Annotated in this window: 57 protein-coding genes and 1 pseudogene (1 of these 58 running past the window's edge); 31 read left to right on the plus strand and 27 right to left on the minus strand. The window is 63.7% G+C overall.

Features of this window, described 5'->3' with window-relative positions:
* Positions 1-17 precede the first annotated feature (17 nt).
* Together QUV21_RS05085 and QUV21_RS05090 are read right to left on the minus strand one after the other, a co-directional pair.
* Entirely contained in the window at positions 18-1406 is a 1389-nt protein-coding gene (locus tag QUV21_RS05085) for an ammonium transporter (protein ID WP_300853549.1), read from the minus strand.
* 284 nt (positions 1407-1690) lie between these two features.
* Positions 1691-3034: an NAD(P)/FAD-dependent oxidoreductase gene (locus QUV21_RS05090; RefSeq protein WP_300853550.1), complete on the minus strand. Its 1344-nt coding sequence runs from the start codon at positions 3032-3034 to the stop codon at positions 1691-1693.
* A 338-nt stretch (positions 3035-3372) separates the two neighbouring features.
* On the opposite strand from QUV21_RS05090, the gene QUV21_RS05095 reads away from it, so the two are divergent.
* Positions 3373-3735 carry a cupin domain-containing protein gene (locus QUV21_RS05095; protein WP_300853551.1) on the plus strand — a complete coding sequence of 121 codons (363 nt, stop codon included), beginning with the start codon at positions 3373-3375 and terminating at the stop codon, positions 3733-3735.
* A 48-nt stretch (positions 3736-3783) separates the two neighbouring features.
* Here QUV21_RS05095 and glnT read toward each other — a convergent pair whose 3' ends face one another.
* Genes glnT through QUV21_RS05115 form a run of 4 tightly spaced genes read right to left on the minus strand, consistent with a single transcriptional unit; the run spans position 3784 to position 8047 of the window.
* On the minus strand, positions 3784-5091 hold the full coding sequence (gene glnT / locus QUV21_RS05100; protein ID WP_300853552.1) for a type III glutamate--ammonia ligase: 1308 nt from the start codon (positions 5089-5091) through the stop codon (positions 3784-3786).
* 31 nt (positions 5092-5122) lie between these two features.
* Positions 5123-6448, minus strand: a complete 1326-nt coding sequence (locus QUV21_RS05105; protein ID WP_300853553.1) for an FMN-binding glutamate synthase family protein — start codon at positions 6446-6448, stop codon at positions 5123-5125.
* A gap of 8 nt (positions 6449-6456) precedes the next feature.
* Positions 6457-7146: a GXGXG domain-containing protein gene (locus tag QUV21_RS05110; protein ID WP_300853554.1), complete on the minus strand. Its 690-nt coding sequence runs from the start codon at positions 7144-7146 to the stop codon at positions 6457-6459.
* 4 nt (positions 7147-7150) lie between these two features.
* Positions 7151-8047 (minus strand): glutamine amidotransferase family protein, encoded by an 897-nt coding sequence (locus tag QUV21_RS05115; RefSeq protein WP_300853555.1) that lies wholly within the window; start codon positions 8045-8047, stop codon positions 7151-7153.
* Positions 8048-8365: 318 nt separating this feature from the next.
* Between QUV21_RS05115 and QUV21_RS05120 the strand changes: the two genes are divergently transcribed.
* Entirely contained in the window at positions 8366-9718 is a 1353-nt protein-coding gene (locus QUV21_RS05120; RefSeq protein ID WP_300853556.1) for an ammonium transporter, read from the plus strand.
* A 27-nt stretch (positions 9719-9745) separates the two neighbouring features.
* Positions 9746-9964: a hypothetical protein gene (locus tag QUV21_RS05125; RefSeq protein ID WP_300853557.1), complete on the plus strand. Its 219-nt coding sequence runs from the start codon at positions 9746-9748 to the stop codon at positions 9962-9964.
* A gap of 70 nt (positions 9965-10034) precedes the next feature.
* Here the strand turns inward: QUV21_RS05125 and QUV21_RS05130 are convergent, their stop codons facing one another.
* The 6 genes from QUV21_RS05130 to smc form a co-directional block, all read right to left on the minus strand.
* A complete protein-coding gene (locus QUV21_RS05130; RefSeq protein ID WP_300853558.1) occupies positions 10035-10694 on the minus strand; it encodes a helix-turn-helix domain-containing protein in 660 nt (219 codons plus the stop codon).
* Positions 10695-10767: 73 nt separating this feature from the next.
* Positions 10768-11331 carry a sarcosine oxidase subunit gamma gene (locus tag QUV21_RS05135; protein WP_300853559.1) on the minus strand — a complete coding sequence of 188 codons (564 nt, stop codon included), beginning with the start codon at positions 11329-11331 and terminating at the stop codon, positions 10768-10770.
* Positions 11324-14230, minus strand: coding sequence for a sarcosine oxidase subunit alpha family protein (locus QUV21_RS05140; protein WP_300853560.1), 2907 nt, complete (start codon positions 14228-14230; stop codon positions 11324-11326). Before QUV21_RS05140 ends, QUV21_RS05135 begins: the two co-directional genes overlap by 8 nt.
* Positions 14227-14511: a sarcosine oxidase subunit delta gene (locus QUV21_RS05145; protein WP_300853561.1), complete on the minus strand. Its 285-nt coding sequence runs from the start codon at positions 14509-14511 to the stop codon at positions 14227-14229. The genes QUV21_RS05140 and QUV21_RS05145 overlap by 4 nt, the downstream gene beginning before the upstream one ends.
* Before the next feature lie 13 nt (positions 14512-14524).
* Positions 14525-15775: a sarcosine oxidase subunit beta family protein gene (locus QUV21_RS05150; protein WP_300853562.1), complete on the minus strand. Its 1251-nt coding sequence runs from the start codon at positions 15773-15775 to the stop codon at positions 14525-14527.
* 292 nt (positions 15776-16067) lie between these two features.
* Positions 16068-19523, minus strand: coding sequence for a chromosome segregation protein SMC (smc, locus tag QUV21_RS05155; RefSeq protein WP_300853563.1), 3456 nt, complete (start codon positions 19521-19523; stop codon positions 16068-16070).
* A gap of 184 nt (positions 19524-19707) precedes the next feature.
* Here smc and QUV21_RS05160 point away from each other — a divergent pair, with 184 nt between their 5' ends.
* From QUV21_RS05160 to QUV21_RS05170, 3 genes are all read left to right on the plus strand, one after another.
* A complete protein-coding gene (locus QUV21_RS05160) occupies positions 19708-20061 on the plus strand; it encodes a CidA/LrgA family protein (protein ID WP_300853564.1) in 354 nt (117 codons plus the stop codon).
* The gene (locus QUV21_RS05165) at positions 20054-20773 is read left to right on the plus strand and encodes an LrgB family protein (RefSeq protein WP_300853565.1); all 720 of its coding nucleotides are present in this window, start codon (positions 20054-20056) and stop codon (positions 20771-20773) included. The genes QUV21_RS05160 and QUV21_RS05165 overlap by 8 nt, the downstream gene beginning before the upstream one ends.
* 78 nt (positions 20774-20851) lie before the next feature.
* On the plus strand, positions 20852-21391 hold the full coding sequence (locus QUV21_RS05170; RefSeq protein ID WP_300853566.1) for an NAD(P)H-dependent oxidoreductase: 540 nt from the start codon (positions 20852-20854) through the stop codon (positions 21389-21391).
* A gap of 10 nt (positions 21392-21401) precedes the next feature.
* Here QUV21_RS05170 and QUV21_RS05175 read toward each other — a convergent pair whose 3' ends face one another.
* Entirely contained in the window at positions 21402-22439 is a 1038-nt protein-coding gene (locus QUV21_RS05175; protein WP_300853567.1) for an FAD-dependent oxidoreductase, read from the minus strand.
* A gap of 44 nt (positions 22440-22483) precedes the next feature.
* Here QUV21_RS05175 and mnmD point away from each other — a divergent pair, with 44 nt between their 5' ends.
* From mnmD to QUV21_RS05215, 8 genes are all read left to right on the plus strand, one after another.
* Entirely contained in the window at positions 22484-23203 is a 720-nt protein-coding gene (gene mnmD / locus QUV21_RS05180; protein WP_300853568.1) for a tRNA (5-methylaminomethyl-2-thiouridine)(34)-methyltransferase MnmD, read from the plus strand.
* A gap of 88 nt (positions 23204-23291) precedes the next feature.
* Complete coding sequence (locus QUV21_RS05185; protein ID WP_300853847.1) at positions 23292-24164, plus strand: DMT family transporter; 873 nt, start codon at positions 23292-23294, stop codon at positions 24162-24164.
* 11 nt (positions 24165-24175) lie between these two features.
* On the plus strand, positions 24176-25078 hold the full coding sequence (locus tag QUV21_RS05190; protein WP_300853848.1) for a DMT family transporter: 903 nt from the start codon (positions 24176-24178) through the stop codon (positions 25076-25078).
* A gap of 31 nt (positions 25079-25109) precedes the next feature.
* A complete protein-coding gene (gpmI, locus tag QUV21_RS05195) occupies positions 25110-26639 on the plus strand; it encodes a 2,3-bisphosphoglycerate-independent phosphoglycerate mutase (RefSeq protein ID WP_300853569.1) in 1530 nt (509 codons plus the stop codon).
* Positions 26636-27757, plus strand: coding sequence for a peptidoglycan DD-metalloendopeptidase family protein (locus QUV21_RS05200; protein ID WP_300853570.1), 1122 nt, complete (start codon positions 26636-26638; stop codon positions 27755-27757). The genes gpmI and QUV21_RS05200 overlap by 4 nt, the downstream gene beginning before the upstream one ends.
* Before the next feature lie 6 nt (positions 27758-27763).
* A complete protein-coding gene (locus tag QUV21_RS05205; protein WP_300853571.1) occupies positions 27764-29110 on the plus strand; it encodes a S41 family peptidase in 1347 nt (448 codons plus the stop codon).
* 38 nt (positions 29111-29148) lie between these two features.
* A complete protein-coding gene (locus QUV21_RS05210; RefSeq protein WP_300853572.1) occupies positions 29149-29628 on the plus strand; it encodes an RNA pyrophosphohydrolase in 480 nt (159 codons plus the stop codon).
* A gap of 189 nt (positions 29629-29817) precedes the next feature.
* Complete coding sequence (locus tag QUV21_RS05215; RefSeq protein ID WP_300853573.1) at positions 29818-31524, plus strand: bifunctional sulfate adenylyltransferase/adenylylsulfate kinase; 1707 nt, start codon at positions 29818-29820, stop codon at positions 31522-31524.
* A 76-nt stretch (positions 31525-31600) separates the two neighbouring features.
* On the opposite strand, the gene QUV21_RS05220 is transcribed toward QUV21_RS05215, so the two are convergent.
* The 3 genes from QUV21_RS05220 to QUV21_RS05230 form a co-directional block, all read right to left on the minus strand.
* Positions 31601-32074: a cytochrome b/b6 domain-containing protein gene (locus QUV21_RS05220; RefSeq protein ID WP_300853574.1), complete on the minus strand. Its 474-nt coding sequence runs from the start codon at positions 32072-32074 to the stop codon at positions 31601-31603.
* A 64-nt stretch (positions 32075-32138) separates the two neighbouring features.
* Positions 32139-32366, minus strand: a complete 228-nt coding sequence (locus tag QUV21_RS05225; RefSeq protein WP_300853575.1) for a DUF1150 family protein — start codon at positions 32364-32366, stop codon at positions 32139-32141.
* On the minus strand, positions 32363-32791 hold the full coding sequence (locus QUV21_RS05230) for an Hsp20 family protein (protein ID WP_300853576.1): 429 nt from the start codon (positions 32789-32791) through the stop codon (positions 32363-32365). The genes QUV21_RS05225 and QUV21_RS05230 overlap by 4 nt, the downstream gene beginning before the upstream one ends.
* Before the next feature lie 193 nt (positions 32792-32984).
* Here QUV21_RS05230 and QUV21_RS05235 point away from each other — a divergent pair, with 193 nt between their 5' ends.
* The 3 genes from QUV21_RS05235 to QUV21_RS05245 all read left to right on the plus strand — a co-directional run bounded on the left by QUV21_RS05235 (position 32985) and on the right by QUV21_RS05245 (position 34835).
* A complete protein-coding gene (locus QUV21_RS05235) occupies positions 32985-33203 on the plus strand; it encodes a DUF465 domain-containing protein (RefSeq protein WP_300853577.1) in 219 nt (72 codons plus the stop codon).
* Positions 33204-33295: 92 nt separating this feature from the next.
* A complete protein-coding gene (purE, locus tag QUV21_RS05240; RefSeq protein ID WP_300853578.1) occupies positions 33296-33775 on the plus strand; it encodes a 5-(carboxyamino)imidazole ribonucleotide mutase in 480 nt (159 codons plus the stop codon).
* Positions 33768-34835, plus strand: a complete 1068-nt coding sequence (locus QUV21_RS05245; RefSeq protein ID WP_300853579.1) for a 5-(carboxyamino)imidazole ribonucleotide synthase — start codon at positions 33768-33770, stop codon at positions 34833-34835. Before purE ends, QUV21_RS05245 begins: the two co-directional genes overlap by 8 nt.
* A gap of 12 nt (positions 34836-34847) precedes the next feature.
* Here the strand turns inward: QUV21_RS05245 and QUV21_RS05250 are convergent, their stop codons facing one another.
* From QUV21_RS05250 to QUV21_RS05260, 3 genes are all read right to left on the minus strand, one after another.
* Positions 34848-35636 carry an ATP-binding cassette domain-containing protein gene (locus tag QUV21_RS05250; RefSeq protein WP_300853580.1) on the minus strand — a complete coding sequence of 263 codons (789 nt, stop codon included), beginning with the start codon at positions 35634-35636 and terminating at the stop codon, positions 34848-34850.
* Position 35637: 1 nt separating this feature from the next.
* Positions 35638-36762 carry an ABC transporter permease gene (locus tag QUV21_RS05255; RefSeq protein ID WP_300853581.1) on the minus strand — a complete coding sequence of 375 codons (1125 nt, stop codon included), beginning with the start codon at positions 36760-36762 and terminating at the stop codon, positions 35638-35640.
* Between the two features lie 68 nt (positions 36763-36830).
* Positions 36831-37778 carry a sugar ABC transporter substrate-binding protein gene (locus QUV21_RS05260; protein ID WP_300853582.1) on the minus strand — a complete coding sequence of 316 codons (948 nt, stop codon included), beginning with the start codon at positions 37776-37778 and terminating at the stop codon, positions 36831-36833.
* A gap of 200 nt (positions 37779-37978) precedes the next feature.
* On the opposite strand from QUV21_RS05260, the gene QUV21_RS05265 reads away from it, so the two are divergent.
* Positions 37979-38968, plus strand: coding sequence for a LacI family DNA-binding transcriptional regulator (locus tag QUV21_RS05265; RefSeq protein ID WP_300853849.1), 990 nt, complete (start codon positions 37979-37981; stop codon positions 38966-38968).
* Here QUV21_RS05265 and QUV21_RS05270 read toward each other — a convergent pair.
* The 3 genes from QUV21_RS05270 to QUV21_RS05280 are packed head-to-tail and all read right to left on the minus strand — an operon-like array spanning position 38965 to position 42128.
* Positions 38965-40098, minus strand: a complete 1134-nt coding sequence (locus QUV21_RS05270) for a Gfo/Idh/MocA family oxidoreductase (protein WP_300853583.1) — start codon at positions 40096-40098, stop codon at positions 38965-38967. The two genes, QUV21_RS05265 and QUV21_RS05270, sit on opposite strands and share 4 nt — an antisense overlap.
* Before the next feature lie 13 nt (positions 40099-40111).
* Positions 40112-41005 carry a TIM barrel protein gene (locus tag QUV21_RS05275; RefSeq protein WP_300853584.1) on the minus strand — a complete coding sequence of 298 codons (894 nt, stop codon included), beginning with the start codon at positions 41003-41005 and terminating at the stop codon, positions 40112-40114.
* Between the two features lie 7 nt (positions 41006-41012).
* Positions 41013-42128, minus strand: a complete 1116-nt coding sequence (locus QUV21_RS05280) for a Gfo/Idh/MocA family oxidoreductase (RefSeq protein WP_300853585.1) — start codon at positions 42126-42128, stop codon at positions 41013-41015.
* Between the two features lie 113 nt (positions 42129-42241).
* Here QUV21_RS05280 and iolD point away from each other — a divergent pair, with 113 nt between their 5' ends.
* Genes iolD through QUV21_RS05300 form a run of 4 tightly spaced genes read left to right on the plus strand, consistent with a single transcriptional unit; the run spans position 42242 to position 46792 of the window.
* Entirely contained in the window at positions 42242-44113 is a 1872-nt protein-coding gene (gene iolD / locus QUV21_RS05285; protein WP_300853586.1) for a 3D-(3,5/4)-trihydroxycyclohexane-1,2-dione acylhydrolase (decyclizing), read from the plus strand.
* Positions 44113-45090: a 5-dehydro-2-deoxygluconokinase gene (gene iolC / locus QUV21_RS05290; protein WP_300853587.1), complete on the plus strand. Its 978-nt coding sequence runs from the start codon at positions 44113-44115 to the stop codon at positions 45088-45090. Before iolD ends, iolC begins: the two co-directional genes overlap by 1 nt.
* 11 nt (positions 45091-45101) lie before the next feature.
* Positions 45102-45941 (plus strand): 5-deoxy-glucuronate isomerase, encoded by an 840-nt coding sequence (locus QUV21_RS05295; RefSeq protein ID WP_300853588.1) that lies wholly within the window; start codon positions 45102-45104, stop codon positions 45939-45941.
* Entirely contained in the window at positions 45938-46792 is an 855-nt protein-coding gene (locus QUV21_RS05300) for a class II fructose-bisphosphate aldolase (protein WP_300853589.1), read from the plus strand. Before QUV21_RS05295 ends, QUV21_RS05300 begins: the two co-directional genes overlap by 4 nt.
* A gap of 311 nt (positions 46793-47103) precedes the next feature.
* On the opposite strand, the gene QUV21_RS05305 is transcribed toward QUV21_RS05300, so the two are convergent.
* A complete protein-coding gene (locus tag QUV21_RS05305) occupies positions 47104-47913 on the minus strand; it encodes an extracellular solute-binding protein (protein ID WP_300853590.1) in 810 nt (269 codons plus the stop codon).
* A 315-nt stretch (positions 47914-48228) separates the two neighbouring features.
* Here QUV21_RS05305 and QUV21_RS05310 point away from each other — a divergent pair, with 315 nt between their 5' ends.
* The 8 genes from QUV21_RS05310 to QUV21_RS05345 all read left to right on the plus strand — a co-directional run bounded on the left by QUV21_RS05310 (position 48229) and on the right by QUV21_RS05345 (position 52859).
* Positions 48229-48453, plus strand: a complete 225-nt coding sequence (locus QUV21_RS05310) for a hypothetical protein (protein ID WP_300853591.1) — start codon at positions 48229-48231, stop codon at positions 48451-48453.
* On the plus strand, positions 48454-48783 hold the full coding sequence (locus QUV21_RS05315; protein WP_300853850.1) for an ABC transporter permease subunit: 330 nt from the start codon (positions 48454-48456) through the stop codon (positions 48781-48783).
* Positions 48784-48786: 3 nt separating this feature from the next.
* A complete protein-coding gene (gene ugpC, locus QUV21_RS05320; protein WP_300853592.1) occupies positions 48787-49953 on the plus strand; it encodes a sn-glycerol-3-phosphate ABC transporter ATP-binding protein UgpC in 1167 nt (388 codons plus the stop codon).
* Positions 49862-50791 carry an enolase C-terminal domain-like protein gene (locus QUV21_RS05325; RefSeq protein ID WP_300853593.1) on the plus strand — a complete coding sequence of 310 codons (930 nt, stop codon included), beginning with the start codon at positions 49862-49864 and terminating at the stop codon, positions 50789-50791. The genes ugpC and QUV21_RS05325 overlap by 92 nt, the downstream gene beginning before the upstream one ends.
* Positions 50792-50979: 188 nt before the next feature.
* Complete coding sequence (locus tag QUV21_RS05330; RefSeq protein ID WP_300853594.1) at positions 50980-51207, plus strand: hypothetical protein; 228 nt, start codon at positions 50980-50982, stop codon at positions 51205-51207.
* Positions 51200-51646, plus strand: a complete 447-nt coding sequence (locus QUV21_RS05335) for a MaoC/PaaZ C-terminal domain-containing protein (RefSeq protein ID WP_300853595.1) — start codon at positions 51200-51202, stop codon at positions 51644-51646. The genes QUV21_RS05330 and QUV21_RS05335 overlap by 8 nt, the downstream gene beginning before the upstream one ends.
* The gene (locus QUV21_RS05340) at positions 51643-51945 is read left to right on the plus strand and encodes a UxaA family hydrolase (RefSeq protein WP_300853596.1); all 303 of its coding nucleotides are present in this window, start codon (positions 51643-51645) and stop codon (positions 51943-51945) included. The genes QUV21_RS05335 and QUV21_RS05340 overlap by 4 nt, the downstream gene beginning before the upstream one ends.
* Positions 51942-52859 carry a UxaA family hydrolase gene (locus QUV21_RS05345; protein WP_300853597.1) on the plus strand — a complete coding sequence of 306 codons (918 nt, stop codon included), beginning with the start codon at positions 51942-51944 and terminating at the stop codon, positions 52857-52859. Before QUV21_RS05340 ends, QUV21_RS05345 begins: the two co-directional genes overlap by 4 nt.
* A 264-nt stretch (positions 52860-53123) precedes the next feature.
* Here the strand turns inward: QUV21_RS05345 and QUV21_RS05350 are convergent.
* From QUV21_RS05350 to QUV21_RS05360, 3 genes and pseudogenes are all read right to left on the minus strand, one after another.
* A pseudogene (locus tag QUV21_RS05350) lies at positions 53124-53369 on the minus strand (CoA transferase); the annotation flags it as partial.
* A 23-nt stretch (positions 53370-53392) separates the two neighbouring features.
* Positions 53393-53728 (minus strand): hypothetical protein, encoded by a 336-nt coding sequence (locus tag QUV21_RS05355; protein ID WP_300853598.1) that lies wholly within the window; start codon positions 53726-53728, stop codon positions 53393-53395.
* Positions 53729-53742: 14 nt separating this feature from the next.
* Positions 53743-54039, minus strand: coding sequence for a hypothetical protein (locus tag QUV21_RS05360; protein WP_300853599.1), 297 nt, complete (start codon positions 54037-54039; stop codon positions 53743-53745).
* Between the two features lie 35 nt (positions 54040-54074).
* Between QUV21_RS05360 and QUV21_RS05365 the strand changes: the two genes are divergently transcribed.
* Positions 54075-54920, plus strand: a complete 846-nt coding sequence (locus QUV21_RS05365; protein ID WP_300853600.1) for an IclR family transcriptional regulator — start codon at positions 54075-54077, stop codon at positions 54918-54920.
* 79 nt (positions 54921-54999) lie between these two features.
* On the opposite strand, the gene QUV21_RS05370 is transcribed toward QUV21_RS05365, so the two are convergent.
* Positions 55000-55966, minus strand: partial view of a substrate-binding domain-containing protein gene (locus QUV21_RS05370; protein WP_300853601.1) — the 3' portion only. The gene runs 80 nt beyond the window's last position; only the last 967 of its 1047 coding nucleotides appear in the window; its start codon lies off the right edge, out of view; its stop codon occupies positions 55000-55002.

Genomic DNA, 55966 nt, shown 5'->3' on the forward strand with positions numbered 1-55966 from the left:
GTCCTCCTTGTTGCGGTTCATTGGGCTGGCGTGGTGGGGCCGTGGGTCTCACCAAGGATTTCAGGATAGGCCACGGCAGGCACCTTTGCCTTGTCGAGTCCCATGATCTCGGCCTCGCGCGGGACGCGCAGCAGGCCCATGGACTTCAGCAGCAGGGACACGAGATAGCCGGGAACAAAGCCAAGCACCGCCATGATCACCGCCCCGACAACCTGCCCATAAAGCGTGATCTGCGGCGCGCCTTCGGATGCAAGGGCCGGATAGCCCGAGGCGAAGATGCCAACGGCCACCACGCCCCAAAGCCCGACGACACCATGCAAGGCAACCGCGCCGACGGCGTCATCGATCTGCATCCTCTCGACGATCCGCGCGGCAATCGGCATGATCGCACCGCCAATCATCGCGATGACGAACGCCATCGGCGGCCAGTAAAGATCAAGCCCAGCCGCAACCGAGATGATCCCGCCCAGCGCGCCCGACATCATCCAGAACGGGTCATGCGTGATCGCCCATGCGGCAATCGCGCCGCCAGCAAAACCCATCAGGATGTTGAAGGTCATGGCCGAAAGATTGACCGGCGTGCCGTAGATCGTCGCGAAGATGCCCGAACCCCAGGACCACGGCTCGCCCGGGAAGATCACGCAGGCCATCAGGAACCCCCAGAAGCCGGCGATGATCAGCATCAGGCCGACCAGCGTGGCGGGCATCGAATGGCCGGCGATGGAATTGGCGCTGCCGTCGGCGTTGAACTTGCCGACCCGCGCGCCAAGGTTGATCAGCACGCCCAGCGTGAAGAAGCCCGCAATCGCATGAACCACGCCCGATGCACCGAAGTCGTGATAGCCAAGCGCCGTCACCAGCCAGCCATCCGCATGCCAACCCCAGGCTGCGCCAAGGATCCAGACAAAACTGCCCAGCACGATCGCAAGGATCACGAAGCCGACGATCTGGATCCTCTCGATCAACGAGCCGGACATGATCGACGCCGTTGTCGCGGCAAACATGGCGAAGGCCCCGAAGAACACTCCGGTTGCGCTGTCGGCAAGGTTTGGCCCCATCACTTCGCCTGCGGGATTGGCCGCTCCGAGGGCATAATCATAACCCGAGATTCCAAGCGGCCCGGCCGACATCGAAAAGCCGGTGGGGAAAGCCCAGTAAATGAACCAGCCCGCGTAGTAGAACGTCGGAATGATGAAAGCGAAGGCGAGGATGTTCTTGATCCCCGAGGACAGCGCATTCTTGGCCCGCGATGCCCCCATCTCGTAGGACAGGAAGCCCGCGTGGATCAGAACCATCAGTGGTATGGTCAGGAAATAGAAAGTCTCGGCAGTCGTGCGATTCAGCCCCGCCGCAGCCTCCTTGAGGCTGGCAAGCTCGGCGACAAGCGTCGCGATTTGCTCTTCCATGGATCATTTTCCCCTGTTGTTGGTGCCGCCACCCATTCCGGTCGGGCAACTTGCGGGGAAAGGAAAGCATGCAGGCGGTGCTTGACCGCCCGAAATCTTCACAGCCGTCAAAATTGTTTCCGCAGAGTCGGACAGGTTGTCGGCGCTGGGTCAAATGGCAGGCTGATTTGGGTATTTTGCACAGTAGTTGATCAGATTGAGAACTTCTTTCGTGGCCAAGGACACTCGAAAGACCAAAGGCCCCGGCATGCCGGGGCCTTTCAAATCGGGGCATAAGGGCCACTTTAGTTTCGCAGGTAGCTTTCCATCGAATCTTCCAGCGCGTCTTTCCACGGGGTGTGGTGGACCGGTGCCATGGTGCCGGTGATCACCGATTTGTAAGCGTTGTTGCGGAAGCCCATGATGTCTTCCTTCTTGTGGTCCTTCCACTCGAAGAAGGCCTCGCAGGCACCCTCCACGTCGAAGGACGGATAATCCGTTTCGGCGATCAGTTCCTTCACGTAGTCGCCCTGATAGTGAATGGCATCATGCGCGTCCTGGCCCGCATCCTCATGCGCCACGCGGTCCTCGACATCCTTCATCAAGACCGCCTTGTCGGTCGGGATCGCGATCCGGCCCATGATCGCATCACGCACCCACCATGCCTGCGCGTCGAACATGTTGAAGGTGAACCACTGGTCCTGCATGCCGATGTAGAACAGCTTTGGATTGTGAACCCATGCCACGCCCTTGTAGAGATCTGCCGTCGCGAGCCGGTTCGCCGTCTTCAGCCGCAGATCGTCGGGCAGGAACGGGAAGTGGTGCTTGTAACCAGTGCAAAGGATCACCGCGTCGATCTTCTTCGAGGTGCCATCCTTGAAATAGGCGGTCGTCTCGTCCATGTGGTCCAGTGCCGGCACTTCCTTCCAGTTCTCAGGCCATTTGAACCCCATTGGCGCGTTACGATAGGCAACGGTGATCGACTTGGCACCGTATTTCCAGCATTGGCTGCCGATATCCTCGGCCGAATAGCTGGACCCCAGCAGCAGCAGATCCTTGCCTGCGAACTCACGCGCATCGCGGAAGTCATGCGCATGCAGGACGCGGCCGTTGAACTTGTCGAAACCGGGGTATTCCGGGACGTTCGGCACCGAAAAGTGGCCGCTGGCAACGATGACGTTGTCAAAGTCTTCCTCATACATCCGGTCGTTCTTGAGGTCATGCGCGGTGATGGTGAAGTTGCCCTTGGCCTCGTTGTATTTCACCATGCGGATGGTGGTGGAAAAGCGGATCCAGTCACGCACACCGGCCTTTTTCACCCGGCCTTCGATATAGTCGAACAGCACGGCGCGCGGCGGATAGCTGGCGATCTGCTTGCCGAAATGTTCCTCGAACGAATAATCGGCGAATTCCAGCCCTTCTTTCGGACCGTTCGACCACAGGTAGCGATACATGCTGCAATGGACAGGTTCACCGTTTTCATCCAGACCCGTGCGCCAGGTGTAGTTCCACAGCCCGCCCCAGTTGGACTGCTTTTCGAAGCAGACCACTTCGGGGATGTCGGCCCCCTTCGCTTTCGCCGACTGGAATGCGCGCAATTGCGCAAGGCCTGACGGGCCTGCCCCGATCACGGCAACTTTCTTCTTCATCTGGAACCTCCGGCTGTTGGCTTTGTCAGGGCGCTTGATCTGCCCCTTGTCTGGATCGAAACTAGAAGGAGAGTTGCGTATCTGTCAAATCTTCTTCCTGTTGGTAAACACAACAAAACCCGAAAGACTTGCGCCAGTGGGATCGACAAACAACTTCTGAATGAAGAAATGGCAGATCACGCGCAGACGGGCAACTGTGACAGAACACGCTACCCGCCGCAGGTCTGATGCCGCGCCGCGACAGGTTGACCTTTGACAGCAATCGGCCACACAATCAGGGAAGCGCCGTGACGCAAGGCAAGATTCACTCACCCGCAAGGCCAAGGACGAAGCTTTTGATGAAACCGATCAACCCGAACGACCGCCGTATCGCCAACATCCACAAGGCCGCGTTCACGCCCTTTGTCTATCCCGACGGGGTGGCCATGGGCGATACGGTTCTGCAACTGGACAACAGCCGCGCCTTGGGCGAGGGTTTCCATGTCTACCGGATGCCCGCTGGCATGACGACGCGCGGCCACCGCCACAACGGCAACGAACAATTCCTGATTCTGGAAGGCGAGTTGCACGAAAGCGATGGCACCATCCTGCGAGCCGGGGATCTGGTGTTTTACCGCGACGGCACGGAACACAATTCCTACACCCCAAACGGTTGCCTGCTGGCCGTGCATATCGCCGGGCCGGAAACACCGCTGGAATGAACAAAGGCCCCGGATCGCTCCGGGGCCAGTAGGGGTCTCAGGATAAGGTCAGATATCGAGCGTGGTCTGGGTTTCCCAGGCTGAGAAGTGCGAACAGTAGTCGTTCCACTCCTTGTGCTTCAGCTTCAGGAACGCGGCCGAGAATTCGTCGCCCATCATGGATTTCAGGGTCTTGTCCTTGTCGTATTCGCGCAAGGCATCCAAGAGGTTCAGCGGCAGTTTCGGCGCGTTCTTCACCGTATGGCCCATCTGGTACATGTCGATGTCATGGCGCTTGCCCGGATCGGCCTTGCTGCGCACACCGTCCAGACCGGCGGCAAGGATCACGGCTTGCATCAGGTAGGGGTTCGCCGCCCCATCCGGCAGCCGCAACTCAAACCGCCCCGGCCCCGGCACCCGCACCATGTGGGTGCGGTTGTTCCCGGTCCATGTCACCGTGTTCGGCGCCCAGGTCGCGCCACTGGTCGTACGCGGCGCGTTGATCCGCTTGTAGCTGTTCACTGTCGGGTTGCAGATCGCCGCCAGCGCGCTGGCGTGCTTCATGATACCGCCAAGGAAGTGCCGGCCCTGTTCGGACAGGCCAAGCTCTTTCGTCTTGTCGGCAAAGACGTTGGTATTGCCGTCAAGGCTCCAGACCGAGATATGGGCATGGCAGCCTGACCCGGTCAGCCCCTTGAAGGGCTTGGGCATGAACGTCGCCCGCAGCCCGTGCTTTTCCGCCACCGACTTCATCATGAACTTGAAGAAGCTGTGCTTGTCGGCGGTTTGCAGCACGTCATCGTATTTCCAGTTCATTTCATACTGGCCGGTCGCGTCTTCGTGGTCGTTCTGGTAAGCCTCCCAGCCCATCTCCAGCATGTAGTCGCAGGCTTCCGAGATGCAGTCATACTGGCGCATCATCGCCTGCTGATCATAGCAGGGCTTTTCGGCGTTGTCGTAGGGGTCGGCAATCCGGTCGCCCGCCGGGGTCAGCAGGAAGAACTCCGGCTCCACCCCGGTCTTGACCCGCAGGCCCTCTTTTGCCGCCTCGTCCACCAGCCGCCGCAAGACGTTGCGCGGAGCTTGCGCCACCGGCTGCTCTTCCATGACGCAGTTGGACGCCACCCAGGCGACATCCTTTTTCCACGGCAGCTGGATGACAGCTTCGGGGTCCGGCACGGCCATCATGTCCGGGTGCGCGGGCGTCAGGTCCAGCCAGGTGGCGAAACCGGCAAATCCGGCCCCATCCACCGCCATGTCATTGATTGCCTGCGTCGGTACCAGTTTAGCACGCTGACCACCGAACAGGTCGGTGTAGGAAACCATGAAATACTTGACGCCCTTTTCCTTGGCCCATTTGGCAAGGTCTTTCGTCATTGTCGTAACTCCCTGTCCCTTATTGTTTTTCTCAGAACCCGGTCCGGCCCGGGATCCAGCTGGTTCCCGCAATCGGCACCCCGGCCATGGCGGCTGCTTCGATCGTCAGCGCGCACAGGTCTTCGGGCTCGAGGTTGTGCAGGTGATTCTTGCCGCAGGCCCGCGCGATGGTCTGCGCCTCCAGCGTCATCACCTTGAGGTAGTTTTTCAAGCGCCGACCGCCCAGAACCGGGTCAAACCGCTTGGACAGTTCGGGATCCTGCGTGGTGATCCCGGCGGGGTCGCGGCCTTCGTGCCAGTCGTCATAGGCGTCGGCCGTGGTCCCAAGTTTCTGGTATTCTTCCTCCCAGACCGGGTCATTGTCGCCCAGCGCGATCAGTGCCGCCGTGCCGATGGCCACCGCGTCGGCGCCCAGAGCCATGGCCTTGGCCACGTCCGCCCCGGTGCGGATGCCGCCCGAAACGATCAGCTGCACCTTCCTGTGCATCCCAAGGTCTTGCAGCGCCTTCACCGCCTGCGGAATGCAGGCAAGGATCGGCATGCCGACATGTTCGATGAACACATCCTGCGTTGCCGCCGTGCCGCCTTGCATGCCGTCCAGCACCACGACATCCGCGCCCGCCTTCACCGCCAGCGCCGTGTCATAATAGGGCCGCGCGCCGCCGACCTTGATGTAGATCGGCTTTTCCCAGTTGGTGATCTCGCGCAGTTCGAGGATCTTGATCTCCAGATCATCCGGCCCGGTCCAGTCGGGGTGACGGCAGGCAGACCGCTGGTCGATCCCTTTGGGAAGGTTCCGCATGTTGGCCACACGGTCCGAGATTTTTTGCCCCAGAAGCATCCCACCCCCACCGGGCTTGGCACCCTGACCGACCACGATCTCGATCGCATCAGCGCGGCGCAGGTCGTCGGGGTTCATGCCGTAGCGGCTGGGAAGATATTGATAGACCAGCGTCTTGGAATGGCCGCGCTCTTCTTCAGTCATGCCGCCGTCGCCGGTGGTGGTGCTGGTGCCAGCCGCCGTCGCGCCACGACCCAAGGCCTCTTTGGCCGGACCGGACAGCGCGCCAAAGCTCATCCCTGCGATGGTGATCGGGATATCCAGATGGATCGGGTTCTTGGCGAAACGGGTGCCAAGCCAGACATCGGTCGCGCATTTCTCGCGGTAGCCTTCCAGCGGGTAGCGGCTGATCGAGGCCCCAAGGAACAGCAGGTCATCGAAATGCGGCAGGTGGCGCTTGGTGCCACCCCCCCGGATATCGTAGATGCCAGAGGCGGCTGCGCGGCGGATTTCAGCGTTGATTGCCGGCGTGAAAGTGGCCGAGAAGCGGGGCGGGGTTTTCGGGAATTCGGTCATTTTCTGCCTCAATACGCCGACGCATTGTCGATGTTGAAGTTGTAAAGCTTGCGGGCCGAGCCGTAGCGGCGGAACTCCTCGGGCTTGGCCTTGTGGTCAGCCTCGCCCCGGCGCAGCAGCTCTTCGACGATGGCGAAATGTTCGTCGCGCATTTCCTTTTCGATGCAATCCGCACCAAGGCTTTTCACCGTGCCGCGCACGAAGATGCGGGCCTCATAAAGGCTGTCGCCCAAGGCTTCTCCGGCGTTGCCAAGAACCACGACATTGCCCGATTGCGCCATGAAGCAGGACATGTGGCCGATGTTACCATGCACCACGATGTCGATGCCCTTCATCGAAATGCCGCAGCGGCTGGAGGCGTTGCCCTTGATCACCAGAAGCCCGCCGCGCCCGGTCGCCCCGGCATACTGGCTGGCGTCCCCGTCGATGATCACTGCGCCCGACATCATGTTCTCGGCCACGCCCGGCCCGGCCGACCCCTTGATGCGGATCGTGGCCTGCTTGTTCATTCCGGCGCAGTAATAGCCGGTTGACCCCCGCACGGTGATATCCACCGGGGCATCCACCCCGGCGGCAATCGCATGCGCACCCTTGGGGTTGATCACCTCCCATGCGGTCATGTTGGTCTGCCCCTTGAGGGCATGCAGCGACGAGTTCAGGGCGCGCAAGCCCTCTTTGCCCAGATCGAAACTCTGCATTCTCTCAACGCTCCCAGAAATAGACGGTGGCGGGTTCCGGTTCCCAGACGCGGGCGTTTTCAATGCCCGGAAGGTTGACCAGCGCGCGGTACTCCGAACCGAAGGCGACGTATTCGTCAGTTTCGGCCATCACTGCGGGCTTGCAGGCAATGGGGTCGCGCACGACGCCAAAGCCGTTCTTGGTGCCGACAACGAAGGTGAAGAAGCCGTCCAGATCATCAAGGCCCGATTCCAGCGCCGTGCCAAGATCCTCGCCCTCTTTCAGCTTCTGGCTGACATAGGCGGCGGCCACTTCGGTATCATTCTGGGTCTCGAAACTCATGCCCTTGCGGATCAGCTCACGCCGCAAGCCGTTGTGGTTCGACAGGCTGCCGTTGTGGACAAGGCACTGGTCTGGTCCGGTGGAAAACGGATGCGCGCCCATTGTGGTCACGGCGGATTCGGTGGCCATGCGGGTATGGCCGATACCATGCGTGCCGGTCATCCTGGCCACATCAAAGCGGCGGGCCACATCTTTTGGCAGGCCGACTTCCTTGAAGATTTCGATGCTGTCGCCAACGCTCATGACCTTCACGTCGGGGCGCAGATGCGACAAGGCCGACCGGGCGGCATCAAGTTGACCGATTGGCACTTCCAGCACGGCATGGGTGCTTTTGACCAGCATCGCGACCGGTTGGCCGATGGCGTCATGCAGATCGCCGTCAAGGTTCTTGAAGTCCTTTTCGGGATGGGCCGACTGGATCGTGATCTTGCCCAACCCGTCTCTGGCCCCGGAATAGATCGCAATGCCCGCAGAGTCGGGGCCTCGGTCTGTCATGGTGATCAGCATGTCCGTCAGCATTTCCCCAAGCTTCGGTTCAAGCTTCGGATCCTTCAGGAACAGCCCAACGATGCCGCACATGGATTCGTCTCCTTCGACTGGTTGAACTGACGCTAACACTGACTTTTTTGCTTATCAACTGTCGAGAAACTTTTTTCACCTGTCGGGAAACACGATGCCTGTTTTTGTGGCAGGCTTGGTTTTCCTTGACAGAATGTCGCAGCTACCGTTTCACTACAGAGAAAAAGTTTGCTCAACAGAGAAATTGGGGGCGGCCGGATGGCCATCACCTGATCTCCATACCGGATGCTTCAGCCGGGTCAGACCCAGCAGCACCGGCACCTGAAAAGGGGAGGCAGCCCGTCGCTGGCCTCGGAAATCAAAAGAGGAAACACAGGGATGGACAATCAACTCGACGCCATCACGACGATCTTCACCGAGTTCTATTATTGGGTCACAATACCGCTCATGTTCCTCATCCATGTGGGCTTCTGCATGTATGAGGTCGGCGCCAGCCGTCGGCGCAACCACATGCACACGCTGATGAAGAATTCGATGATCATTCCACTGGTCACGATCACCTTCTTCTTCTTCGGCTGGTGGCTCTATTGGGCGCTGCCGAACGGCCCCTTCATCACCGGCGGCATCGAATGGGAAGCCGCGGCGGCCAATTCGCCAATGTCAAACACCATGGCAACGAACCTTGATGACCGGATCACGGGCGTCTTCTGGGCGGCCTTCCTTCTGTTTTCGTGGACTGCCGCCTCCATCGTTTCAGGCGCGGTGATCGAGCGCATCAACTCGGGTGCCTTCTGGGTGCTGGCCGTTGTCATCGGGTCTGGCGCATGGATCATCGACGCGGCATGGGGCTGGCACCCACAGGGCTGGATGGTCAGGCTGCTTGGATACCATGACGCCTATGCCTCGGGGGTCATTCACGCCATCGCGGGCGGATTTGCGCTTGGGGTGCTGCTGGTCCTCGGACCCCGTCTTGGGAAATTCGGCGCCGATGGGTCGATCCGCAACATCCTGCCGCACAACCCGTGGATGGTCGCGGTGGGGCTGTTCATCATCTACACCGGCTTTTGGGGCTTCTATGTCGCCTGCAACATCCCGCTGATCTCGCCCGAGGGCATTGGCGGCGTCATTACCGGCGAAACCTGGACCGCCACCACCATCTACCTGACCCCGACCACGCTGGGCGCCATCACCTTCAACTTCCTGATGTCGCTGTCAGGCGGCATGCTCATGGCCTTCATGGTCTCGAAGGGTGACGCGTTCTGGACCTATTCCGGCGGCCTTGCCGGGATCATCTGCGCCTCGGCCGGGAATGACCTCTATCACCCGATTCAGGCCATGCTCGTCGGCTGCTGCGGGGCATTCATCGCCTACAAGATGCACTACTGGGTCGAACGCACCTTCAAGATCGACGATGCGGTGGGCGCGGTCGCAGTGCATGGCTACGCAGGCTTTGCGGGCCTTGTCATCGCGGGCTTCCTTCTTTGGGGTCACCCGGCGGGTGCCTATGAAGGCTTTGCCGCGATCAACCCGCTTGGCCAGCTTGCCGGTGCAATCATCATGTTCGGCGTGCTTGGCTTCCTGCCCGGGTTCCTTGTTGCAAAAGCGCTCCATGCCTTTGGCCTGCTGCGAATCCCCCGCGAGATCGAGATCATGGGTCTCGACTTTCAGGACATGACCATCCAGCGCGAGGCCGAAAACGAAGTGCGCGCGGCCAAACAACAACTCGTCTGACCGACGGCAGGAAAAAGGAGAACCCCGATGTCTACTACTGGTGTGACAACTTGGGCCGTCGATCTGGCGGAAGTTGGTCCGATCTACCCTTTTCAGGGCAGCGAGGGCCTGTTGTGGGTCGTTGGCCTCTTGGTCTGGTTTGGCTGGCATGTCTGGTCGATCCGGTGGGAAAAGGCCTACCACCGGGACAAGATCGCCAAGTATGGCGACAACGAGACCTTGCGAAAGTCTCTGGACCTGCACTGAGATGATACGAAACGGGGCGCCAGTTTGGCGCCCCGTCAACGTCAGTCCTCCCGCCAGCGCGGGCCAGTCTCTAGCCCTGCGGATAGGCGATCACCGAAAGATAGCGCGCCGGAAGTTTCACCAGCTCTTCCGGCCCATGCGGGGAATCTGCATCGAAAAACAGGCTGTCGCCGGGCTTCAGCAGATAGACCTGATCCCCGTGGCGATACCCCACCTCTCCTTCCAGCATGTAAAGCAGTTCCAGCCCTTCATGCTGGAAGGCCGGGAAGGTGTCACTTTCTGTGGTCAGGGTGATGATATAGGGCTCCACCACCACGCCCGAACTGTTTGACCCGATATGGCCCAGAAGGTTGTATTGATGCCCCGCCCGGGTGCCGCGCCGTTCAATCTCGACATGTTCACCAGCCTTCACATGCTGCGCCTCGCGGCGTTCTTCGTAGCTGCGAAAGAATGCCGTTACCGGGACAGAGAACGCATGGCTCAGCACCTGCAATGTCGTCAGGGAGGGCGAGGTGTTGCCGTTTTCAATCTTGGAAAGCATCCCGATCGACAGGCCTGTGACCGCTGCCAGATCGGCCACCGTCATGCCTTGCTGACGCCGAAATGTTCGCACTTCACGACCGATTGCCGCTTCAAGATTGCGTTCGCTGATTTCGCGCAGCCGGTGCGGATCTTGATCAAAAGCAGGCTTGCCGCGCGGCAGGACAGGAATGGCCTCACCTTCAGACATGATTGTGTCCCGAAATTCGAACTTGTTACAGAATTTCACTACCGGGAAACACGCCTTACTTCAAGACAAACCCTCAGAACGCGGACATCGCCGCCACCTCAAGCGCATGCAACAGGCTTTTTGCGGACGACCTCGGCCCATAAAGCCGCGCCGCCCCGGGGCCGTGCTTGATCAGATAGCAGCCCAGATGTTCCAGCATCGTCCGGGTGGCATGGCCATCCGGCACGCCCGAGAAATCCACATTGCACAGACGCTCCAGCAGCGGGGCAAGGTCAGGGGCGGCCAGATCAAGGCACACCCATGCGTCGGTCTGTTCAGTGACCGATGCCGCATCGCCCAAGGCGTCCTTCAGCGTCGTGGCTATCATCTCGTGGCTGGCAAGATCAGCCTCGACAAACCACATCTCGGGCGCGACCCAGTAGGTGCTGTAGGGCGTTCCCGCGAGAAACCGCGCCGGTCCGGGCAAGGGCAGCCCTGCCACCTTGGCCGCCGCCCCAAGTTCAGCCATCCGCCCCCGCCGCGCCGCGACCGAGGCCAGGGCCACGTCGAACCGTTCCGTCACGGTCACAGGCCCGACCGTGACCGATACAGGTTCATTCGCGCCAAGCGCCGTCATTGCTTTCAACATCTCAGCCACGCAGCCGCTCCCCATCCGGGTCAAAGAAATGCGGCGACACGATCTCGACTTCGGTATCCGTCCCGCCCACCAGATTGACCGCCCGCATCCGGCTGCCGATCTTCGCGTTACCGCCCTTCAGATAACCCAGTGCGATGTCGCAGCCGATATGGGGCGAGTACACCTTCGAGGTCAGCCAGCCGCCATCATTCGCCGCAACCGGCGCCGCACCGATGGCAAGGAAATGGCTGCCAGCGGTCAGCCTTCCGTTCGGGTCAACCGGCTTGACGCCAACCAGACGATAGCCGTCCGGGTCTGCCAGCCCCTCACGTTGGGACAGGACCATGCCGATGCTGTCCTTCTTCTTCGACACCATCTTGCCCAGCCCCATATGAAGCGCGGTGGACTGCCCGTTAAGCTCGCCCCCGGCGACATGGCCCTTCTCGATCCGCATCACGCCAAGCGCTTCGGTGCCATAGACGATAGGTTCATACTCTGCCCCCCGCGCCAGCATTTCACGCAAAAGCGCGTCGCCATAGCGCGTAGGAACCGCGATTTCATAGGCAAGCTCGCCCGAGAAGGAAATGCGGAACAGCCGCGCCCGCAACCCGCCGCAAACCGTGACATTCCCGGCACCCATATAGGGAAACGCCGCGTCGGATATGTCCTGGTCAACCAACTTTTCCAACAGCTTGCGCGCATTCGGCCCGGCAACCGAAAACTGCGCCCATGCTTCGGTGGTGCTGATCAGTTGCACGTCCATATCTGGCCACAGGCACTGACGGCAAAACTCCAGATGCCGGAAGACCGTGACTGCGTTGGCCGTGGTCGTGGTCATCACATATTCATGTTCGCCCATTCGCGCCGTGGTGCCGTCGTCATAAACGATCCCATCCTCGCGCAGCATCAGCCCATAGCGGCACTTGCCCACAGCCAAGGTGCTGAACGTGTTCGCATAGACGCGGTCCAGGAAAGCCCCGGCATCCGTGCCTTGAATGTCGATCTTGCCCAGGGTCGTCACATCGCAGATACCCACCGACTTGCGCGTCGCCAGAACCTCGCGGTCAACCGACTGCCGCCACTCGGTTTCGCCGGCTTTCGGAACCCACTGGGTCCGCAGCCAGTTGCCAACCTCGACAAAGACCGCGCCCTGTTCGGTGGCCCAGTGGTGGCTTGGCGTCAGGCGATAAGGCTTGAAGTCCTTGCCGCGCGACCGCCCCGCAAGCGCCCCCATCGCAACCGGGGTGTAGGGCGGGCGGTAGATCGTGGTGCCAGTCTCGGGGATCGACCGCCCGGTCAGTTCCGCCATCACCGCCAGACCGATCACATTGCCGGTCTTGCCCTGATCCGTCGCCATCCCCAGCGTGGTATAACGCTTCATATGCTCGACGGAGGTGAAATTCTCCTGCTTCGCCAGCTTCACATCCTTGACGGTCACATCGTTCTGCTGGTCGATCCAGGCGCGGCCCTTGCCATGGTTCACATGCCAAAGCGGGGTGATGCAGACCGGCGCGTCCTCGGCCTCGGGCAGGTCGGGCGCGGCCCCGGTCAGGCCCAGCGCCGCGATGGCCGCATCCCGCCCCGTGCGCAACGCGCCATGCGTGGACAAGAACCCCGCCGCCGCCCCTGCAACCACAAGGCCCGGTGGGCCATCATTGCCCGGCACGAAGCCCGCAATCGCCGCATCCCAGACCGGGCGCGATCGATGATGCGAATGGATATTCACATTCGGGTTCCATCCACCCGAAACCCCCAAGGCATCAACGCGGATATCTTCGATGCGCCCATTCGAATGTCGAACGCGGATCGACTTCAGGCCCAACCGGCCCGAGGTATCAATCACCTCGGCCCCGTCGCGGCCGTCGATGACGGCGGCAACCTCCACGCCCTTGGACTTCAGATCGGCGGCCGTCCGCAGGCCGTCATCATTGTTGGTGAATACCGCCACCCGCTCGCCCGCCTTGACGCCCCAGCGGTTCGCATATGCCCGCAAGGCACCGGCCAGCATGATCCCGGGACGGTCGTTGTTTTCAAAGGCAATCGGGCGTTCTATTGCGCCAGCGGCAAGGATTGCGCGCTTGGAATAGATGCGCCACAGCACCTGCCGGGGCTTGCCAATGACAGGCACGGCCAGGTGATCCGACACCCGCTCAACCGCGCCATAGATGCCATGGTCAAAGGCGCCGATCACCGTTGTCCGCGCCATCAGCCGCACATTCGCAAGCGTGGCAAGTTCGGCCACTACCCCAGCCGCCCAATCGCCCCCCGCAGCGCCGCCAACCGTCAGGGTCTCGGCATTCAACCGGCCACCAAGGGCGAAATCCTCGTCCGCCAGTATGACCCGCTTGCCAGCCCGGCCGGCGGTCAGCGCCGCCATCAATCCGGCCGGTCCAGCGCCGATCACCAGCAGATCGCAATGCAGGAAGCCCTTGTCATAGGCGTCCGGGTCTTCCTCGCGGCTGACGGACCCAAGCCCGGCGGCGCGGCGGATGATCGGCTCATAAACCTTTTCCCAGAAGGCTTTAGGCCACATGAAGGTCTTGTAGTAGAACCCCGCCGCGAAGAAGGTATTCAGCCGGTCATTGATCGATAGCGCGTCAAACCGCAGGCTTGGCCAGCGGTTCTGGCTGTTGGCTTCCAACCCGTCAAAAAGCTCTGCCACGGTCGCGCGCGTGTTTGGCTCTTGCCGCCCGCCGGTCCGCAGCTCGACCAGCGCGTTCGGTTCTTCCGACCCTGCCGACAGTGGCCCGCGCGGGCGGTGGTACTTGAAGCTGCGGCCCATCAGACGGACGCCGTTGGCCAGAAGCGCCGAGGCCAGAGTGTCGCCCGGATGGCCCTGATAGGGGATGCCGTCGAAAGTGAAGCGGAGGGTTTTGCTGCGGTCGATCTGGCCGCCGGCGATGCGATGGGATTGCGTCATTGGCTGCGCCCCCGACTGCGCGCCACGTCGCGCGCAAGTTCGACCTTTGTGATTTCATGGGTGACGGTGTTGCGCGTGATCACCAGCCAGGACCGGTCGCCCTGCTCGTGATACCACAGCTCCTGGTGTTCGCCCGCCGGGTTGGTGCGCTGGTAGAGGTATTCGTGGAACGCCTCGACGCCCGCGGTCATGCCGTCAGGCCGGTCGATCAGCGACGCATCGCCCAGATAGACGAATTCCTGCGCGTCGCGGGGGCCGAGGATCGGATGATGAATGATCATTCGTATTTCGCCTTCAGTGCAGGTTCGGCTGGGCGCCCTGGCCCTTTTCGTCGATCATCCGGCCCTTGAGGAACCGGTCGAGCCGGTAGGCCGTGGCGGTCGGATGCGGCTCGTCTTTCGCCAGAAGATGCGCGAAGCACCAGCCCGAGGCCGGGGTCGCCTTGAACCCGCCGTAGCACCAGCCGCCGTTGAAGTAGAGGCCCTCGATGGGCGTCTTGTCGATGAAGGGCGAGCCATCCATCGACATGTCCATGATCCCGCCCCAGGTGCGCAAAAGCCGCACTCGGCCAATCGCGGGCATCAAGGCCATGCCGCCTTCGGCGACATCCTCGATCACCGGCAGGTTGCCACGCTGGGCGTAGGAGTTATAGCCGTCGATATCGCCGCCGAAGACCAGACCACCCTTGTCGGACTGGCTGACGTAGAAATGCCCGGCGCCGAAGGTCATCACGCCGTCGATCAGGGGCTTCAGGCCCTCGCTCACAAAGGCCTGCAACACATGACTTTCGATCGGCAGCCGCATCCCGGCATGGGCCATCACCTTCGACGACGACCCGGCCACCGCAACACCGACCTTCTTTGCCCCGATGAACCCGCGAGAGGTCTCGACCCCCCGGATACGGCCATTCTCGATCCGCATCCCGGTGACTTCGCAGTTCTGGATCAGGTCCACGCCGCGCATGTCGGCCCCGCGCGCATAGCCCCATGCGACCGCGTCATGCCGCACCGTGCCGCCACGCCTCTGGGCGATTGCGCCCTTGATCGGAAAGCGGGCGTTGTCGAAGTTCAGCCACGGATACACCGCCCGCACCTGTTCGCGGCTCAGCATCTCGGCATCCGCCCCGTGCAGGATCATCGCATTGGCCCGACGGGTGAAGGCGTCGCGCTGTGCGTCGGTGTGGATCAGGTTGATGATCCCGCGCTGACTGACCATGGCGTTATAGTTGAAATCCTGCTCCAGCCCTTCCCAAAGCTTCAGGCTGAATTCATAGAACGGCTCGTTGCCGTCCAGCAGGTAGTTCGACCGGATGATCGTGGTGTTGCGGCCCACATTTCCGCCGCCCAGATAGCCCTTTTCAAGCACCGCAATCCGCGCCTGCCCGAATTCCTTGGCAAGATAGTAGGCCGTGGCCAGCCCATGCCCACCGCCGCCAATGATGATGTAATCGTATTCGGCCTGCGGGGTGGGGTCACGCCAGACGGGCTTCCAGCCCTTGTGGCCCGTCAACGCCTCGGCAATCACGCGAAATCCGGAATAGCGCAAGATCCGTCTCCTGTTCCTGCCTATGTTCTAGGATCAGGATCAGGCGTTTACTCTTCCGTTTTCGCCACCGGCATGGCCGTTTCGGCCATTCCCGCGAATGTCAGTTCAGCCCGCGATGGATCGTCGGGGCGGTAATTCCCGGCACGTCGATGACAAGTGAGCCTTCTGTGAAAGCCAGAATGGCCAGAAGGGTCAAAGCGGAGATAAGGCTGTTCATGGGCAGCTCCAGGCGTTTGTTCACGACCCGTTCTGCCTGATTCTGGTTAACCAGCGGTTAGCCAGCCGCCCGTTCCTATGCCACCAACGCTTCGGCCTTCTTCAGATCGACCGAGACCAGCTGGCTGACGCCCTGTTCCTGCATCGTCACGCCAAACAGCCGATCCATCCGCGCCATGGTCACCGCGTGGTGGGTGATGATCAGGAACCGGGTATCTGTGCGCCGGGTCATTTCGTCCAGAAGGTCGCAGAACCGCGTCACGTTCGCGTCGTCCAAAGGCGCGTCCACCTCGTCCAGCACGCAGATCGGCGCGGGGTTGGCAAGGAACACCCCGAAGATCAGCGCCAGCGCCGTCAACGTCTGCTCGCCCCCCGACAACAGCGACAGCGTCGCCAGCTTCTTGCCCGGCGGTTGGCACAGGATTTCCAGCCCGGCCTCCAGCGGATCGTCAGACTCCACCAGCACAAGCCGCGCCTCGCCGCCGCCGAAAAGATGGGTAAACAGGGTCGAGAAGTTTGCGTTGACCTGTTCAAAGGCGGTCAGCAACCGTTCGCGCCCTTCCTTGTTCAGACCCGCAATCCCGGCACGCAGCTTCTTCACCGCTTCTTCAAGATCAGCCTTTTCACCTGCCAGCGCGTCATATTCCGCCTCAACCGTCTTCGCATCCTCTTCGGCGCGCAGGTTGACCGCGCCCAGCGCCTCACGCTGGCGTTTCAGGCGGCCCACGTCGGCATCAAGGCTTTCAGCGTCCGGCATCTTGTCGGGGTCAACCCGCAGGCTGGCGAACAGCTCATCAGGGGTGCGGTCGTTGTCTTCGCGGATGCGTTCGGCGGCAAGGGCCACGCCTTCACGCGCAGCATCCAGACGGGCTTCGGCCCGCGCCCGCCCCTCGCGCGCTTCGCCTGCCAGCCGTTCTGCCTCGCGTTCAGCCAGTTGCGCTTCCCGCAAGGTGGCTTCGGCTTCGGCCAAGGCGTCGGCTGCGCTGCGCCGCCGCACCTCGGCCTCGGCCATCGCATCGACCAACTCATCACGCTTGGCGGCAATTTCTTCGGGGGCCTGCATCGCTTCGGCCAGTTCATCCTCGGTCTCGGCCCGGCGTTCGTTCAACTCCTCGGTCCGCTTCGAGGCTGTCTCCAGCCGGTGCTTCCAGCCGGACAATTCCTTGAGCGCCTCCTGCCGCCGCCGCACCCGCGCCTCGCCTTCACGGCGCACCTCATCCTGGGCCGAGCGGCGGGTCATCATCGTGATCCGCGCGGCTTCAACGGTGATCTTGGCCGCCTCGACCGCGCCCCGGGCCGCGTCAAGGTCACCCAGTTCCGCGACCGCAGCCTCAGCCTCTGTCAGCCGGGCGCGCGCGCCCATCGCCTCGTCTTCAAACCGGCTGACGGCCAGCCGCGCCGCCTCCAGCTTGCCGCCCGCGATGGACCGGTCCGCCTCGGCCCGCGCCAAGGCCCGGTTCGCCTCGGTCACCCGCGCATCCGCCGCGCGCCGCGCATCACGCGCCCGGCTGTCGGCACTTGCCAGTTCAGCCAGCCGCGCCTGCAACGCCTCATGCGCCCGCGCAGCGCCATCGGCCCGCGCCGCGACCTCCTCCAGATCGCGCTTCAGCTGCACCAGCCGGTTCAACTGCTGCAACCGCAGCGCGGCGGCAGAAGGCGCATCCTCCGCCCCCGCCCGGAACCCGTCCCAGCGCCACAGGTCACCCTCAACCGACACCAGCCGCTGACCGGGCCGCAAGGCCGCCTGCAAGGCAAACCCCTGCTCGCGGCTGACCAAGCCAATCTGGGACAACCGCCGCGCCAGCACTGCCGGCCCCTGCACCTCTGTCGCCAACGGCACCGCCCCATCCGGCAAGGCCTGCGGCGCGTCATAGGGTGCCAGCACCGCCCAGCCAGACCGCGCGCCACCTTCCACCTCGGGGCTGCGCAGATCATCGGCCAAGGCCGCACCCAGCGCCTTTTCAAAGCCCGGCGTCACCACCAGCTTGTCCAGCAACTGATGCCCGGCCTGCGCTTCACGCTCCACCAGCCGCGCCAGTGCCGCCACCTCGGCGCGCAAGGCATTGGCCTCGCCCTCGGCAGAAGACCGCGCCGCCCGCGCCTCGGCCTCACGGCCCTGCGTTTCTGCCCGCGCCACTTCAGCGGCTTCCAGCGCCACCTCGGTCGCCTCGGCCTCGGCCATCGCCGCTTCCTGCGCCTCCTCGGCAGCGGCGAAGGCCTCGCCCGCCGCCTCCAGCGCCCCCGTCGCCCCAGCCACCGCCTGCCGCGCCGCCACAGCCTCGCCCTCGGCCCGGTCCAGCATGGCACGGCTATCCGACAGCATCCGTTGCGAGGATTGGTGCCGCGCCGCCAGCCGCGCCGCATCCTCGGTCAGTTCGGCCAGCGCAGCTTCCCGCTCGCCCAGCACCGCGCCTGCCTCGCGCGCGGCTTCCATCGCCTCGGCCAGCTTTTCCTCATGCCCTTCATGGGCGCGGGCGAGCTGTTCAATCTCCCAGTCCAGGCGTTCGATCACTTCGCCCGCGTCGCGGTTCAGACCCGCTTCGCGCTCCATGTCGCGCGAAAGCTGCTCGATCCGCGCCTTCAGGGCATCGATCGTGGCCAGCGCCCGCGCCTCCTGATCGCCCAAGGCGTCGCGCTGCAAGCTCAGTCGTTGCAGGATGGCAGAGGCAATCGCTTCTTCTTCACGCTTTGGCGGCAGGGCATCTTCCGACGCTTCCCGCGTCTTCGCAGCCCCACGAGACGCCGCCTCGGCCTGCCCTTGGGCAATCAGCCGATCCCGCAGCGCGCCCTCGGCCGATTGCCGCGCCTCATCGGCTTCGCGCCAGCGCCGCCACAACAGCATCCCTTCGGCCTTGCGCAGGTCTTCGCCAATCTCGCGATACCGCGCAGCCTGTTTGGCCTGCCGGGTCAGGACCGACAATTGCTGCGCCAGCTGCTCCAGCACGTCATCCACCCGCAACAGGTTCTGTTCCGTGCCTGCCAGCTTCAGCTCTGCCTCATGCCGCCGCGCATAAAGGCCGGAGATCCCCGCCGCTTCTTCCAGAATCCGCCGCCGCGCCTTGGGCTTGGCGTTGATCAGTTCCGCTATTTGCCCCTGCCGCACCAGCGCCGGGGAATGGCTGCCGGTCGAGGCATCGGCGAACAGCATCTGCACATCGCGCGCCCGCACTTCCTTGGCGTTGGCCCGGTAGGCTGACCCCGCATCCCGGGTGATCCGCCGCACGATCTCGATCTGGTCGGCGTCGTTGAACCCCGCTGGGGCCAGCCGGTCAGAGTTGTCCATCACCAGCGCCACTTCGGCGAAGTGCCGCGCACCCCGCGTTGCGGCACCGTTGAAGATCACGTCTTCCATGCCGCCGCCGCGCATCGCGGATGGCCGGTTTTCGCCCATCACCCAGCGCAGGGCTTCCAGAAGGTTGGACTTCCCACAGCCATTCGGACCCACAACGCCGGTCAAACCCTCATGAATCACCAGATCCGTGGGGTCGACAAAGCTTTTGAAGCCGTTCAGCCGCAGTTTGGTCAGGCGCAAGGGAACCTCATGAGTCGCAAGCCCGCATGGTTCAGCCGACCGGGGCCAGAGTCAACCCAAGCCCCCCGCATCTGGCCGATGCCAGCCCCTTATCCCCAAGATGTTGCGCCACCGCCCCCCCGCGCGCCCTTCCCTTTTCCCAGCAATCGCTTACCCTGCCCCCACCCAATTCCGCAGGCCCCCAATGCTCCACGCCCTCACCGTCATCCTCGCCACCCAACTGGGCGGAGAGTTTTTGACCCGCGCCCTCGCCCTCCCCATCCCCGGCCCGGTTCTTGGTATGGTCGCCCTGACGATCGCCTTCGCCGCCTTCCCGAAGCTGCGCGAGGCGATGCGCCCCGTCGCCCAAGGCATCCTCGGCCACCTCTCGCTCCTCTTCGTCCCCGCGGGCGTTGGCGTGATCGGAAATCTGCAAGCGCTCAAGGGCATGGGCCTTGGCCTGACGCTGGCGATCCTCGTCTCCACCGCCCTAGCCATCACCGCTGCGGCACTTACCTTCGCCCTCGTCGCCCGCCTGACCGGTGCCACCGATGACTGACGTCGCGCAAATCTGGAGCTATCTGTCCCAAGGCCCGCTTCTGTGGCTGACCGCCACGCTGACAGCCTACGGCATCGGCGACACCTGCTTTCGCGCTGCCAACCGCGCGCCACTGGTCAACCCCGTCCTGATTGCCGTCACCCTCCTCGGCGCGCTCCTCTGGCTGACCGCTACCCCCTACGCCACCTATTTCGAGGGCGCGCAGTTCGTCCATTTCCTGCTCGGCCCGGCCACTGTGTGCCTAGCGCTGCCGCTGGCTGACAACCTGCCCCGCCTGCGCCGGGCCTTGTTGCCGGTGCTGGCGGCGCTTGTGGTCGGGTCGGTCACCGCCATGGCATCGGCCCTTGCCATCGCCCGGGCTTTCGGGGCCGACGCGGGGCTTCTGGCGGCGCTGGCCCCCAAATCCGCCACCGCCCCCGTCGCCATCGGTATCGCGGAAGGCATGGGCGGCCAGCCGACCCTGACCGCCGTCCTCGTGATCCTGACCGGGATCACCGGCGCAATCATCGCAACGCCGCTCCTCAACTTTCTGAGGCTGAAGGACTGGCGCGCACGGGGGTTTGCGGTGGGGGTGGCCAGCCACGGCATCGGCACCGCCCGCGCCTTTCAGGTTCACCCCACCGCAGGCGCTTTCGCAGGCCTTGGCATGGCGCTGAACGCGGTCCTGACCGCGCTGCTTGCGCCGCTGCTGTTGCGGCTGTTCCTGCCTTGATCCCGCAGGCTTGCTTCTGACACCGAACGCCTTACCTGAACGCGGTCTCAAAAAGACCAGGCACTGAAAGACCAAAGCATGCTCACCCTTCTCGGCATACCCGGCGCACTTCGGGCAGCCTCGCTGAACCGCCTTTTGCTGGCCGAAGCGCAGAGGGCCTTTGGCGAAGCCCGGCATGTCGAGGCGAACCTGCGCCTGCCGCTTTACGATGGCGACCTTGAAGACAAGCATGGCATCCCGGCCGAGGTGCAGACCCTCGCCGACCAGATCGCCGCCGCGTCTGCCGTGGTCATCGCCACGCCGGAATACAACAAGTCCTTTCCCGGCGTCCTGAAGAACGCGCTGGATTGGGTCAGCCGCACCAAGGGCGGGCCGCTGCGGAACAAACCGGTGGCGATCATCTCTGCCGCCGATGGCCGGGGCGGCGGCGACCGGTCGCAATTCGCGCTGCGCCTTGCGCTGACCCCGTTCCGCCCGCGCCTGCTGACCGGGCCAGAGGTTCTGGTCGCGGACGCAAGCCACGCCTTCACCCCCGAAGGCAGGCTGATCGACCCGCGCTATCAAAAGGCCCTGACCGAGTTGATGCAGGACTTGCGCGCCGAGGCTGAACGCCCCTGATCCGCCCGCGCTACAGCGACGCTTCCACCCGGAACCCGTCTGGAATGGCGTCGCGCCCGTCCAGCACCAGATCGGCCATCACCTCTGCCACCTTGGGGGCCATGCCAAAGCCGATCTTGAAGCCGCCGTTGGCCACGAAATGCCCTGGCCGGCCCGGCCATGCGCCCAGCATCGGCGCCCGGCTTGCCGCCCGGGGCCGCACCCCGGCCCAGCGCGCCACAACCGGCGCCCCGGCCAGCACCGGCACCGCCGCCACCGCCCGCACCAACAGCCCCTCAAGCTGGCTGTCCGGCCCGTCGCTTTCCCAGACCGTCTCGCTGGTAGACCCGATCGCCACCGTCCCATCCGCATGCGGCACGATGTGCAGCCCGTCGACAAAAAGCTGCGCCGCCGCGCGCGCGTCAAAGCCAAGGCTCAGCGCCTGCCCCTTCACGCCGGACCCGACGCGCTTGCCAAGACCTGCTGAAAGCTCTGCCAGACCCTTTACCCCCGTCGCATGGATCACCGGCCCGGCTTCGGCGGCATCGCCAATGGCCACCGTGCCGCCCATCGCCTGCACCGCAGCGGCCAAAGCCTCCAGCGCAAGGCGGGGCGAGATCCGGGCCGACAGGCTGTCAGCCACCAGCCATCCCGAAGGCGAGGCTGGCTCCCACCCCGCGCCCGTTGCCGGGATCACCTGCCATTCGGCAAGACCCTGCCACAGCACCCCGGCCTCTGCCCCGCGCCGCCGCGCCACGTCTACCGCGCGCGTATCGGCCAAGGGTTGCAGCCGCCCCACCCGGCCATAGCCCGACCGCTGGCCCGAGGCGGCCTCGACCCCCGCCCACCAGTCCTGCGCCAGCAGAAGGCTTTCCAGCTGAAACGCCTTCTTGGGATTCCACGCCTCTGGCACATGCGGCGAAAGCGCGCCCACGACGCCGCCGGAAGACCCGGCCCCGATCCCGGCCGTGTCGATCACCCGCACCTTTGCGCCGCGCCGGGCGAAGGCCCATGCCACAGACAATCCGAAGATCCCCGCGCCGCGCACAGTTACATCCACGCTTGCCATTCCGCCGCCCCGCGCCCATCAACAGGCCCAAAGGACTACCCCCGATGCCGCAACCAGACCACCCCGAACTCGACTGGCGCGATGGCGCGATCCCCGTGTCGCGCGCCTTTGACGACCCCTATTTCTCGCTGTCGGGCGGTCTGGATGAGACGCGCCATGTCTTTCTTGCCGGAAACCGCTTGCCGCAGCGGTTTTGTGACGGGTTCCAGATCGCCGAACTTGGTTTCGGCACCGGCCTTAATCTTCTTGCCACCCTTCTGGCTCATACCGGCCCCGGCCATCTGCGCTTTACCAGCTTTGAGGCTTTCCCGCTTCCGGCCACAGACATTGCCCGCGCGCTGCAAGCCTTCGCTGACACCGCCCCGGTGGCCGATGACTTCCTTGCCCAATGGGCCAGTGGAGCCCGCCTGCTGCGCTTCCCCAATCTGACGGCGGAAATCATCATCGGCGATGCCCGCGACACCCTGCCCCTTTGGAACGGTCGCGCCGATGCGTGGTTTCTGGACGGCTTTTCCCCCGCCAAGAACCCCGAGCTTTGGTCGCCCGCCCTGATGCACGAGGTCGCCCGCCACACCGCGCCGCAGGGAACCTTCGCCACCTACACCGCCGCGGGCCACGTTCGCCACAGCCTGACCGAGGCCGGCTTTGCCATTGCCCGGCAGCCGGGCTTTGGCCGCAAACGCCACATGACGACGGGACAGCTGCAGGGCGCGTGCCTCACGGTGTCTGCGCCAGCCCTTCCGCCCGGCACAGATTTGACATAGGCCACCGAGAAATGATTGCGGCGCGCCTATGACACTGTCCGATACACCTCGGCTTCCTCAGCCTGCGGGTCTGGTAGAACAGGCCATCATCAGGCCAGCATCCCGCAATCCCGTCCTTGGAATCTGGCTTATGGTCGCTGCCGTGGCCGCCTTCGCCGCACAGGACGGATTTTCCAGACATCTTGCCGCCGAATACTCGACGCTGATGATCATCATGGTCCGGTTCTGGGCCTTTGCCGGCTTTGTCACAATCCTTGCCCTGCGCCGCCCTGAGGGGCCACGGGCGGCGATCCGGTCCGAACGGCTTGGAACCCATCTGATCCGCTCATGCCTTCTGGTGGCCGAGATCTGCCTGATCGTCTGGGGCTATACCCTGATCGGCCTGATCGAAAGTCATGCGGTCTTTGCGATCTGTCCGTTGCTGATCGTTGCCCTGTCCGGCCCGATCCTTGGCGAACGGATCGTCTGGCAACGCTGGGCGGCGGTCGCTGCGGGGATGCTTGGGGTTCTGATCATCCTGCGACCGGGGGCGGGGATCTTCTCTTGGGCCGCTCTTCTGCCGCTCGCCTCGGCCATGCTTTTCGCGCATTATTCCGTGCTGACCCGCCTGACCACGCGGGATGAACCGACGTTTCCGGCCTTCTTCTGGCCCGGCGTGATCGGCGCGATACTGATGACGGCCATCGGCCTGCCGTGGCTGGAACCGATGGCCCCGCAGGACATGGGTTTTCTTGCCGTCTACTGCGCGCTGTCGATCCTGTCGCACTGGCTTTTGCTGAAATGCTATGAACAGATCGAGGCCGCCCGTGTCCAGCCCTACGCCTATCTTCAGATCGTCTTTGTCACCGGCATCGGGATTGTCGTCTTTGCCGAGGTGCTGGAACCCGCCGTCGCCATCGGCACCATTGTCATCGTGGCCGCAGGTCTTTACGCCCTGTCGCTGGAGCGCAAACCGGCATGACCACATCACACCTGACACCGCAGAACACCCGGCTCGGCATCTGGCTGATGGTCGGGACCACGCTGATCTTTGCCGCTCAGGACGGGATTTCCCGGCATCTGGGGCAGGATTACAGCATCATGATGGTGGTGATGATCCGTTTCTGGTTCTTCGCCCTTTTTGTCATGTTTCTTGCCGCCCGCGCGCCCGGAGGCATCCGTGCCGCCACCCGAACCGCCTTTCCGCTCGCCCAACTGGCGCGCGGACTGATCCTTGTGGCGGAAATCTGCGTCATGGTGGTCGGCTTTGTGAAGCTGGGCCTGATCGAGGCGCATGCCGTCTTCACCTGTTATCCGCTGCTGGTTGCGGCCCTGTCAGGCCCGATCCTTGGCGAAAAAGTCGGCTGGCGGCGCTGGACGGCCATTCTGGTCGGCTTTGCCGGGGTGCTGGTCATCCTGCAACCGGGCTTTGCGGTATTCTCACCCTGGGCGCTGGTGCCATTGCTTGCCGCATTCCTCTTTGCACTTTACGGGCTTTTGACCCGCTATGTCGCCCGCAAGGACAGCGCCCCGGTCAGCTTCTTCTGGACCGGCATCGTGGGCGCCGTCGCGATCACGCCCTTCGGCCTTGCCACATGGACCCCGATGGCGGCCGCCGACTGGGGCTGGATGGCGGCGCTTTGCTGCATGGCGGCGCTGGGACACTGGCTCTTGATCCGCTCCTACGCCGTGGCCGAGGCGTCGGCAGTCCAGCCCTTCGCCTATCTGCAACTGGTCTTTGCTTCCGGCATAGGTCTGGTCATCTTTGCCGAAGAGCTGCGCAGCAACGTGGCCTTTGGCGCCGGGATCGTGGTGGCAGCCGGGGTCTTCACCCTGTGGCGGCAACGGGTTCGCGAAAAGGCAGCACTGGTTGCCCCGCCCCCGCCCAACGCGTAAAACCGGGGCGAAGCCAGACAGGAGCCTGCCGATGACCGCCCCGAAACTGGGCCCGAAACCCGTCGTCCTTTGCATCCTTGACGGCTGGGGCATCGGGCCTGACCCCAAGGTCAGCGCCCCGGCGCAGGCCCATGTGCCAACCTTCAACCACCTTTGGGCAACCTGCCCGCATGCGACCCTTGTGACTCACGGGCCGGATGTTGGCCTGCCCACCGGGCAAATGGGCAATTCCGAAGTGGGCCATACCAACATCGGAGCTGGCCGCGTCGTGGCGATGGACCTTGGCGCCATCGACCTTGCGGTCGAGGATGGCAGCTTTGCACTCAATCCCGCGATCCTTGACTTTGCCGCCAGGGTGCAAGCCGCAGGTGGCACCGCGCATCTGATGGGCGTGGTGTCCGATGGTGGCGTGCATGGCCACATCAACCACATCCTTGCCGCCGCCCGCGCGCTGACGGCTTTGGGGCTTCCGGTCGCCCTTCACGCCATCACCGACGGGCGCGATGTCGCCCCGTCTTCGGCGCAGGGCTTTGTCGCCACGCTGGCCGGACAACTGCCCCCGGGTGCGCAGATTGCCACCGTCACCGGGCGCTACTGGGCAATGGACCGCGACAACCGGTGGGACCGCGTGTCGCGCGCCTATGAGATGATGGTGAACGCCAAAGGCGAAGCCGCGCCAGACCCGGTTGCCGCCGTCGCCGCGTCTTATGCCAAGGGCGAGACGGATGAATTCCTCGCGCCCACGGTGATTGGCGGTTATGCCGGGATCAAGGATGGCGACGGGCTGTTCTGCCTGAATTTCCGCGCTGACCGGGCGCGCGAAATCCTTGCAGCGCTTGGCGATCCGGCGTTCACCGCCTTCGAGGTCGGCACGCGCCCGCAATGGTCTGCCATGCTGGGGATGGTCGAATATTCCGACGCCCATAACGCCTACATGGCCACCGCCTTCCCCAAGCGGGTCTTGGTCAACACCCTGGGCGAATGGGTGTCGAGCCAAGGCCGCACCCAGTTCCGGCTGGCCGAGACTGAAAAATACCCCCATGTCACCTTCTTCCTGAATGGCGGCCGCGAAGTGCCTTACCCCGGCGAAGACCGCGCCATGCCGTCCTCTCCCAAGGTCGCCACCTATGACCTGCAACCGGAAATGAGCGCCCCTGAAGTCACCGACCGCTTGGTCGAAGCGATCAACCATGGCTATGACCTGATCGTCGTCAACTTCGCCAACCCCGACATGGTGGGCCACACCGGCAGCCTGCCCGCAGCGATCAAGGCGTGCGAGGCGGTCGACCTTGGCCTGACCCGCGCGCTGGCGGCCCTGACGGCAAAGGGCGGCGCCATGCTGATCTGCGCTGATCACGGCAATTGCGAAGTGATGGTGGATCCGGTCTTGGGTGGCCCGCACACCGCACATACCATCAACCCGGTGCCGGTCATCCTTGTCGGCGGCCCGCCCGGCGCAACCTTGCGCGACGGCAGGCTGGCCGACCTTGCACCGACACTTCTGCACCTGATGGGCCTGCCCCAACCGGCCGAGATGACCGGGGCCTCGCTCATTACATGATCCGCGCTGCCATCTTCGGGCTGACCCTCGCCTTGGCGTCCCCGGCACTGGCCGAAACGGTGGCCCAAGCCGCCGGCCGGGCCTCGGCTGACCTGCAGGCCGCTGTAGCGGCGCTGGAGGTTGCCATCTCTGCACGCGATCGGGTTGGCGCCCTCAGCCAGACGATCCGAGCCTATGAGGCGGGGCTGACCACCCTGCGCGGTGCGTTGCGGGCGGCGGCCCAGCGCGAAGCCACCCTGACCCGCCAGTTGCAGGCCAAGCGTGACAGCATCGGCAACCTTCTGGGCGTGCTTGCCACGATGGAGGCAAACCCGGGGCCGCTCTTGCTGCTGCACCCCGAAGGCGCACTTGGCACCGCCCGGTCAGGGATGATGCTTGCCGACATTACCCCGGCCCTGCAAGCCGAGGCGCTGGCTCTGAAGGCCGAATTGCAGGAACTGGCTGACCTGCGTGCCTTGCAGCTTTCGGCGGGCGCGACGCTTTCCAAAGGTCTTTCTGCCGCACAATCGGCCCGGACGACCCTTTCCCAGGCCATCTCGGACCGCATTGACCTGCCCCGCCGCTTTGCCGACGACCCCGGCGTCTTGCGTGTCCTGCTGGAAAGTTCCGATACGCTGGATGCCTTTGCAGCCGGCCTTTCGCCCGATACCGCCAGCGAGGGCTCGTTTGAAAGCGCGAGGGGTGCGTTGCCTTTGCCCGTGCTTGCAACCATCCTGCGCAAACCGGGCGAGGCGGACCCCGCCGGCACCCGTCGCCCCGGCCTCACGCTTGCCACCCAGGCCCGCGCATTGGTCACTGCGCCATGGCCCGCCACGATCCGCTACCGGGGGCCGCTGCTGGACTACGGAAATGTGATGATCCTTGAGCCCGGAGACGGCTATCTATTGGTTCTGGCCGGGATGGATGTCCTTTATGGCGAAGTGGGAGAGGTGGTTGCCACCGATGCTCCGCTAGGCCTGATGGGGGGTCCGGGCGCGGCCTCGGCGGAATTCATGGCCCCGCCGCAAGATGGGTCTGGCGGGCGCGATACGGAAACGCTTTATATGGAACTCAGACAGGGTGCTGCGCCCGTGGACCCGATGCCGTGGTTCAAGGCCACCGCCCGCACAGGAGACTGACGTCGCATGAAAAAGTTCATGATGGCCGCCTTGGGCGGAACGGTTGCCGGGGTCGTTCTGACCACGCAGATCGCCGGGCCACTGGTTGCCCAGGAAGCCAATCGCGAATCCTCGGTCTACGAACAGCTTGACCTGTTCGGCGATATTTTCGAACGCATCCGCAGTCAGTATGTCGAGGAAGTTCCGACCGACAAGCTGGTCACTGCCGCGATCAACGGCATGCTGACTTCGCTTGACCCGCATTCCAGCTATCTGTCCGCGAAGGACTTCGAGGACATGCGGGTGCAGACCCGGGGTGAATTCGGCGGCCTCGGCATCGAGGTGACGCAGGAAGAAGGCTTCATCAAGGTCATCTCTCCGATGGACGGCACCCCGGCTGACAAGGCCGGGATCCTTGCGGGCGACTTCATTACCCATGTCGACGGAGAATCGGTCCTTGGACTGGTGCTTGACGAGGCCGTGGAAAAGATGCGTGGCCCGATCGGGTCTGAAATCATCATCACCGTGGTCCGGGAAGGTTCGCCAGAACCTTTTGACGTGTCGATCATCCGCGACACGATCAAGCTGACCGCCGTACGGGGCAGGGTCGTCGGCAAGACCGTGGTGCTGCGGATCACGACCTTCAACGACCAGACCACATCCGGCGTGATCGATGCCCTGAAGAAAGCGGTCGAGGAACTGGGCGGGCAGGACAAGATGGACGGTGTCGTCATCGACATGCGCAACAACCCCGGCGGCTTGCTGAATGAAGCGATTTCGGTTTCCGATGCCTTCCTTGAAAAGGGCGAGATCGTGTCGACCCGCGGCCGCAACCCCGGCTCGGGCGAACGCTACAACGCCCGCGCGGGCGATCTGGTCGATGGAAAGCCGATCGTGGTGCTGATCAACGGCGGCTCTGCCTCGGCCTCGGAAATCGTGGCAGGTGCCTTGCAGGATCATCGCCGCGCGATTGTGGTTGGGACCAAAAGCTTTGGCAAAGGCTCGGTCCAGACGCTGATCCCGCTGCGCGGCGACGGGGCGATGCGCCTGACAACCTCACGCTACTACACGCCTTCGGGCCGCTCGATTCAGGCGCTTGGCATCTCGCCAGATATCGTGGTGAACCAGCCGCCTCCGAAACCTGTTGCCGAAGGCGAGGCAGATGCCCCCGCCTCGGCAGTGCGCAGCCGGTCCGAGGCTGACCTTCGCGGCGCGATCAGCAATGATTCGATGACCGATGAGGAAAGGCGGCTCTACGAGGAAGAACTGACCCGGGCCGAGGAATCCGCCAAGCTGCGCGACGAGGATTACCAGCTTGCCTATGCCGTAGACATCATCAAGGGGCTGACCGCCATCGCCCCTGAACAACCTTGATCAGCGCGGGCGGGGCCAAAAACCCCGCCCGGTTTTCCATGACCGATCCGACCAGCCTTCCCTATCGTCCCTGCGTCGGTGTCGTGCTGATCGACGCCCGCGGCATGGTGTTTGCGGGCCAGCGGCTCGACAGCCCGTCGCCCGCGTGGCAAATGCCTCAGGGCGGGATTGACGACGGCGAAAAGCCGAAACAGGCCGCCTTGCGCGAGCTTTGGGAAGAAACCGGCGTCAGCCGTGATCTGGTGGAATCTGTCGCCAAGACCCATGGCTGGGTGACCTATGACCTGCCGCCCGATCTTCTGGGCAGGGTCTGGGGCGGCAAGTATCGGGGGCAAAAGCAGAAATGGTTCCTGTTCCGCTTCAAGGGCCGTGACAGCGACATCCATATCGCCACCGAACACCCTGAGTTTTCGACCTGGCGCTGGATCTTGGCGGACGAGATGCTGGACGCCATCGTCCCCTTCAAGCGCGCGGTTTACGAAGATGTCATCCGCAGCTTTCGCGCCTATCTGGCCTGAAGCCCCGACCATGGAATGTTCGCCGATCCCGGCCATGGCTGGAACGTCCGTCTCGCAAGCGCAGAAACCCCGGCATTTCCGCCTTTTCTGGCATAAACTCCCTGCATTCGCTTGAATTCCGCCCAAGTGTCGCGCTACGGACCCGGCCAAACGGCGGGGGTGTCCTGCCGCGCTGAAAAGGTTGATCCCATGTCCCTGCCGAACCATGCCCCCATACCGGAGCTTTACGTCTCGTATGAATCCGCCCAGAAACTCAAGGTTGAAGCGGGGAACCTGCCGTCCTGGGATCTGACCGCCCGGCAGGTGTGCGACCTGGAACTGTTGCTGAACGGTGGTTTTTACCCGCTGAAAGGCTTCATGGGGCAGGCCGATTATGACGGGGTGGTGGCCAACATGCGCACCGCAGACGGCACCCTGTTTCCGATGCCGATCACACTGGATGTGTCAGAATCCTTTGCCGAAAAGGCGGAGCCGGGCAAGGATATCGCCCTACGCGACGCCGAAGGCGTGATCCTTGCGATCCTGTCGGTCACCGACAAATGGGTGCCGAACAAGGCACTTGAGGCGGAGAAGGTCTTTGGCGCCGATGATCTGGCCCATCCGGCGGTCAACTATCTGCACAATCAGGCTGGCAAGGTCTATCTGGGCGGCGCGATCACCGGCATCCAGCAGCCCGTGCATTACGACTTCAAGGCCCGCCGCGATACGCCCAATGAACTGCGCGCCCTGTTCCGCAAACTTGGCTGGCGCAAGGTCGTGGCCTTCCAGACCCGCAATCCGCTGCACCGCGCGCATCAGGAACTGACCTTCCGCGCGGCGCGGGAGGCTCAGGCCAACCTTCTGATCCACCCGGTCGTCGGCATGACCAAACCGGGCGACGTGGACCACTTCACCCGCGTCCGCTGCTATGAGGCGGTGCTGGACCAGTACCCCGCCCAGACCACGGCGCTGTCGCTTCTCAACCTCGCCATGCGCATGGCTGGCCCGCGTGAGGCGGTCTGGCACGGTATCATCCGCAAGAACCATGGGTGCACCCACATGATCGTGGGGCGTGACCATGCTGGTCCGGGCAAAAACAGCGCCGGAAAGGACTTCTACGACCCCTACGCAGCACAGGAACTGTTCGCCAAGCACGCCGCCGAGATCGGCATCGAAATGGTCGACTTCAAGCACATGGTCTATGTCGCTGAGAAGGCCCAGTATTACCCTGCAAACGAAGTGCCGGAAGGGTCAACCGTGCTGGATATCTCTGGCACAGAACTGCGCCGCCGCCTGCGCGAGGGGCTGGAAATCCCGGAATGGTTCAGCTTTCCGCAGGTGGTGGAAGAACTGCGCAAGACCAGCCCCGCGCGGTCGAAGCAGGGCTTCACCGTCTTTTTCACCGGTCTTTCGGGCAGCGGCAAATCCACCATCGCCAACGCCCTCATGGTCAAGCTGATGGAAATGGGCGGCCGGCCCGTCACGCTGCTTGACGGCGATGTGGTGCGGAAACACCTCAGTTCGGAACTCGGGTTCTCCAAGGAACACCGCGACCTCAACATCAAGCGCATCGGCTATGTGGCAAGCGAGATCACCAAGAACGGCGGCATCGCGATCTGCGCACCGATTGCCCCCTACACCGCCACCCGCCGCGCCGTGCGCGAGATGATCGAGGCCTTCGGGGCCTTTATCGAAGTGCATGTGGCGACCAGCATCGAGGAATGCGAAAAGCGCGACCGCAAGGGCCTCTACAAGCTCGCGCGGGAAGGCAAGATCAAGGAATTCACAGGTATTTCCGACCCCTACGAGGCACCGACCAATGCCGAACTTGTGGTGGACACCGAGAATGTCGATGTCGACCACTGTGCGCATCAGGTGCTTCTGAAGCTGGAACAGATGGGCCTCATCCGCGCCTGATCCGACGCTTGGCCCAAGTCAATGAGGCCGCGCCCCAACGGGGCGCGGCCTCTGTCATTCGCGGGTCATTGCGTTCTTAGTCCGCCTTCATCATCCGGCGGATCAGCCCGTCTTTCAGCACATAGTGATGATAAAGCGCCATCAGCGCATGACCCAGCGCGACGGCCAGCAGAACGTTGGCAAACAGCCCGTGGATATCACCGTTATCCATGCCGCCAAACCAGATGCTGACCCCGCCCAACGGCACCGCGATCATCAGAAGGTAAAGCAGCCGATGCCCCCAATTGGCCGCCTTGACCTGAAGGCTGCCGGGAACGCCCGGTGCCGCAGGTGCGCCACGCGTCAGCCGGATCACAAGTCGCAGCACGACAAGGGAAAGGATGGCCATGCCAAAGGCCACATGCGGCACAAAGCCCGTGGCAGCACCGTCTTCCGCGGCTTCAAGCGCCTCTTCCGCACCCTCGGCAGACAGCCAGGCCAACAGGATCAGGACAGCGACGGCCCAATGCAGGGCGATCTGAACGCTGGAATAATTGGCGACAGTTTTCAATCTGACCTCCATTGACGACAGATCTTCTACGCCACAGCGTAGCGGTTCCGTCGCCCTGCGTCGATCAATGCACGCTGACCGGCGTGTAATCGTGTTCCCGCGCCAGATGGAACGCCAGCTTGCGGTCGGCCACCAAGGCCAGTTGCTGCCCGTCAGCACCGTGGACGGAATAGATCACCTCCAGCCCGCCCATTTGCGCCCGCACCTCATCCGGCAGATCTTCAACCGACACGGGGCGGACATAGACGATCCGGTCCGTCCCCTGTGGCAACCCGTTGAATGGCGTGTTCATCTCTTGGCTCCTTCCTTTTGTCCGATGCGGATGGTTTGCACCACCGTGTCCGGCACCTGACGCCGCAGATCGATGTGCAAAAGACCATGCTCCATCGTGGCCCCCGCAACTTCGACCCCGTCGGCCATCACGAAACTGCGCTGGAACGCCCGCGCGGCGATGCCCCGGTGCAAAAACACCCGTTCACCCAGATCATCCGCCTGACGGCCGCGCACGACCAACTGGCGATCCTCGACCGTGATCGCCAGATCTTCCTCACGGAAACCGGCGACGGCCAGAGTGATCCGGTAGGCGTTTTCCGCCACGGCCTCGATGTTGAAGGGCGGATAACCCTCGGCCCCTGATTTCGCGGTGCGTTCGACCAGCCGTTCCAGCTGTTCAAACCCCAACAGATAGGGGTGGGCTCCAAAGCTCAGTTTCGTCATCGGACTTGTCCTTGGTTCAAGCGACAATTCGGCACGCGGCCCCGTATGCAGGCTCCGCTTGTTTGCAATATGGGGCGCAAGCCAGCACCCTGCAAGACCCGCCATTTTTGGCGAAGTTGGCGCAGAAACCTTCACCCCCGGCGATCACTTTCCTATATCCTGCCGTGAAGCATAGGAATCGAGTCGGTCCGCCATGAATGCACCATCCGAACTCAGTTTCGAGGAAATGCTCCGCATCAAGCTGGAGGTGCTGCGGCGTGAGCATCGTGATCTTGACCAGGCGATCCATGCGCTTGAAGAAACCGGCCGCCCCGATCAGCTTACGCTGCGGCGGCTGAAGAAGCAGAAACTGGCGCTGAAGGATCAGATGGTAAAGATCGAGGATCAGCTGATCCCCGACATCATCGCCTGAGTCCCTTTCCAACCCCATCCAGGCCCAGTCAAAGCCTTGCCCCCCGCGCCCGGCTTCGCTAATCGGGTCGCAGGCAAGGCAAAGGCGCGCGCATGACCGTTCATGTCGGAATCATCATGGGAAGCCAGTCTGACTGGCCCACAATGAAAGACGCGGCCAGTATTCTGGACGAGCTTGGCATCCCCTATGAAACAAGGATCGTCTCGGCCCACCGCACGCCGGACCGGCTGTGGGACTATGGCAAGACCGCCGTTTCGCGGGGCCTGAAGGTCATCATCGCAGGCGCGGGCGGTGCGGCGCATCTGCCGGGCATGATGGCGTCGAAAACCCGGCTGCCGGTGATCGGCGTGCCGGTCCAGACCAAGGCGCTTGCGGGCGTCGATTCGCTTTATTCCATTGTGCAGATGCCCAAGGGCTATCCGGTTGCCACCATGGCAATCGGTGGGGCGGCGAATGCGGGGCTGATGGCTGCCGCCATCCTTGCCGTTTCCGACCCGGGCCTTGCCCAGCGCCTTGACGCATGGCGCGACGCCCTGTCCGCCTCTATCCCTCAGGAGCCGAAGGATGACTGACCCCCTGCCGCAAGGATCCACAATCGGCATCCTTGGTGGCGGGCAACTGGGCCGGATGCTTTCGGTCGCCGCCAGCCGTCTGGGCTATCGTTGCCACATCTACGAACCGGGTGCCGCCCCGGCGGGGGATGTCGCCCATCAGGTGACCACCGCCCCTTACGAGGATGAAAGCGCCCTGCGCGCCTTCGCCGCCTCGGTCGATGTGATCACCTATGAATTCGAGAACGTCCCGACCTCGGCGCTTGACCTTCTGGAAAGCCTGCGGCCGATCCGCCCGAACCGCCGGGCGCTGGCGATCAGTCAGGACCGCATCCCCGAAAAGACCTTCCTGAATGACCTTGGCCTTGCCACCGCCCCGTGGCGTGCGGTGAATTCCGAAGCCGATCTTGCGGTGGCGGTCGATGCGCTTGGCCTGCCCGCCATCCTCAAGACCACCCGGCTTGGCTATGACGGCAAGGGTCAGGTCAAGCTGACGGACACGGCCGACATTCCGGCCGCCTGGGCCGCGATGAACGGCGCCGCCTCGGTGCTGGAGGGCTTCGTCGCCTTCGACCGTGAGGTGTCGGTGATTGCCGCCCGTGGCCTTGACGGGTCTGTCGCCGCCTATGATCCCGGTGAAAACATCCACCGCGACGGTATCCTGCGCACCACCACGGTTCCCGCCCGCCTGTCACCGGGCCAGCGGTCCGATGCCGTTCTGCTGGCCGCCCGCATCCTGAATGCGCTGGATTATGTCGGCGTGATGGGGGTCGAGCTTTTCGTCACCCCACAGGGCCTGTTGGTCAACGAAATCGCGCCCCGTGTTCACAATACCGGCCACTGGACCCAAGCCGGCTGCACGGTGGACCAGTTCGAACAACACATCCGCGCCGTCATCGGCCTGCCGTTGGGCGACGGAGGCCGCTACGCCGATGTGGTGATGGAAAACCTGATCGGGGACGATGTGGCACAGGTGCCTGACCTCTTGAAAGCCCGCGACGTGCAACTGCACCTTTACGGCAAGGGCGCCCCCCGCCCCGGCCGCAAGATGGGCCATGTGAACCGCATCAAGCGGGCCTGAGTGGGCCAGCGCTCAGACCGTGCCACCCAGCGAGCCTTCCAGTTCCGCCATCTCTTGCCCGCCCGCCATCAGATCCTGCAACTCCTCGGGCGTGATCTGGCCGCGTTGCGCGGTGCCAAGCGTCTTGCCCCGGTTCAGCACCGTAAACCGGTCGCCCACCGCCATTGCATGCCGGACATTATGGGTGATGAAGACCACCGCGATGCCCTTCTTGCGCACCTTGTCCACCGTGGCCAGAACGTTCGCTGTCTGGCGCACACCAAGCGCGCTGGTCGGCTCATCAAGGATCAGCACCTTCGCGCCGAAATGCACGGCGCGGGCGATGGCGACAGTCTGCCGCTCTCCGCCAGACAGGGTGCCGACCGCCTGATCCGGCCCGCGCAGGTTGATCCCCATGGCGCGCATTTCTTCCATGGTGATGCGATTGGCCTTTTCGTGGTCGAAAAATCCGAAAGGCCCGAACTTCTTCAACGGCTCGTTGCCCATGAAGAAATTGCGGCTGACCGACATCAGCGGGATCATCGCCAGATCCTGATAGACCGTGGCGATTCCGGCGGTGATGGCGTCGCGCGGGTCGTCAAACTGCATCGCCTTGCCTTCGAACAGGATCTCGCCGCGCGTGGGTTTGTGGACCCCGGACATCGTCTTGATGAAGGTCGATTTTCCCGCGCCGTTGTCACCCAGCAGGCAATGACATTCGCCGGGATAGATCTGCACCGAAACCCCGGCCAGCGCGATGACCGACCCGAAGTGCTTTTCGATGTTGCGCATTTCAATCAGGGGGGCGTGAATACTGGTCATCTTAACGCTCTCCGGTGATCAGGCGGCGGATATATGTGTTCAGGATCACCGCCCCCAGCAAGATGACGCCAAGGAACACGCGGAACAGGCTTGATTCCACCCCGGCAAAGAACAGCCCCTGCTGCACGACACCAAAGATCAGCGCGCCAAGGGCCGCCCCGATGACCGATCCGTAGCCCCCGGTCAACAGCGCCCCGCCGATGACCACGGCGATGATCGCCTCGAACTCCTTCAGAAGGCCCCGGTCCGCCCCGGCTGACCCGAACTCCATCACCTGGCAGGTGGCAAAGACCGTGGCGCAAAAGGCCGAGAACATGAACATCAGGATCTTCACGCGATTGACCGGTACACCCACATAGCGGGCCGCCTGCGCGTCACCGCCCGCAGCAAAGATCCAGTTCCCAAAGCGGGTGCGGGTCAGAAGGACATGGCCGAAGATCACCAGCACAATCGCCCAGACGATCAGCATCGGGATGCCGTCAACGACCGGCTGGCCCTTGTTTATGCCCCGCTCAAAGGTCGAGATGATCCCGGCCTCCCCCAGCCAAGCGAAGAACCCCTTCAGGATCTTCCCACCGAACAGCCAAGCCAGGGGGTCGCCCGCCGACACGTCATTGATGCCGCCGATGATGGTCTTTCGCTCGATCAACTGCGGCAGAAAGATCGTGAACCCGCGCAGGATGAACAGGAAGGCCAACGTCACGATGAAACTGGGCAGCCCGGTGCGCACAACGATATAGCCGTTCAACCCGCCAATCGCGATGCACAGGACAAAGGTCGTCAGGATCGCCAGCCAGACCGGCCAACCCAGCGTCACCGACAGGATCGCAATCGACATGCCGGCAAAGCCGATCATCGATCCCACCGAAAGGTCGAACTCTCCGGCGATCATCAGAAGGCAGGCGCCCACGGCGATGATCATGAACTGGGCCGAAACGATCGACCAGTTCAGCACGCCCTGACTGCTGAACATGCCACTGTCAAAGGCAAACAGGATGAAGAAGGTAAAGACGGCAATCGTGCCGACAATCCCGCCAAGTTCGGGCCGGATCAACGCACGGCGCAGCCCCGACATCTTTTTCACGCGCTCGTCGGCCATTGACGGCGGCTGTGCGGCATCGGCCATTCTGGCACCTCATCTGTGGGGAAAGTCGCAAAGGTTGGGCGCCCGGATTGCTCCGGGCGCTCGCAAGACTAGCGGTATTCGCCCGCCAGAGCCTCGACCTTGGTCAGACCGTCAGCCGTCACGAAGCCGGGGCCAGAGTTGATGTTGTTGCCCGGCAGCACGCCATAGCGGTGGTAGTTGGTCAGAACCACGACCGGCAGATAGGCTTGCAGGAAGGGCTGCTGGTCGATGCCCCACTTGATCACACCGGATTTGATCGCTTTGACGATCTCGCCACCCAGATCGAAGGTGCCGAAATAGATGTCACCCGCCATCCCGTTTTCTTCCAGCGCAAGAATCGTCGGATCAGCCGAGGTCGGCCCAAGCGTCAACACCGCGTCGGTATCGGGGTTAGCCGACAGATAAGCCAGCACGCGGTTCTTGATCTCGGCCGGGTCTTGGCCGGCGTCGATCATCTGGTTGCCAAGGTCAATTCCCAGACCGTCGGCGAAACCCTGACAACGTTCCTGCGATGACGGCTGCACGATGTAATGGTTGACGCACAGGAAGGATCCCACGCCATCACCCTTGGCCCGCAGACCTGCTGCATAGCCGGCATCATATTCCGGCTGACCGACATACATCAGCGCGCCAACCTCACGCGCCTGATCGGGGGTGCCGGAATTCATGATGATGACATCGACGCCCGCATCGACAGCAGCCTGAATCGGACCTTTCAAGACGTCGTAATCCGCCAGAGTGGTGATGATGCCATCCGGGCTTGAGGCGGCAGCCTGTTCGATGATCCGGGCCATGTCGGCAAGGTCACCGGTCGGCGGGTTGCGGTATTCCACTGTCACGCCCATCTGGTCGCCTGCCAGCGCCATGGCGTTCTTGATTGTGTTCCACCAGCTGTCGCTATCGGGCGCATGGCTGACCAGCACATAGCGCTCGCCTTCCGCATGGGCGACGGTCGCGCTGACAAAGGCACTGGCGGCAACCGCCGTAGCGGCAATGACTTTCGTGAATTTTTTCATGTGGTCCTCCCTGACCGTTTCAACGGCGCACCGTGGTCTTGGCTTGGTCTTGGCCTGGCCTTGGTGCGCCGCCTGACAAAATGCTAGCCCACACGACTTCATAGTGCAACCGGTTGCAAAATTGTCCGGCTTGACCTCAGTATTCTCTGAGAACAGAGGATGTATAGTGGGGCGGTGATGATCAGGTGATCGGACAGTCAATGGTGGTAACCCTGAAAGAGGTGGCAGAGCGGGCGGGGGTCTCCCGCTCTGCGGTCTCACGCACCTTTACGGACGGCGCATCCGTGTCGGCCAGAACCCGCGCCAAGGTGGAAAAGGCTGCAAACGAATTGGGTTATGCGCCAAACGCGCTTGCCTCCAGCCTGACAACGGGGCGGACAAAACTGATTGGCCTGATCGTCAACAACTTCCACAACCCGCTGATCCTTGAGGTGTTCGACCTTTTCACCCGAGGCTTGCAGGATCGTGGCTTGCGTCCGCTTCTTGTCAACCTGACCGATGCAACCGATCCCGCCGCGTCACTGCGGATGCTGCGGCAGTATTCGGTGGATGGGGTGATCGTGGCCTCATCAACCTTGCCGTCCAGCTTTGCCGAATCGTTCAAGAACGCAGGTCTGCCGGTCGTCCATGCCTTCGGGCGCTATTCAATTGCGCCGGATGTGCATGTTGTCGGCATCGACAACGTCGCCTGTGGCCGGATGGCCGCCGAAGCGCTGATCCGGCGCGGCTATACCCGTGTGGGGTTTCTGGGCGGGCCGGAAAACGCCACCTCAACCCAGGACCGCGCGGCAGGGTTTCTGGAGTCCTTCGACGGCAGGACAGACATCACCGTCAGCCTGTCCTATGCTGGCGACTACACCTTTGATGCCGGGCGCGCCGAAATGCAGCGCCTGCTGGCCATGAACCCCGCCGAGGCCTATTTCTGCGGCGACGATCTGCTGGCAATCGGCGCGCTAAGCGCGATCCAGGACGCGGGGCTGTCGGTGCCGGGCGATATCGGGTTGATCGGCTTGAACGACATGGAAATGTCGCGCTGGCAGAACATCGGGCTGACGACGATTCGCCAGCCCGTCGCCCAGATCATCGAGGCTGCGATCGAACTGGTGGTGGCGACGATCGAGAAACCCGACCGTCACCCCGAAATCCGCCTGTTCCCCTGCCGCGTGATCGACCGCCGGACGTTGCCTTAACGGAACATCGGCGGCCGCGCGTCCATCCACGTCCCGCCCGCCTTGGCCGAGGCCACCGCCACATGCACCGCTGCCATCGACCGGACCCCGTCAGGCGCGGTCGGCAATCCGTCACGCTTTTCGCCCCGGATCGCATCGGCAAGGTCGCAGTAGATGTTGGCCACAGCCAGCGGGAAGCCTTCGGGATGGGCAATGGCGACGCGGCTCAGGCGCCTGGCATCCTCGTAAAGCCCGCCTTCGCCCTTTTCGATGATCTGGGTGCGCCCGCCGACCGGGGTATAGATCAGCTGGTTCGGCTGTTCCGACGCCCAGCGCAGCCCCCCGGTTTCGCCGAAGACCTGAATATCGAACCCATGCTGCCGCCCGATGGCGACGGACGATGTCCAAAGCCGCCCGACCGTGCCGCCCGCCATCCGGAAGTTGACCATCGCGTCATCCTCCAAGACCCGCGAAGGGATGGTCGAGGCGAAATCGGCCGACAGCTTTTCCACCTGATCATCGCAGATGAAGCTGGCCATGTGCAGCGCGTGGATGCCGCAATCGGCGAACTGGCCGGAGACACCCGCCATCGCCGGGTCATAACGCCAGCGCACACGCGGATTGTCGGCGTCGGTCGCATCGCCGTGGTGGCCGTGGCTGAAGTTCGTCACCACCAGCCGCACGCGGCCAATGTCACCCGCTCGCACCATCGCGCGGGCCTGCCGGACCATCGGATAGGCGGAGTAGCAGTAGTTGACCGCGCAGATCTTGCCGGTCTTTTCCGCAACGCGAACGATCTCCTCGCCCTCTTCCACCGTCATGGTCATCGGCTTTTCGCAAAGCACGTTGAAGCCAGCCTCAAGAAAGGCCTTGGTGATCTCGAAATGGGTCGAGTTCGGGGTAGCCACCGTCACCAGATCGCAGCGGTCCGGGCGGTTGCGCTCGCCCGCGAGCATCTCGGTCCAGTCGCCATAGGCGCGGTCGGCCGCGATGCCAAGGCGCTGCGCATAGTCGCGCCCCGCCTCGGGCCGGTGGTCCAGTGCGCCCGCAACGAAGGCGAACTGCGCGTCGGCCTGCGCGCCCAGCCGATGAGCGGGGCCAATCTGGCTGCCTTCGCCGCCGCCGATCATGCCCCAGTTCAGTTTTGCCATGGTCGTGGTTTCCTCAGTTGAAGCCGATGGATTCAAGATATTCGCGGTTCGCCCGCGCGTCGTCGATCGGGCTGACATCCAGCGTCGGGTCGCAGTCCTGTTCGACGGTACACCAGCCTTCGAAACCGGCATCCAGCAGCACCTGCCGCACGGCGGGGAAATCCACGTCGCCCTTGCCAAGGTTGCAGAAGATGCCCTGACCGCAGGCATCATAGAAGCCGGTGCCTTTCGCGATGGCATCGGCCTTCACCTTCGGGTCGATGTCCTTGAAGTGCATGTAGCTGATCCGGCCGATGTGGCGGCGCATGAAGGCCACCGGGTCAAAGCCCGCGTAGGAATGGTGGCCGGTGTCGAAGCAGATCTTCAGGATCTTTTCATCGACCTCGTCCAGCAGCCGCTCCAGCTCCGGCTCGAAGTCGATGAAGCCGGCGGCATGGGCGTGGATCCCGACGGTCAGGCCATAGTCCTCGGCCCCCATTCTTGCCACGGTGGCGATGCGGTCGCGGAAGGCGGCCCATTCAGCCGCGTCCATCTGCTCGGCGGCGTCGGCGCGGCCAGCCGTCGGCGCGCGGCGGGGCGAGATGCTGTCGATCAGCACCAGATGCCGCGCGCCATGCGCGCTCAGCGCCTTGCAGGTGCGGGTGGCGGCATCCATCACCTCATCCCATTTCGCCGGGTCATGGAACGGGCGGAAGACCACGCCACCGATCAGCTCCAGCCCGTTTTCCGCCAGCGCCTCGCCCAGAATGGCCGGGTCTTCGGGCATGAAGCCGATGGGGCCAAGCTCGATCCCCTTGTAGCCCGCACCCGCGCAATCGCTCAGCACCTGCCGCCACGGCGGGTTGCGCGGGTCGTCTGCGAATTCCACGCCCCAGGAGCAGGGGGCATTGCCGATACGGATGGTCATGTGGTCCTCATGATTGGGGGACAGCGTGCCACTGGCCGCTGTCGGAAGCCTGATGCGCGGTATCGATGATCTGGCTGACAGCCAGACCGTCGCGGAAGGTGGGCCAGACGGGTTTCCCTGTGGCAATCGCCTCAAGGAAATCGCGCGCCTCGATGATGATCTGGTCCTGATAGCCGGTGCCATGGCCAGGCCCTTGGCAGAAGGCGGCATAGTTCGGATGCGCGGGGCCGGTCAGGATGCGGGTAAAGCCGCGCGTCGCCTCGGGCCCTTCGGCGCGGTAAAGGTGGACGGCGTTCTGGTCTTCCTGATCGAACTTGATCGCGCCCTTTGTGCCATGAATTTCATAGGCATAGCCCATCTTCCGCCCCGTGGCGACGCGGCTGACGAAAAGATGCCCCATCACCCCGCTGGCAAAGCGCAGCATCAGTTGCGCCTGATCGTCGTTGTCCACCGCAACCGGGCCGTTCAGGCCGGGGCGGGTGACGTGGACCGTCTCGATCCTTGCGGAAAGCTCGGCCACCGGACCCATCAGCGCCAGCAGGCAGTTGATCGGATGCGGCGCAAGGTCGCCCATGCAGCCATTCGCGCGGCCCGTGGTGCGCCAGGTGGCAGGCAGGGACGGGTCAGCCAGAAAATCCTCGGTATGCTCGCCGCGAAACCATGTGATGTCGCCGATCGCGCGGTCGGCCAGCAGCTGGCGGACGAATTGTGTGGCGGGCGTGCGGACGTAGTTGAAGCCGATCATGTTCGGCAGACCCGACGCCTTGGCCGCCGCAACCATCGCCTTGGCATCCTCAAGCGAGGCCCCCAGCGGCTTTTCGCAGAACACCGGCTTGCCCGCGGCAAAGGCCGCTTCGGCAATCGCGCGGTGGGTGGACTGGGGCGAGGCGATGACCACGGCCTCCACCTTCGGGTCCGCCACCAGATCCCGCCAGTCCGCCGCCGCGCGGTTGAAGCCATAGGCCTTGGCATAGCGCTCGGCCGAGGCGGGCGAGGTCGCGGCAATCACCTCCAGCCGGGGGCGCAGTGCCGTGCCGAACACCGACGCCACGGCCGCATAGGCCACCGCATGCGCCTTGCCCATGTAGCCGCCGCCAACGAGGCCGATCCCGATGTCTGTCATTGGCGCTCTCCCTCGAATGGCCAGTCTTGCAACCGGTTGCAAAAGATGTATCCTGCCGCAGCAAGACACGCAAGTCCCGTTTGAGGGCCTTGCCGGGGGCGGGAGGGCAAGCGATGACCGGATCAGAGGGCGGCATAAGGCTGACCGTGGCGCAAGCCATCGTACGCTGGCTGATGAACCAGTGGATCGAGATTGACGGCGTGGAAACCCGCATCTGCGGTGGCGGTTTCGGCATCTTCGGCCATGGCAACGTGCCTTGTCTCGGCGAGGCGCTTTATCCGGTGCGCGACGCGATGCCCTTGTATCGCGGCCAGAACGAACAAAGCATGGGCTTTGCCGCCGCCGCTTACGCGAAATACCACCTGCGCCGCCGCTTCATGTTCTGCACCGCCAGCGCCGGGCCGGGGACGGCGAACCTCTTGACGGCTGCCGCATTGGCCCATGCCAACCGACTGCCGATGCTGATGCTGTGTGGCGATACCTTCCTCACGCGCCTGCCCGACCCGGTGCTGCAACAGCTTGAACACTTCGGGAACCCCACGATGGGCGTCAACGATGCGTTCAAATCCGTCAGCCGCTACTGGGACCGGATCACCCACCCGGCGCAGATCCTGCAATCCCTGCCCGCGGCCCTTGCCACGATGCTGGACCCCGCCGATTGCGGCCCGGCCTTCCTTGGCCTGCCGCAGGACGTGCAGGGCTGGGCCCATGACTACCCCGAGGCGTTCTTTGCCAAGCGGGTGCATCGCATCCGCCGCCAGTCGCCCGACACGGCGGAGATTGCCGAGGCCGCCGCCCTTCTGCGTGCGGCCAAACGCCCGGTGATCGTGGCCGGTGGCGGGGTGCAATATTCCGGCGCGGTGGCCGAACTGACCGGTTTTGCCGAGGCTCATGGCATCCCCGTGGTGGAAACCATCGCGGGTCGGGCGAACCTCTTGGCCGACCATCCACTGAACATCGGCCCCTTGGGCGTGACCGGATCGGACAGCGCCAATGCCATCGCGGGGGCGGCGGATGTGGTTCTTGCCGTCGGCACCCGGCTTCAGGATTTCACCACCGGCTCATGGACCGTCTTTGCCCCGGACGCCCGCCTGATCGGCCTCAACGCCGGGCGGCATGACGCGGCCAAGCACCAGTCGCTGGCCGTGGTCGGTGATGCCAAGCTGGGGCTTCTGGCGCTGGGGTCGGCGCTTGCCGGCCACCGCGCCGCGCCCGATTGGGTCTCCAAGGCCCAAGCCGAGCGCAGGACGTGGGACGCCTATGTCGCCGGCAACGTGGCGCATGGCAACCGCCCGAACTCCTATGCCCAAGCCATCGGCGCGGTGAACGCCCTTTGCCACCCGCGCGACCGGGTGGTAACGGCGGCGGGTGGCCTTCCGGCCGAGGTGACCGCCAACTGGCGCACGCTGGGCATTGGCACGGTCGATGTCGAATTCGGCTTTTCCTGCATGGGCTATGAAATCGCCGGCGGCTGGGGCGCCCGCATCGCGCAGTCGCAAGCAGAGCCTGACCGCGACACGATCGTTTTTGTCGGTGACGGCAGCTATCTTCTGATGAACTCCGACATCTATTCTTCGGTCCTGACCGGCAAGAAGCTGATCGTGCTGGTCCTGGACAACGGCGGCTTTGCGGTGATCAACAAGTTGCAGAACAACACCGGGCAGGAAAGCTTCAACAACCTGATCGCCGATTGCCCGACGGTGCCGGACCCCTTCACCGTGGATTTCGAAGCCCACGCCCGCGCGATGGGGGCCAATGCCGAAACCGTGGCCAATCCGGGCGAACTGGCAGAAGCCTTCCAGCGCGCCAAATCCGCCACAAAAACCAGCGTCATCGTCATGCAGGTTGATCCCTATGACGGCTGGACCACCCAAGGCCACGCCTGGTGGGAGATCGGCACCGCCGAGGTCTCCGACAGCCAGGGCGTCCGCGAGAAGCACGCGGAAGTGGAAGCCGGGCGCGCCGCCCAAAGGCAGGGCGTCTGATGGCCGATCTGGCCCGCCTTGCCGGGAAGAACTTCCTTGTTATCGGCCGTGCCGGGATGGACCTTTACGCAGATCCCCCCGGCACCCGGACCGAGAATGCCACCCGGTTCACCGCCGCCCTTGGCGGGTCTTCCGCCAATATTGCCGTGGCCCTGACCCGGCAGGGCTGCCGCGCGGCGCTGGTGACCTGCGTGTCGGATGATGCGGTGGGTCGCTTCTGCCTCAACCAGCTTGATGCCTATGGCGTGGACCGGACCCATGTCCGCGCGGTCGCGGGGGAAGAACGCAACTCGCTCGCCGTGGTCGAAACGCGGTTGGAAAATTGCCAATCGGTCATCTACCGCAACAATGCCGCTGATTTTGCGATGGCCGTTTCAGATGTGGAAACGGTAGACTATGCCGCCTTCTCTGCCCTCATCACCACCGGCACCGTCCTTGCCGCCAAGCCCTCGCGCTCTGCCGCTTTCCGCGCCTTCGACCTTGCCCGCGCCGCCGGTCTGCCCCTGATCTTCGACGTGGATTACCGGCCCTATTCCTGGCCCTCGGCCGCTGTGGCCGCCGAGGTCTATTCCCGCGCCGGGGCAATGTGCGATGTGATCGTCGGCAATGATGTGGAGTTCGGCTTCATGGCCGGCCACCCCGACCGGGGTCTTGAAAAGGCGCGCAGCCTGATCGGCGACAGCGCGCAGATCGTGGTCTACAAGATGGGCGAAAAGGGTGCTGTCACCATCACCCACGACGGTGAGTTTGCCACCGGCATCTACCCGACCACGGCGCTGAAACCCACCGGCGCGGGCGACAGTTTCCTTGGCGCCTTCATCGCCGGGCTGGCAAATGGCCGTCCCGTCAAGACATCCGTCCTGCGCGGATCTGCCGCCGCCGCGATGGTCGTGGCCCGCGTCGGCTGCGCCCCGGCCATGCCGACGGGCGCCGAACTTGATACCTTCCTTGGCCAGCACCCCGGCCCCTCCGCATAAAGGCACCCTCCATGCACATCGCCCCGCACGACAACCAGAACCGCGCCATCGTCGACATGGAAGATGCGCTGGTGCCGCTCGTCTATTTCAACATCGTCAAGCTGAAGGCGGGCGAGACCTTCGACTATCGCACCCCCGGATACGAGACCTGCGTCGTCCCTGCCACCGGCACCGTGACGGTCGAAACGATGGGCGAAACCTTCGCCCGGATCGGCAACCGGGGCGTTGATGTCTGGGATGGCGAGCCGGAAGGCGTCTATGTCCCGCAAGACAGCGGCGCGCGGATCACCGCCCTGACCGATACCGAGGTGTTCATCGCCGGGGCGAAATTCGGGGAAACCCTGCGCCCCTTCGCCGTCCGCGCGGCGGATATCGACAAGGTGCAATACGGCTCGGACGACACGAAAACCCATCGCAAGATCAAGCACATCCTTGGCGCGGCCTATCATGACCGCGTTGGCCGCCTGCTGGTCAGCGAGCTTTTCACCGTCGGCGCGGGCGGCTGGTCCGGCTTTCCCAGCCACAAGCACGACACCGACCGCCTGCCCGATGAGAGCCGCCACGACGAATGCTACAACTTCCGCTTCAAGCCTGATTACGGCTCGGGCCTGCAAATGATGCAGCGGGTCGATAATGAACCGGGCGACGCCTACCACATCATGAACCGCTCCACCGTGCTGATCGACAAGGGCTATCACCCCTGCTGCGTGCTGCCTGGCTATGAGATGTATTATTTCACCATCCTCGGCGGCCTTTCCCAGCGCAGCCTGAAGCAGTATTTCCAGCCGACCCACGCCGCGCAACTGCACACGATCCCCGGCATCATGGACATGGTGGCCAAGTTCAAATGACGCTTGCCACCCTGCGCGACGTGCTGCAACCGGCGCTGAGGGATGGCTACGCCGTCCCCGGCCTTGTCTGCCTTGGCTGGGAGGACATGCGCGCCTATGTCGCTGCCGCCGAGGCGGAACGCGCGCCGATCATCCTGCAAGCCGGGCCGGGCTGCCGCGAACATACGCCCTTGCCGATCCTTGGCCGGATGTTCCGCCATCTGGCCGAAAACGCCAGCGTGCCGGTCGTGGCCCATCTCGACCACGGCTATTCGCTGGAGGATTGCCGCGCCGCGCTGGAGGCGGGCTTCACCTCGCTGATGTTCGATGGCTCGAAACTGCCCTTGCAGGAAAACATCGACCTGACGGCCCGGGTTGCCGAACTCGCCCACGCGGCAGGGGTGTCCTGCGAAGGCGAGATCGGCTTTGTCGGCTACGCCGGCGGGGCCGCCTCATCCGGGACCGATCCCGGGGAAGCCGCCCGTTTCGCGCGCGACACCGGGGTTGATGCCATGGCCATTTCGGTCGGCAACGTTCACCTGCAACAAGACAGCGGCGCGGGGCTGGATCTTGCCCGCCTCCGCGCGATCGAGGCGCTGACCTCGGTTCCCCTGGTGATCCACGGCGGCTCCGGCGTGCCGGTGTCCCAGCGCGCCGACCTTGCAGCCAGCAGCCATATCTGCAAGTTCAACATCGGCACCGAGTTGCGCATGGCCTTTGGTGCAGCCCTGCGTGAGGCCGTCAACCGCGACCCCGCCCGCTTTGACCGCCTCGCCATCCTGAAGGAAACCGAAGTGCCGGTCATGGCGGCAGCGCGGGCGGTGATCCGTGGGCTTGGCGCCCATGGTCGGGCAGACTCTGCATCAGGCTGACAGAACTTCCGGGGCAGGCCAGCACGGTACACGGAACAGGGGCGGATCAGATTGTCGAGCGACATGAAGATCACAGGGACCAGCAGTGGCCCGACAAGGCCGAAGAAACAAAGAAAATCGCCAATCATGGTGCCGAAGACGAGCTTGGCCATGGCGCGCATGGCCCTTTGCTGTCCGACGCGCACGAACATTCCGGGCCGTTTCTGGACTAGGCGCGGCTGTCACGCCAACCCTTCCAGCGCGATGAATTTCAGCACGCTGGCCGCAGCCCGAGGCACCCAGCAGCACCATGAATTCCCGGTCTGAAATGGTCACGTCCACCGAATGCAGCGCGGTAAAGCTGCCAAAGCTTTTCTGGGCGCCCTGGATGACGATTTCGGCCATGACACCCCGTGGCGGTTCGAAATGCTCCTGATCGCAGGCAAGTATTTGCGAACGGCGAAGATGATAATCAGGGCAGGCAACGCCATGGCGGCCACGCCAGCGAATTTCAAATGCAGGGGCGAGTAGTCCAGCGACTGCATCAGGAAGGCGGTCAAGGTGCGGTTCTCGATCGTCAGGACAGCGGCTGCAAAGACCTCGCTCCATGAGATGACAAAGTCAAAGACCGCGCTGGCGGCGATGCCTGGGGCGACGAGCGGCAGCGTGTCCGGCGCGCCGGACATGGCCGCGATGGCCGGGCCAGAGGTCTTGGGCGAGGCGGGCATGTCATCGGGCAGTACCACATCCACCACCGGGAAGAAGTTGGTGGCGCGCAGCGTGGCAGCCTGCGTTTCTGGCTGCATCATATAGGCCACCAGCGCCTTGGCCGCTTCCATGTCGGGGGCGGTTGACAGGATGGCAACACCTGCGATCACCTGCGTGTAGGCGCGGCCCTTGGGGCCAGCGGGGGCCGGGAAGGCCTCGGAATCATCAGGCTTCTGGTTGAAGGCATCGGCGATGCGGGCAACGAGGTCGAAGGCAACCCAGACTGCTTCGCTTACCAGCTGGTTCTGCATGAAGTTGTAACTGGTCGAAGTCGGATTGGCATGCACCCACAGATCGCGGAACATCGTCCATGCCGCTTCCGCCTCGGCGCTGGTCAAGGGCTTGACGGTGCCGACGGCATAGGATGGCAGCATGAAGCTCTGCGAAAAGCGGTGTTCAGGCCCTTTTGCCCGGCAAGAAAGCCGAACTTCGGACCGCCTTTCGCTTCGTTCGTCGCCTTCGCCCAGGCGACCAGCTGGTCATAGTCGGCGCGTTCAGCTCGGCCCCTTCGGGCAAGAACTCCAGCGCTTTCTTGTTGGCCACAATCAGGAAGGTCGACTGAATCCTCGGCTGGAATTTCTGTTCCGCCGTTCCCAGCTTGCCAAATTCCAGCGTGCCGCCCTGGATCCCAGCGGTATCGACCACAGCTGTCAGGTCCACAAACCGGCCGGGGCCGAGGTCAGATCACCATGAAGGCCCCTCAGCACGCCAATGCTGCCCGATCCGGCCTGCAATTCCGCCTGATGGTGTCGCGCGCCGTGCCGGGGGTGGCGCTGTCGCTGCCCCTGTTCATCCTTTACGGACGCCTGGGGATCATCGACACGCATTTCGGCATGATCCTCAGCTATGTCGCCCTGAACGTGCCATTCACCATCTGGCTGATCGACGGTTTCTTCCGTCAGGTTCCAAAATAACTGGCCGAGGCGGCCGGGATTGACGGCTGCACCCGCTGGCAGGCGTTCTGGAAGGTGGAATTCCCCGGCGCCCGTGCCGGCATCGACAGCGTCGGTATCTTCGCCTTCCTGACCTCGTGGAACGAGTACGCGCTGGCCAGCCAGCTGACCCGATCGCTCAACTCGAAAACCATGGCCGTCGGGCTGATGGATTTCACCTCGCACTTCACCCTCAACTGGGGGGGCATGAGTGCGCTGGCGGTCCTGATGATCATTCCCGCGCTCTTGCTGACCTTCCTTGTGCAGAAACACCTCATCGCCGGGCTGACCTTTGGCGGCGTGAAAGGATAAGACATGGCAGACGTGGTCCTGCGGGACGTTGTCAAAAGCTACGGCGCGCTGCCGGTCGTCCACGCGATCAACCTTGATATCGCGCATGGCGAGTCTGTCGTGCTGGTCTGGCCTTCGGGCTGCGGCAAGTCCACAACCCTGCGGATGATCGCGGGGCTGGAGGAAATCTGGGGCGGGACTGTCCAGATCGGCAACCGGGTGGTGAACGACCTGCCCCCTCGGGATCGCAACATCTCCATGGTGTTCCAGAACTACGCGCTTTACCCGCATATCACTGTGGCCGAAAACCTTGGCCTTTCTCTGCACATTGCCAAGCGCCCCAAGCCTGAAATCAAAAAAACCGTGGCTGAATCGGCGGAAATCCTGTCGCTGACCCCGCTGGTGGACCGCAAGCCCGGCCAGCTTTCTGGCGGTCAGCGCCAGCGCGCAGCCTTGGGCCGCGCGATTGTGCGCCACCTTGATGTGTTCCTGTTCGATGAGCCGCTGTCGAACCGTGACGCCAAGCTGCGCAACCAGATGCGGGTGGAAATCAAGCGCCTGCACCAGAAGGTCGGCACCACCATCATCTACGTCACCCATGACCAGATCGAGGCGATGACCCTGGCCGACCGCATCGTGATCATGCGTGATGGCCATATCGTCCAGATCGGCACCCCGCTTGAGGTGTTCGAACGCCCGGTGAATTCCTTCGTCGCCACCTTCATCGGATCATCACCCATGAACCTTTTGCCCGGAACCGTTACAGACGGGCAGGTTATCCTGTCTGACGGCACGCAGATTGCCCTGCCGCCCGGCGCCAAGGCGAATGAAGGTCAAGCCGTCCACTTCGGCGTTCGTGCCGACAACATCATGCCCGAAGGCCATTCCATGCCACCCACCGCGCATATGGCCTACATGGAAATGCCCGTGACTCTGACCGAGCCCCTCGGCACCCAGACACTCCTCTTCGCCACGCTGTCAGGGGTCGAGGTGCAGGCCAAGATGCTGAACCCCCGCCCCGTCGCAATGGGCGAACGCCTGCATTTTGGCATCGCGCTGGACAAATTCCACTTGCTCGACGCCACCTTGAGGGTCTGGCATGCCACGCATCGAAAAGGCCGAAGCCTTCCTTGTCGATCTGGTGCCAAAGGTCCGCCGCACCGACGCCATCCAATGCTTCAAAAGCCATGAAACCATCTTCGTCACCCTGACCGATGCCGAAGATGCCAGCGGGCGCGGCTACAGCTACACCATCGGCGACGGCGGCCCGTCGACCCTCGCCCTCCTCCGCCACACCCTTCTGCCCGCCCTGATGGGCCGCGAGGCCGAAGCGATCGAGGCGATCTGGCGTGATCTTCTGTTCACCAGCCACGCCACCGCGGTCGGCCCGATCATGTCGCTGGCCCTTGCCGCCATAGACATCGCGCTTTGGGACTTGCGCGGAAAGCGCGCCGGGCTGCCGCTGCATCTGCTGGCGGGCGGGGCCAAGACCCGGGTGCCGATGTATTCCACCGAAGGCGGCTGGCTGCTTATCGAACCCGCTGCCCTTGTGGATGATGCCGTCGCCCTGCGCGAGGCGGGTTTCCTTGGGTCCAGGATCAAGATCGGCAAACCTGCCGTCGCGGGCGATGCCGCCCGTCTGACAGCCGAGCGCGCAGCGCTTGGGCCGGATTGCGAAATCACGACCGACGCCAACCAGTCGATGACCGGGCCAGAAGCCGCGCGCCGCCTGCCCTTGCTGGAATCGCTCAACATCGGCTGGTTCGAGGAACCCCTGCCGTCTGATGGCATCGCCGGCCACGCCCGCCTTGCCCGAAGGCGCCACCTGCATCATCCACAAACCCATGGGGTCCGATCTGGCCGAGGCGGACGCGATCATCCGCCTGATCCGCGCCCGCAAGCTGCGCGCCACCGTCAATTCCCAGCTGCGCTTCGCCCCGGCGCTGCTGGTGCTGCTGGCGCTGAAAGATACCATCGCGCAGGGCCTTCTGGGCGATGTGGTGGATATCGACGGCCTTCTGGCCGTTGACACCCCGTGGCACCTCTGGGCCTTCCTTGCGACCTGCCGCGGGTGGAAATATTGCTCCACTCCATCCACTCCCTCGACATGATCCGCGACCTTTTGGGCAACCCGCTTGGCGTGCATGCCAAGACCATCGGCCACCCGTCGTCAACCGTGTCGAACACCCGCACCGCGATGAGTGAACCCGATAAACTGTGGCTGAACACCGGCACCGACTGGACCCGGATCCCCCTCTGCAAGGCAACTGGTTCATCAAGGCCTTCCTTGGCCGCTTCACGCACGTCATGCGCTTTGCCACTGGCGAAGATACCATCCTTGAAAGCAGCGCCGAAAACGCATGGCACACCATGGCTCTGGTCGAGGCGGCTTACGAAAGCTCGTCGAAGCCCGTTCAGCCCATCAAGGCAGCCCCCGATGCTTGAACAGACCAGACACTTCGAGGATTTCGTCATTGGCGAGGGCCGCCAGACGGTAGGCCGCACGATCACGGAAACCGATTTCGTGGTTCACGCCGGCCATTCCGGCGACTTCTTCCCGCATCATCTGGATGCCGAGTTCTGCAAGACCCTGCCCTTCGGCCAGCGTATCGCGCATGGCACCATGGTCTTTACCATCGGCGTCGGTTTGACGGCCACGATCATCAACCCTGTCGCGTTTTCCTACGGCTATGACCGGCTGCGCTTTGTGAAGACCGTGTTCATCGGCGACACCATCCGGTCCCGCGTGGAAATCATCGCGACTGAGCCGATGGAGAAACGCCCCGGCTTTGGCCGCGTCACCGAACGGCTGACGGTGACCAACCAGCACGGCGAAACAGCGCTGGTTGCCGATCACATCTACATGGTGGAACGCCGCCCATGACCGGGCCTTTCCTGCTGCTGCACCCCGATGACAACGTGCTGGTCGCCCGCGCCACCGCGTCTGCGGGAACCAAGGTCACACTGGACGGCGGCCCGGTCGTGCTGACTCAAACCATCCCCATGGCCCACAAGATCGCCCGTAGCGCCATCGCTTTGGGGGAGACCCTCCGCAAATACGGCATGCCCATCGGCATCGCCCCCGCCGACATCGCGCCCGGCGCGCATGTCCATGTCCACAACATCCGCTCTGGCTATACCCCCGGCGTGGTCCTGCAGGACGCCGACGGAAGGTCCGGATGATGGAACGGCTTTGCACCCACCCCAACGTGGGCGCGGTGCTGTTCGTGTCCCTTGGCTGCGAAAGCCTTGACAAGGTCCGCGTCTCGGCTGCCGTTCAGGCCTCGGGTCGCCCCGTCAAGACGCTGGTCATCCAGAAGTCGGGCGGCACCCGATCCACCGTCAAGGCCGGCCAAACCTCGGTTGAAGGCGCGCCTGATGCCATCGTCGAACTGCCCCGCGTGCCGATGGCGGTCAGCGATCTGGTGATCGGCACGGTCTGCGGCGGGTCCGATGGTACCAGCGGCATCTCGGGCAACCCGGCGGCGGGCCGGGCCTTTGACTTGTTGATCGCCGAAGGAGCCGCCTGCATCTTCGAAGAAACCGGCGAGCTGATCGGCTGCGAAGCCATTATGGCCACCCGCGCCGACACCCCTGAACTCGGTCAGCTTCTGCGCGAAAGCGTCCAGAAAGCCGAACGCTATTATGCCACTCTTGGCTACGGCTGCTTTGCCGCCGGGAATGCGGCGGGCGGGCTTTCCACCATCGAGAAGAAATCGCTGGGCGCCTATGTGAAATCCGGCGACAGCCCGATTTCGGGGCTCATCAAGCCCGGCGACATTCCCCCGCATGACGGCCTTTACCTGATGGACGTGGTGCCAGATGGCGAGGTACGCTTTGGCTTTCCCAACATCAGCGACAACGCCGAAATCGTGGAGATGATCGCCTCGGGCGCGCACCTTACGCTGTTTGTCACCGGGCGCGGGTCGGTTGTCGGCAGCGCGATTTCCCCGGTCATCAAAATCTGTGCCAACCCCGAAACCTTCCGCACCCTGGCCGTGGATATGGACGTGAACGCTGGCGACATCATCGAAGGCCGCCGCACGATTGACGAGGTGGGCCGTGAAATCCGCGATCTGGTGGTTGCCGTCGCCTAGGGCCAGCTGACGAAATCCGAAGACCTTGGCCACCGCGAATTCATCCTCACCTACAAAAGCTTTGACCCCATCGGCCCGGCCTGCCTGCCGGGCGTGGCATAAGGACCGCCCATGGAACGCCTTACTGGAAAGACTGCTCTCATCGCCGCCGCCGGTCAGGGGATTGGCAGCGCCTGCGCCGAGCGCATGGCGCGCGATGGGGCAAGGCCCCTCGGTGCCATAGCCGGTGACCGACCCATGGACGATGCGTGGATTGATCGTCCGCGCCGCCTCATAGCCAAAACCCGGCCGGTCCATCACTCCGGGGCGGAAGTTCTGCAAGACCACACCGGCGCCCTTGATCAGATCATGCAGCGCGGCCCGGTCAGCCGGGTTCCTCATGTCCACCGCGACGGACCGCTTGTTGCGGTTGATCGCGTGGAAGATCGTGCTTTCCCCGCCAATCCTTGTGTCCGTCAGATACAACTGGCGCGAAAGATCACCCGACCCCGCGCGTTCGACCTTCACCACATCGGCCCCCAGATCGGCCAGCTTCAGCGCGGCATTGGGGCCAGCCAGATGGGAAAGCGTGTGCAAATCTCGGGGAGGGCCGTGCGTGCCGAAACCGCGACACCGGTGCCGCCCAGCGCCGATCCGTTCGGCCCACCCTGCCCGATGGCGGGGATGTCGTGAAATCTGATCTGTTGGGAACGATAGCCCGCGTGGCCGTTGGGCGCATACAGATAGGTCAGCGGGATGACCCGGTGTGTCTTGCTGTCTGCCAAGGCGTCCAGCGCGGCAATCGGGTCCATCCCCCGGCAGGCCGGGTCAACCAGATCGGCCAGCGCCTGCATTGCTGCCAAGACCTGTCGCCCGGTATGGCGCGGCACCAGTGGCCCCGGCGTCACTGCGCAGGGTTCGCCCAGATTGGCGGCCAGCAGGAAAAGCTCATCAGCACATGCGGCGGGCGCAAGGGCCAGATCACCGCCCTATCGTGCGCGGCCTGCATCACCCCATCCCAGCAGCGCAACGGGGTTGGCTTCAGATCGGGCCGCACTGCCTGCGCTTGCGCCGCCGTGTCGATCTGCAGCGCCCATTGCCGCCGCTCCAGCGTGCAGGAAGCGTAGCTTTTGCCCACCGTCTCAGCTTGCAAGCGCGTCAGGTCATCGGCACGGCGTGCAGGTCCAGTGGCAAAACGCATCCTTCGCGCACCACAGCCCCCATATGGAGCCGCCGATGCCCGTTGACGACGATCACGACGACACGGAAGACGGCGACACGGAAGACGGCGACACGGAAGACGGCGACGACCGGGGCGAGAAATACCGCGCCCCGGCATTGTCGAAGGGGCTTGATATCCTTGAACACCTCGCCTCGGCCCCCGAAGGCAAGACCCAGGCCGAAATTGCCAAGACCCTTGGCCGCACCACCTCGGAAATCTTTCGGATGCTGATGGTCTTGCGCAAGCGCGACTATGTTCAGCTGAATGATGAGGATGACCGCTATTCCCTGACCACCAAGATGTTTGAGATCGCCCACCCCCACCCTCCCATCCGCCGCCTGACCAGCGTCGCGGGCGCGGCGATGCAGAAGCTGGCCAACCGCATCAACCAGTCGATGCACCTTGCCATCCTGCATTCCGGCCGGGTGCTGGTGATCGCGCAGGTGGACTGCAATGACAACAACATCACTGCCGTCCGGCTGGGCGCACGGATTCCGGTGTTTGACACCTCATCCGGCCGCGTCCTTGCGGCGTGGATGGATGATGACGCGCTGGAAAGCCTGCTTGCCAGCGCCAGTGACGGCACCGACGAACGCCGCGCCGCCTTCATCGCCGACCTTCAGCGCGTGCGCGAAAGCGGCTATGCCGAGAACGATTCCTTCACCATCGCCGGGGTCATCAACATCTCGGCCCCGGTCCGTGACATTTCCGGCCGGGTGGTCGCTGCCATCACCATTCCCTACGTCCGACGACTGTCCGGCACCGCCACAGTCCCCCTTGATGAAGCACGGGCCGAGTTGCTTGCCCTTGCCGACCGTATCTCGCGCCAGCTGGGCGCCGGCGCGAGCATGGGGGCCTGACCCGTAAGGCCACATCGCCGGCCAGACACGCAAAAGGTGCCAGAGCGCGGCTCTGGCACCTTCAATGGTTGGGTGAAGCTTACTTGCCCCAGATCGCTGCATAAGCCTCGCGATAGCCATTGTCGGGGTCAAAGGCGTTGCCTTCGGTGTTGGCAAGCCCCGCCTCGGTCACCAGCGCGGGCGCGGTGATGTAGCCGGAACAGGCCTCGCCCGAAATCGCGCGGTTCAGCTCGTCCACCAGTTGCCAGCCTTGCAGGTTCAGGGGTTCGGCCACCGTCACCGCCTGATACTGACCAGTGCGGATGCGCTGAAACGCTGCTTCCGACCCGTCACCCGCCGACCCGGCCTTGGGCGCGCCCTTGCCATCAATCCCGGCGGCGGCCAGCGACGGACCCATGAAGTCAAAATACAGGTCGTTGATCGCCAGCGAATGGGTCCATGCCGCGCCGTGCTGTTGCAAAAGCGTGGTGGTCAGCGGACCCATCCGGGCCGAGGTTTCGGCAATGGGCGTGTCCACCCATTGCAGGACGGTGCCGCCGCCTGCCTCGATCACTTCCTTCAGCTTGGCGGCTTTTAGGATGGCGATGGTATAGGTGCTGTCGGTAAAGATCACGACGCCGGGCTTGCCGCCCGCATCCGTCAGCGCCCATTCGGCCGCCTTGATGGAGACATCCATCGCGTCGGTCGAGACGTTGGCGAAAATGCCGCCGGGCGCGTCGCAGCCGATCTTCGGGCCGGAGTGCCACGAGACCATCGGGATGCCCGCCGCCGCGACACCTTCCAGCGCGGCCTGCTGTTCGGCGGCGTCAAAGCCGTTGATCACAACGCCGTCCGGGCCAAGCGCTAGTGCCTGCCCCACCGCCGCCGCGCGGCTTTGCACGGACCCGGCACCGTCAAGCACCTTGACCTCCCAGCCGATCTTGGCGGCGGCTTCTTCGATCCCGGTGGTGACGCCAAGGATGCCGCCGTTCTTCATGTCGCCCGCAAGGACGACGATGGTCTTGCCCTCGGCCGCCTTGGGGCCGGTGGTCGGGCCGTCAAAGGCG

This window comes from Tabrizicola sp., assembly GCF_030373185.1.
Lineage (GTDB): Bacteria > Pseudomonadota > Alphaproteobacteria > Rhodobacterales > Rhodobacteraceae > Tabrizicola.

Coding starts and splice junctions, on each gene's coding strand:
- mnmD (WP_300853568.1), top strand. CDS start 22,484: ATGCCGCAACCAGACCACCCCGAACTCGACTGGCGCGATGGCGCGATC.
- QUV21_RS05105 (WP_300853553.1), bottom strand. CDS start 6,448: ATGACCGAATTCCCGAAAACCCCGCCCCGCTTCTCGGCCACTTTCACG.
- QUV21_RS05335 (WP_300853595.1), top strand. CDS start 51,200: ATGCTTGAACAGACCAGACACTTCGAGGATTTCGTCATTGGCGAGGGC.
- QUV21_RS05170 (WP_300853566.1), top strand. CDS start 20,852: ATGCTCACCCTTCTCGGCATACCCGGCGCACTTCGGGCAGCCTCGCTG.
- QUV21_RS05270 (WP_300853583.1), bottom strand. CDS start 40,098: ATGGCAAAACTGAACTGGGGCATGATCGGCGGCGGCGAAGGCAGCCAG.
- QUV21_RS05340 (WP_300853596.1), top strand. CDS start 51,643: ATGACCGGGCCTTTCCTGCTGCTGCACCCCGATGACAACGTGCTGGTC.
- QUV21_RS05145 (WP_300853561.1), bottom strand. CDS start 14,511: ATGATCATTCATCATCCGATCCTCGGCCCCCGCGACGCGCAGGAATTC.
- QUV21_RS05200 (WP_300853570.1), top strand. CDS start 26,636: ATGATCCGCGCTGCCATCTTCGGGCTGACCCTCGCCTTGGCGTCCCCG.
- QUV21_RS05275 (WP_300853584.1), bottom strand. CDS start 41,005: ATGACCATCCGTATCGGCAATGCCCCCTGCTCCTGGGGCGTGGAATTC.
- QUV21_RS05235 (WP_300853577.1), top strand. CDS start 32,985: ATGAATGCACCATCCGAACTCAGTTTCGAGGAAATGCTCCGCATCAAG.
- iolC (WP_300853587.1), top strand. CDS start 44,113: ATGGCCGATCTGGCCCGCCTTGCCGGGAAGAACTTCCTTGTTATCGGC.
- QUV21_RS05265 (WP_300853849.1), top strand. CDS start 37,979: ATGGTGGTAACCCTGAAAGAGGTGGCAGAGCGGGCGGGGGTCTCCCGC.
- QUV21_RS05225 (WP_300853575.1), bottom strand. CDS start 32,366: ATGAACACGCCATTCAACGGGTTGCCACAGGGGACGGACCGGATCGTC.
- QUV21_RS05205 (WP_300853571.1), top strand. CDS start 27,764: ATGAAAAAGTTCATGATGGCCGCCTTGGGCGGAACGGTTGCCGGGGTC.
- iolD (WP_300853586.1), top strand. CDS start 42,242: ATGACCGGATCAGAGGGCGGCATAAGGCTGACCGTGGCGCAAGCCATC.
- QUV21_RS05125 (WP_300853557.1), top strand. CDS start 9,746: ATGTCTACTACTGGTGTGACAACTTGGGCCGTCGATCTGGCGGAAGTT.
- QUV21_RS05230 (WP_300853576.1), bottom strand. CDS start 32,791: ATGACGAAACTGAGCTTTGGAGCCCACCCCTATCTGTTGGGGTTTGAA.
- purE (WP_300853578.1), top strand. CDS start 33,296: ATGACCGTTCATGTCGGAATCATCATGGGAAGCCAGTCTGACTGGCCC.
- QUV21_RS05090 (WP_300853550.1), bottom strand. CDS start 3,034: ATGAAGAAGAAAGTTGCCGTGATCGGGGCAGGCCCGTCAGGCCTTGCG.
- QUV21_RS05360 (WP_300853599.1), bottom strand. CDS start 54,039: ATGCGTTTTGCCACTGGACCTGCACGCCGTGCCGATGACCTGACGCGC.
- QUV21_RS05260 (WP_300853582.1), bottom strand. CDS start 37,778: ATGAAAAAATTCACGAAAGTCATTGCCGCTACGGCGGTTGCCGCCAGT.
- QUV21_RS05365 (WP_300853600.1), top strand. CDS start 54,075: ATGCCCGTTGACGACGATCACGACGACACGGAAGACGGCGACACGGAA.
- QUV21_RS05140 (WP_300853560.1), bottom strand. CDS start 14,230: ATGACGCAATCCCATCGCATCGCCGGCGGCCAGATCGACCGCAGCAAA.
- QUV21_RS05310 (WP_300853591.1), top strand. CDS start 48,229: ATGAAGGCCCCTCAGCACGCCAATGCTGCCCGATCCGGCCTGCAATTC.
- QUV21_RS05245 (WP_300853579.1), top strand. CDS start 33,768: ATGACTGACCCCCTGCCGCAAGGATCCACAATCGGCATCCTTGGTGGC.
- QUV21_RS05165 (WP_300853565.1), top strand. CDS start 20,054: ATGACTGACGTCGCGCAAATCTGGAGCTATCTGTCCCAAGGCCCGCTT.
- QUV21_RS05295 (WP_300853588.1), top strand. CDS start 45,102: ATGCACATCGCCCCGCACGACAACCAGAACCGCGCCATCGTCGACATG.
- gpmI (WP_300853569.1), top strand. CDS start 25,110: ATGACCGCCCCGAAACTGGGCCCGAAACCCGTCGTCCTTTGCATCCTT.
- QUV21_RS05215 (WP_300853573.1), top strand. CDS start 29,818: ATGTCCCTGCCGAACCATGCCCCCATACCGGAGCTTTACGTCTCGTAT.
- glnT (WP_300853552.1), bottom strand. CDS start 5,091: ATGACGAAAGACCTTGCCAAATGGGCCAAGGAAAAGGGCGTCAAGTAT.
- QUV21_RS05305 (WP_300853590.1), bottom strand. CDS start 47,913: ATGCTGCCATCCTATGCCGTCGGCACCGTCAAGCCCTTGACCAGCGCC.
- QUV21_RS05280 (WP_300853585.1), bottom strand. CDS start 42,128: ATGACAGACATCGGGATCGGCCTCGTTGGCGGCGGCTACATGGGCAAG.
- ugpC (WP_300853592.1), top strand. CDS start 48,787: ATGGCAGACGTGGTCCTGCGGGACGTTGTCAAAAGCTACGGCGCGCTG.
- QUV21_RS05085 (WP_300853549.1), bottom strand. CDS start 1,406: ATGGAAGAGCAAATCGCGACGCTTGTCGCCGAGCTTGCCAGCCTCAAG.
- QUV21_RS05130 (WP_300853558.1), bottom strand. CDS start 10,694: ATGTCTGAAGGTGAGGCCATTCCTGTCCTGCCGCGCGGCAAGCCTGCT.
- QUV21_RS05210 (WP_300853572.1), top strand. CDS start 29,149: ATGACCGATCCGACCAGCCTTCCCTATCGTCCCTGCGTCGGTGTCGTG.
- QUV21_RS05300 (WP_300853589.1), top strand. CDS start 45,938: ATGACGCTTGCCACCCTGCGCGACGTGCTGCAACCGGCGCTGAGGGAT.
- QUV21_RS05255 (WP_300853581.1), bottom strand. CDS start 36,762: ATGGCCGATGCCGCACAGCCGCCGTCAATGGCCGACGAGCGCGTGAAA.
- QUV21_RS05110 (WP_300853554.1), bottom strand. CDS start 7,146: ATGCAGAGTTTCGATCTGGGCAAAGAGGGCTTGCGCGCCCTGAACTCG.
- QUV21_RS05345 (WP_300853597.1), top strand. CDS start 51,942: ATGATGGAACGGCTTTGCACCCACCCCAACGTGGGCGCGGTGCTGTTC.
- QUV21_RS05095 (WP_300853551.1), top strand. CDS start 3,373: ATGAAACCGATCAACCCGAACGACCGCCGTATCGCCAACATCCACAAG.
- QUV21_RS05250 (WP_300853580.1), bottom strand. CDS start 35,636: ATGACCAGTATTCACGCCCCCCTGATTGAAATGCGCAACATCGAAAAG.
- QUV21_RS05175 (WP_300853567.1), bottom strand. CDS start 22,439: ATGGCAAGCGTGGATGTAACTGTGCGCGGCGCGGGGATCTTCGGATTG.
- QUV21_RS05115 (WP_300853555.1), bottom strand. CDS start 8,047: ATGTGCGGCATCGTTGGGCTGTTCCTGAAGGATCCGAAGCTTGAACCG.
- QUV21_RS05325 (WP_300853593.1), top strand. CDS start 49,862: ATGCCACGCATCGAAAAGGCCGAAGCCTTCCTTGTCGATCTGGTGCCA.
- QUV21_RS05160 (WP_300853564.1), top strand. CDS start 19,708: ATGCTCCACGCCCTCACCGTCATCCTCGCCACCCAACTGGGCGGAGAG.
- QUV21_RS05120 (WP_300853556.1), top strand. CDS start 8,366: ATGGACAATCAACTCGACGCCATCACGACGATCTTCACCGAGTTCTAT.